The following is a 55,745-nucleotide window of genomic DNA, read 5'->3' on the forward strand; positions in this document are numbered from 1 at the left end:
AAACAACGGGATTTTGCTGACGCAAAACCCGGACCGGATTAAACGGGATTTTGCCTTCGGCAAAACCCGGAAAGAGCGGATAAATCCCATAGGGATTTACCGCGATGACGGATAAACCGCTTAGCGGTTTACCTAGTTGGCGCGGGGTGGAGCAGCCCGGTAGCTCGTCAGGCTCATAACCTGAAGGCCGCAGGTTCAAATCCTGCCCCCGCAACCAAACATCCAAAAAGCCCGCGCGGAGAAATCCGCCGGGCTTTTTTGGCGTTCTAGCGCTACCCGGAGAGAACGGGCGAGGGCACGAAGCACAGCGAATATCAGGCGACGTCGGCGACCTTGGCCCCTTCGCCATCCCCCGCCGAAAGCCAGCCGCGCGTCGCCTCGAGGATCTCGTTCGACAGGGCCGGATCGTCGGTCATCCTGGCCAGGATCAGCGCGCCGATCATGCTCGCCGAATTGCCGATCGCGGCACGGCGCCGCTGCTCTTCGTCCAAGCCCGGCGCTATTTTACCCAGGCGCTCGAACTGACGTTTGAGAAACGCTGTCATTTCCGTGCGTGCTCCCTGGGGTTGCCGGCTCACTTCCGACGCCAGGGCGGCAAGCGGGCAGCCATGTGCGAAATCGTCTCGATGCTCTGCTGAAAGATAGCGCTGTGCGACGGCGGCCAAGTCCGTCGACTTTGGCTCGGTTTCTCCCCGGAGTCCGGCCAGGGTCTGGGCAATCAGATCATCCTTGGATTTGAAATAGCCGTAGAAACCACCGTGCGTGAGGCCGGCCGATTTCATCACATCCGTCACTGTGACGGACTCGAAACCACGCTCCCGGAAAAGCCGACCAGCCGCCTCCAGAATGGTTCGCTTGTTGTCTTCGACCTGTTGTCGGCTCACGCGCATCATCGTCTCCTAAATTTCGATTGACATTATACATGATGCTCGTCATATATCCAAATACATGATGAGCATCATGAATAAATCAAAGGAGCACACCCGATGAGCAAGAAGCCTGCAGTCCTCGTAACCGGTGCTTCCACCGGTATCGGCGCCGTCTATGCGGAGCGATTTGCGCGCCGCGGTCACGATCTCATTCTGGTCGCACGCAATGCGGTGCGCATGGCAGAGCTTGCCGAGCGGCTGCGGAGCGAAACCGGCGTCAATGTCGACGTTGTGCCCGCCGACCTGACGGACGAGCAGGATTTGGCCAAGGTCGAGCAGCGCCTGCGCGAGGATGAGCGCATTGGTGTTCTGGTCAACAATGCCGGCACATCGATCCCGCGCGGCTTCCTTCAGCAAAAGGGCGAGGACATTTCGAAGCTCATCTCGCTCAATATTACTGCCGTCACCAGGCTGGCCCATGCCGTAGCGCCGCGTTTTGCCGAGAGGGGTGAGGGGGCGATCGTCAACATCGCTTCCGTCGTCGGCCTTGCGCCGGAGATGGGCGCCACAGTCTATGGCGCGACGAAGGCCTTCGTGCTGTTCCTTTCCCAGGGGCTGAACGTCGAGCTGGCGCCCAAGGGCGTCTATGTGCAGGCGGTGCTGCCGGCTGCGACGCGCACCGAGATCTGGGATCATGCGGGCGTCGATGTGGAAACGCTTGCGGGCGTGATGGAGGTCGGCGATCTCGTCGATGCGGCCGTGGTCGGCTTCGATCGCCGCGAGTTGGTGACGATCCCGCCGCTGCCGGACGCCGGCCAGTGGCATACGTTCGACGCCGCGCGCCAGGCGATGCTGCCGAATTTCGCACAATCCGAGCCGGCTGAGCGTTATCGGTCGGCTGCCTGATCAAACCGCTGGCCGTGGGAGCGGACGACCGTGTCGGCTCCCACGACAATAGGACAGCAAAGCGCTGGCGGGCGACCCGGCGCATTGCTCGTCATCGCTACCCGCTTCGCACGATCGTCGATAATGCTCGGGCGTTTGCCAAGCGCCCCCGGGCTGGTAGAGATTGAGGATCAAAGATTCGCTACCGCAGCCAGTTGCGCCTGCGGGCGGAAATCCTCCTTCGAAACAATGTTGACGGTGCGAGCGTAATCCGATGAAAAAATTCAACCTGGGAGCAACCGATCTCTCCGTTTCATCCGCCGTTCTCGGCCTGATGCGGATCGCCGATCTCAGTGACGACGCCATTGCCCGGCTCTATGGCAAGGCGCGCGACGTCGGCATCAACGTCTTCGATCACGCCGACATTTATGGCGGCGAACTGCATGCCTGCGAGCGTCGGTTCGGCGATGCGTTGCGGCTGAAGCCTGCCGAGCGTGAACAGATCGTTATCCAGAGCAAGTGCGGAATCCGGCGCGGCTATTTCGATTTCTCCCGCGACCATATCCTCCAGTCCGTCGACCGCTCGCTTGCGGCGCTGAAGACCGACTATCTCGATCTCCTTCTGCTGCATCGCCCGGATGCCCTGGTGGAGCCGGAGGAAGTAGCCGATGCCTTCGACAAGCTGCAGGCGGGCGGCAAGGTCAGGCATTTCGGCGTGTCGAACCACACGCCGCGGCAGATCGATCTCCTGAAGACGGCCGTGCGCCAGCCGCTTGTCGCCAACCAGATCCAGCTCAGCATTGCGCACGCGCCCTCGGTCGCGTTTGGGATTGCCGCGAACATGGCGGGTCTCGAGCAGTCGATCGACCGCGACGGCGAGGTGGTCGTCTATTCGCGGATCAACCGCATGACGCTGCAGGCCTGGTCACCGTTCCAGCAGGGCTTTTTCGGCGGTGTCTTCGTCGGTGACGAAACCAATTTTCCCGAACTCAACCGGGTACTCGATGAACTCTCCGGCAAATATGCGGTGTCGCCGTCGGCCATCGCCTACGCCTGGATCGCCCGGCATCCGGCCAACATCCAGGTGGTCCTTGGAACGACGAGCCCAGAACGGCTGGCAGACATCGCGCCCGGCGCGGATATCACGCTGTCGCGCGAAGACTGGTATCGCCTCTTTACTGCGGCTGGGCACGTGCTGCCCTGACGACAATCTGGGTAGACATACTAAAGGCCCGCTCGGATCCGAGCGGGCCTTTTTTGTTTTTATGACTGGTGCCGATTGATCAGGTGCGCGGCTTCAGGTTCTCGGGGTCGTAGAGCGGCTTGTAGCCGATGCCGACGACTTCGACCGGATAGGTCTCGGCGAAGTACTCGACATTCAGCTTGCGGCCGACCTGGCAATGGGACCAGGGCAGATAGGCAAGCGCGATGTTCTTGCCGATCGTTGGCCCGAAGGCGATCGAGGTGGTGTAGGAGCGGCGTCCGAGTTCGTCGACCAACACCGCGCCGGTTTCCGGGTCCATCACCGGCAGGCTGCCGACCGGGTAGCGCTTCACGCCATTCTTGTCGGTATTCTCCGTCAGAACGAGCGTGCAGAGCATGGCCGGCTGGTGCTCGCGTGCCTTGTATTCGAGGTGCTTGGCCTTGCCGCGAAAGTCAACGTCCTTGACCTTCGGACGGGCAAGGTCGGCCTCAATCAGGTTGTACTGGGTGAGAAGATCGGCGTTCTGCAGGCGCAGGCTCTTTTCCATGCGGCGCGAGTTGGCATAGGTTTCGACGCCGAAGGCCATGACGCCGGTGGCGCGCAGCGCGTCCCAGACGGCAAGGCCGTCCTCGTACTTCATATGCAGTTCCCAGCCCTGCTCGCCGACATAGGAGATGCGGAAGGCGGTGACCTTTTTGCCGGCGATCTCGATCGGCTTGATGGCGGCGAAGGCGAAGTTCTCGAGATCGAGGCCGGCCGGATCGGCAACCACCTTCTTCAGCGTCTCGCGGGCATTCGGCCCCCAGATGCCGACGGTGATGAATTTCTCCGAGACGTCGGTGATGGTGACGTCAAGGCCGCGGTCTTCGGCGACACGGCGCATGTACTGGAAGTCGCGCGGCCCGGCATCGGCGCCGTTCACGAGACGGCAGCGGTCGGCCATGCGGAAGACGGTGAAGTCGGCCCGCACCATTCCCTCGTCATCGAGGAAGTGGGTGTAGATACCCTTGCCGATGTTGCCGTCGCCGCCGACCTTGGCGGCGCAAAGCCATTCGAGAAGCTCGACATGGTCAGGGCCTTCGATGTCAACCATATGGAAATGCGAGAGATTGACGATGCCGCAATCCTCGCTCATCGCCAGATGTTCGGCGTTGGACACGCGCCAGAAATGGCGGCTGTCCCACTCGTTCTCGCGCACCGGAACGCGGTCGCCGTATTTTTCGAGAAGATGTTCGTTGGCGGCGTAGCCGTGCGCGCGCTCCCAGCCGCCGAGCTCCATGAAGTAGCCGCCGAGCTCCTTCTCGCGCTCGTAGAAGGGCGAGCGCTTGACGTTGCGGCCGCTCGCATAGGGTTCGCGCGTGTGCACGGCCGGATAGTAGATCTTCTGCGCCGCCTCGAAGCAGCGGCCCTCGATGAACGTCTCCTCGAGTTGGTGCGGGTAGAAGCGGGAATAGTCGATCGAGGCATGGTCGATCTCGGTGCGGCCGTCGGTCATCCAGTCGGCGATCAGCTTGCCGTAGCCGGGGCCGTCCTTCACCCAGATGGCGACGCAGTACCAGAGGCCGCGCACCTTCTGGCTCTCGCCGCAGGAGGGGCCGCCGGCGGCCGATACCTGAAGCAGACCGTTGAACGAGTGGCTCTCGTTATAGCCAAGCTCGCCGAGGATCGGCGTCAGCTCCATGGCGCGCTCGAGCGGCTCGATGATCTGCTCCATCTCGAGGTCGCGCTGCGAGGGCGACAGGCGCGCCTCGTGCTTTTCGAGAATGTGCCGGGGATGGCAGAGGCGCGGATTGGTGGTCTCGTAATAACCCCACTCGATCTGGCCGCCTTCGGTGGTCTTCGGGTCGCCGGTGTCGCGCATATAGGCGGAGTTGCCCTGGTCGCGCAAAAGCGGGAAGCCGATTTCCTTGCCGGTGCCTTCGAACTCGTTATACGGGCCGAAGAAGGTGAGCGGATGGTCGACCGGCATGACCGGTAGATCCTCGCCGACCATTTCGGCGATCAAGCGGCCCCAGATGCCGGCGCAGACGATGACGTGGTCGGCAATGATCGTGCCGCGATGGGTGACGACACCCTTGATGCGGCCGTTCTCGACAATCAGCGACTTCGCCGGCGTGTTGCCGAAGACCTGCAGTTTGCCGGACTTTTCCGCCGCATCGACGAGCTTGCCGGCAACCGTCTGCGAGCGCGGGATGACGAGGCCGGCATCCGGGTCGAACATGCCGCCCATGACCTGATCCTCTTCGATCAGCGGGAACATCTTCTTGATTTCAGCCGGCGAGACATAGTGTGCGCGGGTGCCGAAGGCCTTGGCAGAGGAAAGCTTGCGCTTGATCTCCTCCATCCAGACATCGTCGCCGGTGCGCGCGACTTCCAGGCCGCCGATGCGGGCGTAGTGGCCCATCTTCTCGAAGAAATCGATCGAATACTGCGTCGTCCAGACCGACAGATAGTCATGGCTGGTCGTGTAGCAGAAGTCCGAAGCGTGGGCGGTCGAGCCGATATCGGTCGGCACACCTGACTTGTCGATGCCGACGATATCGTCCCAGCCGCGCTCGATCAGGTGGTGCGCGATCGAGGCACCCACGATGCCACCCAGCCCGATGATTACGACTTTCGCCTTTTGCGGAAACTCTGCCATTGATTGCGACCCTAGTTGGATTGGATGCCGGATTTTAGGGCGTGAGACGCGCCGACTAGAGCCTGTCTACGACATAATCATCAAACTGCACGACCAGAGCCGAGCAATCTGTGGATCGTAGAACGAGAGCTAGCGGGACGGTCATGCCACTGATTTCGTGAGAAAAAGCGTCGAAGAGCATCGAAGCGATTTCTCTTAGCATACAGAAGACGCGGGCGCATTCGAATGCGTCATCGCATGGGGCACGAATGTCGGTTTTGCGGCGACGCCACGATGCAGGCGATCTGCGACATCGTGCGGGCGGCTTGCTGCTTCACGATCACGGTGCCGCGCCGAAGAAGGCAAGGCGGGTGAAGAGCACGTAGTGCGATTCCGAGACCATCAGAGCGACGAAGACCAGCACCAGCAGCGGTGGCAGCAGGATCGCGTAGATCAGCGCCAGCCGCTCCCAGGCCATGTGCATGAAGATCGCGACGATGAGGCCGGCCTTCAGCACCATGAAGAGCAGGATCAGCGACCACCTGAGATAGCCCTGCAGCCCGACATAGTCGACGAGATAGGAGAAGGTGCTGAGCACGAACAGCAGCACCCAGACGACCAGGTAGAGGCCGATCGGATGCTGCTGGTGTTGTTCATGCGCCGGTGCCCGCGACCCTGCCTGCGGTATCGTGTCGGTGTGTGCCGTCGTTTCGGTCATGGCCATGCCTCACCACAGATAGAAGAATGCGAAGATGAAGACCCAGACGAGGTCGACGAAGTGCCAATAGAGGCCGGTGATCTCGACGATCTCGTATTGCCCCTTGCGGCTCGTGAAGAAGCCGCGCCTGCCGGTGTCGAAGTCGCCGCGCCAGACCTTGCGGGCGATGATCAGCAGGAAGATGACGCCAATCGTGACGTGTGTGCCGTGGAAGCCGGTAATCATGAAGAAGGTCGAGCCGAATTGGGCAGCGCCCCAAGGGTTGCCCCAGGGGCGTACGCCTTCGGTGATCAGCTTGGTCCACTCGAAGGCCTGCATGCCAACGAAGGTGGCGCCGAAGAGCGCCGTCACCACCATGAGCAAAGCGGTTTTCCTTCGATCCTGGCGGTAGCCGAAATTGACGGCCATGGCCATTGTGCCGCTCGAGGTGATCAGCACGAAGGTCATGATGGCGATCAGGATCAGCGGCACGTCGGAACCGCCGATGTGCAGCGCGAAGACCTCGCTCGGATTGGGCCACGGAACGGCCGTCGACATGCGCGCCGACATGTAGGCGATGAGGAAACAACCGAAGATGAAGGTGTCGCTGAGGAGGAAGATCCACATCATCGCCTTGCCCCAGGAGACGTTCTTGAACGTCCTTTGATCCGAAGCCCAGTCGGCGGCGAAACCGGCAAGTCCCGCCGGGCGGTGGAGCGGTTCTCGGACAGGCGAATGTGTCTCGACAGACATGCCTTGGCTCCTTAGGTCAAGAGTTGCCGGCAGAGCTCGACGAAGTCGTTGGCCCAGCCGGAAAAGAGCGCGAAAAGCACCAGCCAAACGGCCAGCATGAAATGCCAATAGGTGGCGCAGAGCGTGATCGACAGCACGGCCCTCTCGTCCATCGGGCCGGCGCGCGTTCTCACGATCACTCGGGTGAGCGCGAAGAGGCCGCCGAGGATGTGCAGGCCATGCATGCCTGATATCATGTAGAAGAAGCTGTTGGCCGGGTTGTCGGCGATGAGAAAGCCGGCATCGGTCAGTTCGCGCCAGGCGAAGACCTGGCCCGCGAGGAAGGCGAGCCCCGCGGCAAGCGCGGCGATCAGGGCCGTGCGGCTTGCCTCGTCATGATGGCGCTCCGCGGTGACGCGCGCCGCATGCAGAAGCAGGCTGCCGAGCCCGAGGATGGCGGTGTTCAGCCAGAGGACTTTCGGCATTGGCGTCGACCACCAGTCGGTGGATGCCATGCGCATGAAATAGGCGCTGATGAAAAGCGAGAAGAGTGCGGCGACGACGGCGAGAAAGACGCCGAGGCCGATTTTTGCGGGTGGGATCGAAGGACGACCATCTGGACGCGGGTCAAACGCGTGACCGACCTCCAGCCAGGGTTTTGAGAAGAGTCGCTGCCGGCTGAGCCACCAGCCGGCGATCGTGAGAATCACGGCCAGCAGGATCAAGGTGACGTTCATGAGGCACCCTCCGGCGCATGACCTGCGGAGCCCGGCTGGTTCTGCGGAATGAAATCCTCGGCCGCTCCCGGCACGCTGTAGTCATAGGGCCAGCGGTAGACGACCGGCAGTTCCTTCCAGTTGCCGTGGCGTGGCGGCGTCTCCGGTGTCTGCCATTCGAGCGTCGTCGCCCGCCAGGGATTGCCACCGGCCTCACGACCATGGCGAATGCTCCAGATGAGATTGAAGAGGAAGAGGAGCTGAGCGGCGCCGACGACCAGCGCCATGATGGTGATGAACTCGTTGAGCGTATGGGCAGAGGCCGGGACGAAGGCGGTTTCGCCCATTTCATAATAGCGCCGCGGCATGCCGATGAGGCCGAGATAGTGCATCGGGAAGAAAATCAGATAGGCGCCGACGAAGGTCACCCAGAAATGGATCTGGCCCATCACCTCGTTGAGCATGCGGCCGGTGATCTTCGGATACCAGTGATAGATCGCGCCGAAGATGACGAGGATCGGCGCCACGCCCATGACCATATGGAAATGCGCAACGACGAACATCGTGTCGGAGAGCGGCACGTCGACGACGACGTTGCCGAGGAAGAGGCCGGTCAGCCCGCCATTGACGAAGGTGACGATGAAGGCGAGCGCAAACAGCATTGGCAGCGTCAGGTGGATATCGCCGCGCCAGAGCGTCAGCACCCAGTTGTAGACCTTGATCGCCGTCGGCACGGCGATGATCAGCGTGGTCGTCGCGAAGAAGAAACCGAAATAGGGGTTCATACCGCTGACATACATGTGGTGCGCCCAGACGATGAAGGAAAGCGCGCCGATGATGACGATCGCCCAGACCATCATGCGGTAGCCGAAGATGTTCTTGCGGGCATGGGTACTGATGAGATCCGACACGATGCCGAAGGCCGGCAGCGCGACGATATAGACCTCCGGGTGGCCGAAGAACCAGAAGAGGTGCTGGAACAGGATCGGGCTGCCGCCGCCGTGCTGCAGCTGCTCGCCCATCTCGACGATCGCCGGCATGAAGAAGCTGGTGCCGAGCACCCGGTCGAACAGCATCATGACGCAGGCGACGAAGAGGGCGGGGAAGGCAAGCAGCGCCATGACGGTTGCCGTGAAGATGCCCCAGACGGTGAGCGGCATGCGCATCAGCGTCATGCCGCGGGTGCGGCCCTGAAGCACGGTGACGACATAGTTGAGGCCGCCCATGGTGAAGCCGATGATGAAGAGGATGAGCGACGAGAGCATCAATATGATGCCCCAGTCCTTGCCGCCGGGCGTGCCCGAGAGAACCGCCTGGGGCGGGTAGAGCGTCCAGCCGGCGCCGGTCGGGCCCCCGGGGGCGAAGAAGCTGGCGACGAGCACGAGCACCGCGAGCAGGTAAAGCCAGTAGCTCAGCATATTGGCATAGGGGAACACCATATCGCGTGCGCCGAGCATCAGCGGGATCAGGTAGTTGCCGAAGCCACCGAGGAAGAGGGCGGTCAGCAGGTAAATCACCATGATCATGCCGTGCATGGTGATGAACTGATAATAGCGCTCGGCGTCGATGAAGGCAAAGGCGCCGGGAAAGCCGAGCTGCAGCCGCATCAGCCAGGAGAGCACCAGGGCGACCATGCCGATGGCGATCGCGGTCGAGGCATATTGCACGGCGATGATCTTCGCATCCTGGCTGAAGACATAGCGCGTCCACCAGCTATGGGGATGATAGAGCTCGACGTCCTCCACTTCCGCGGGGCCTATCGGTTCGCCCGTGCTATGCCGGATGTCGACCATCTGCGAGAACCTCCCAACACCGGATCATTTCGATCCAACGCTTTGAACCACGCAATTCCGAACGATGAACCGTGGAATTGCTTTCGCTCACGAGCGGGATGCGAGCGGAAAACCGCAAGCACTTTTCCTCATCCCGCTTTGGCCGTCGGGCGCCTGCTACTGCGCCGGGGCGGCACTTCCTGCCTGCGCCGTTTCCTTGGTCCCTGCCTTTGCCTGCAGCTGTGAGAAGGTCTGCTGCTGCGAAAGCCAGGCCTGGTAGTCGGCGGCACTGTCGACGACGACGGTGCCGCGCATCTGTGGGTGGCCGACGCCGCAGAGTTCGGCGCAAAGAACCTCGAAGGTGCCTGTGCGCGTTGGCGTCAGCCAGAAATAGGTGACCATGCCCGGCACCATGTCCATCTTGGCGCGGAACTCCGGCACGTAGAAATCATGCAGTACATCGACCGAGCGCAGGAGCATCTTGACCGGCTTGCCGATTTCCAGATGCAGCTCGCCGCCTTCGATGACGTAATCGTCAAGCGCCGCTGCGTCATTGCGGTTGAGGCCGAGCGAATTTTCCGGGGTGATGTCGCGGGTCTCGGAGGTGCCGAGCTTGCCGTCCGCGCCTGGGAGCCGGAAGCTCCACAACCACTGCTGGCCGACGACCTCGACCTCCGTTGCGCCATCCGGCACGGTCACGAACTGGTGCCAGACGAAGAGGCCGGGGGTCAGCATGGCGGCGACGCCGAGCGTCGTGCCGCCGGCAAGCCACCCTTCGAGCTTCCTGTTTTCCGGTTCATAGGCCGCCCGGTTTCCCGGGCGATGCCGAAAACGCAGGACGCAATAGGCCATGAAAAGCACCACGGCGACGAAGACGACGCCGGTAATCCAGAAGGTGATGATGAGCGTATTGTCTATGTAATTCCAGTTGGACGCGATCGGCGTCCACCACCACGGGCTCAACAGATGGAACAACACCGACCCAACGGCCAACAAAACCAGAATAACTACCACGGCCATTTCTGTCCCTCCTCGCCGCTGGCGGCTGTGGGCATGAATACGCAATCCGTAGAGCCTGCTGCATGTTTCCTTTAATCGTCTCCGATTAAAGGACAAAAACATGCAGGAATTCAAAGTTCTACAGCGACCTTGCGCGTCTGATACGACGCGCGGCGCTGTACCTGCAATTATTGCACGAACGTTGAATAGTCGCAATTCGCCGTCTCCGTGCGGACGGCGCTTGCCTTTAGTCTTTTCAGCCTACTGCGAATACTGCTTGAGGTAGGCAATGAGGTTGGAGATATCCGTGTCGTCCTTCAGCCCGGCAAAGGCCATTTTCGTGCCTTTCACCTTGGTCTTTGGATTGTGCAGATAGTCGCGCAGATGCGCCTCGTCCCAGACGAGCCCACCCTTGCCGGCATCGATCATCGCCGGCGAGTAGCTGAAGTCGGCGTGGGTGCCGGCCGTTCGTCCGAACAGATGGTTGAGTGATGGTCCAACCTTGTTGGTATCGCTGTCGGCAACATGACAGACAGCGCATTTCTTGAAGACGGTGGCTCCGGCTGCGGCATCGCCCTCTTGCGCGAGGGTTGCGAACGGACAGAGCATCGTTGTCGAAAAGGCAAGGGCAACAACAAGAATTCGCATGACACTTCCTCAAAATCGCCGGGCGCAGGCAAGGAAGGCTATCGTCAATCTGTCGTTTTGGCGGTGCTTGCTTCTCTTAAGTTGGCGCCACGGCGGTTGATACTTGCGACAGGACGACCGTACGCCTCGCCTTGTGGAAGTCAACCGGCGCAGCCGGCAGGTCGCCGGTTGCGCCTAAATTTTCACCAGGGACGGTGCGCGCGATTAGACCCGATTGCCGGCGGCGTCGAAGAAATGCAGCCTGTCGACCGGCAGGCGCACGGCAAGCGAACCCGAAGCGGTGAGGAACCGGCGGTCGTTGGTAAAGGCCTTGAAGCCGGCGTGGCCGAAGGAGAGATGCAGGATGATGCCGAACCCGGTCGGCTCGACCAGGTCGACATTGGCGCTCAGCACATCCGGCCCTTCGACGCCGATCTCCACATGTTCCGGGCGAATGCCGAGGGTGGCGCGGGCGCCGTCGGCGAGCGCCGGATGCGGTTGTGCCGGGATGACAACGCCGCCTTCCGTCTCGAATCGCGGGGCGGTGCCGTTCAGGTAGGTGCCCTCGAAGAAGTTCATGCCGGGCGAGCCGATGAAGCCGGCGACGAAGAGGTTTGCGGGACGGTCGTAGAGATCGAGCGGGCTGCCGACCTGCTGGACGAAGCCGCCGTTCATGGCGACGATGCGGTCGGCAAGCGTCATCGCCTCGATCTGGTCGTGGGTCACGTAGATCGAGGTGGCGCCGAGGTCCTTGTGCAGCTTCTTGATTTCGGCCCGCATCTGCTCGCGCAGGCGGGCATCGAGGTTCGACAGCGGCTCGTCGAAGAGAAACGCCTTGGGCTCGCGCACGATGGCCCGGCCCATGGCGACGCGCTGGCGCTGGCCGCCGGAGAGTGCACGCGGCCGCCGTTCGAGCAGCGGGTCGAGGCCGAGCTTGGCGGCGGCCCCTGAAACGATGCTCGCGATCTTCTCCTTGGCCGTCTTCCGGAGCCTGAGGCTATAGCTCATGTTCTTGGCGACGGACATATGCGGATAGAGCGCATAGGACTGGAACACCATGGCGATGTCGCGGTCCTTCGGCGCCAGCTCGTTGACGCGTTTTCCCGCGATGCGGATCTCGCCCGAGGTGACGCTTTCAAGCCCGGCGATCATGCGCAGAAGCGTAGACTTGCCGCAGCCGGATGGGCCGACGAGCACCACGAATTCGCCGTCGCCGATCTTGAGATCGACATCGTGCAGGACCGGGTGGATGCCGTAGGATTTCTGGATGTTGGCGATATCGATGGAAGCCATGAGAGCAATCCTCAGCCTTTGACCGCGCCGGCCGTGAGGCCCTGGACGAGATAACGTTGAATGAGCAGGAAGAAGAGGCAGGCGGGGATGAGCGCGAGCACGCCGGCGGCCATCATCTGCCCGAAGTCGACGGAGAACTTCGACACGAAGGACAGCAATCCAACGGGGAAGGTCGCCTGGTCGTTGCCGGAGATCAGCATCAGCGAGAACAGAAGTTCGCTCCAAGCGGCGGTGAAGACGAAGCCAAGCGTTGCGGCAATGCCGGGCAGCGTCAGCGGCAGGATGATCTGGCGGAAGGCGACGAATTGGGTGGCGCCGTCGATCATCGCCGCCTCTTCCAGGTCCTTCGGAATGCCGTCGAAGAAGGACTGCATCAGGAAGGTGGCAAACGGCACGTTGAAGGCGGTGTAGACGATGACGAGCCCGGTCAGGCTGTTGGTGAGGCCAAGCGGCGACAGGATCTTGAAGATCGGCGCCACCAGCATGACGAGCGGGAACATCTGCGTCAAAAGCATCAGCGCCACCAGCCAGTACTTGCCGCGGAAGTTGAAGCGCGACAGCGCATAGCCCGAGAGCGAGGCGAGGATGGTGACGATAACGGCGGTGGAGCCGGCGACGATCAGGCTGTTCTTGAAGAACACCGGAAAGGCGCTGTGGCGCAGCACGAAATCGAAATGTTCGAGGCTGGCGCGCGACGGCCACATTCGAATGCCTTCCGAGTAGAGCAGGTCGTTGGGCGTGACTGCAACCTTCAGCAGCCAATAGAGCGGGAAGAGCGCGAAGGCGATGTAGGCAAGGATTGCCGATCGGTGCGCGATCATGAGGAAAAGCGGTTTGGCGCGCATCGGTCTCAATCCTTGCTCAACAGCCATTGCCGCAGGATGACGATCAGCATCGAATAGGCGAGCAGCAGTGCCAGAAGCACCAGCGCGATCGCCGAGGCGTAACCGAAATCCAGCCGCTTGAAGGCCTGGGTGAAGATATAGCTGGCGACGATCTGGGTGCGGTCGGCCGGTCCGCCATTTGTCATGACGATGATCAGGTCGGCGAAGTTCGAGATCCAGACGGTGCGCAGGAGGATGGTGATGGCGATGGTCGGCGCCAGGAACGGCAGCGTGATCGAGAGAAATCGCTGCACCGGGCCGGCGCCGTCGATGCTCGCGGCCTCATAGAGGTCGCGCGGGATCGCCTGCAGGGCTGCAAGCAGGGTAATCGCGAAGAAAGGAATGCCCCACCAGACATTGGCGATGATCGGCCCCCACATGGCAAGCTGCGGGTCCGAGAGGATGTTGTTCGGCTCACTCATGATGCCGAGCGCGTAGAACCAGTGCGGCAGGGGACCGACGACCGGATTGAACAGCCAGGCCCAGTTGAGGCCGGCAAGGAAACTCGGCACCGCCCAGGGCAGGAAGACGAGGGCCTGGGCAAGGCCGCGGCCGTAGAAGGGCTTGTCGAGCAGCAATGCCAGGATCAGGCCAAAGACGAACTGAAAGAAGACCGAAGCACCGGTCCACCACAGCGTATTGCGCAGCGCCCGGTAGAAGGCCTGGTCCTCGGCAAGCGCGCGGAAATGATCAAGGCCGATATAGGCACCGGAGAACGGGTTTAAGAGCTGGATGTCGCGGAAGGCGTAGGAAACGCCAAGCACCAGCGGCACCAGCATGACGGTGACGATCAGGATCAGCGCCGGCGCGCTATAGAGATAGGGCGCGGCGCCGTCGGCGATGCGCTTCTTCAGCGGCGTCCTGCTTGCCGGCAGGCCGCTTTGGCGGGCGACATGGTCCATCGATCGAAATTTCCCCTGTGCGGCCGCCGGTTTTTTCGACGTGCCTCGTTTTCGTTCAGTCGGAGCGGGATGCAGGCGGAGACCGCGCCCACGTCATTCCGCTCAAGGTCACGAGGGCCGGCGGCGGCGAACCGCCGCCGGCCGAAGGCTTACTTCTTGCTGGCGAGGAACTTCTGCTGCGCCTTGGTCAGGTAGTCGGCCCACTGGTTGGCGAGCTCTTCCGGCGTGATGTCGCCGAGCAGGGCTTCCTGAGTCGTCTTGATGGCGAGCGAATCCTTGAAGAAGGCGAATTCCTCGAGGTAGGTCGGCATCACCGTCAATACGACGTCCTTGTCGGCAAGCTCGTCGAACCAGCCCTTGAACTGCGCGCTCGCATAGAAGGGATCCTTCTCGGCCGACTTGTGCACCGGCAGCGCGCCCGTGCGCTTGTTCCACTCGATGTTGCCTTCCGGCCCCTCGAGCGTCTCGATCAGCTTCCAGGAGAGATCCTTGTTCTGACTTGCCGACAGCATCGACCAGCCGGCAAAGCCGATGGTGGTAAACGCCTTGCCGCTCGGACCCTTCGGCATGGTGGTGACGCCGAAATCTTCCGACTTCATGCGCTCGGCAATGGCGATCAGCGCATCCGGATCCTGGTCGAGGAAGGCGCAGGTGCCGCTGTAAAAACCGGCGACGATTTCGTTAAAGCCCCAGTTGACGCTGTCCTTCGGCGCCAGCCCCTTCTTGTAGAGGTCGATCACCCAGGTCAGGCCCTTGACCCAGCCTTCGCTGTTCATGGTCGAGGTGCCATCCTCATTGAAGAATTTGTTGCTGCCGGCCATGGTGGCGCCGAACATCACCCAGCCGTTGAGACCACCCGGTCCCCCGCGCAGGCAGTAGCCGGATTTGCCCGGAAGCTTGGATACGGCTTCCGATGCCTTGACGAAATCGTCCATGGTCTTCGGCGGTTCGCTGACGCCGGCTTCCGAGAGCAGCTTCTTGTTGTAGAACATCGCCCGCAGATAGAAGCCGTAGGGCAGCATGTAGGCGGTGTCGTTGACGTCGCGGCCGAGTTCGAGCGCGCGTTCGGTCAGGCCGCCCGTGTGTTCCCACTTGGCGAGGTAGGGCTCCAGGCTTTCGAGCATGCCGTTGTTGGCATAGAGCGACAGCCAGGTGTCGGGCATTTCCATCACGTCAGGCAGTTCGCCGGCCGAAACCATGGTCGCGAACTTTTGGAATGCTTCGCCCCAGGGCAGCGAGATGATCTCGACCGTGGTGCCGGGGTTGGCGGCTTCGAACTTGGCAACGATCGATTTCAGCGTCTCGGTGCGCTCGGGGCTGGTGATGACCTCGACCAGTTTCAGCTTGGTATCGGCGAGTGCGCTTCCGGCCATCAGGCTGGCGAGAAGCGTGGCAGTGATCAGTTTCTTCATTCTTGTTCCCTCTTTTCTTCGTTGGTTTGGTTCAAAGTGGGGAGAGCGGGATGCCGGCGGAAAACCGCCTGCAGCCGCTCCTGTCAGCCAGTCGAAGCGACGGCGAGCGCCGCTTCAAGATCGCTCCAGAGGGCCTCCGTTCCCTCCAAGCCGACATGGAGCCGTACCGACCGCGGCGAGATGCCGAAGGCGGCCGCGGAATTGGGCTGGGCTTTCTGCGACAGCACGACTTCGCCCGGCACGATGAGGCTTTCATGTCCGCCCCAGGAAACGCCGAGCTTGAAGAGTTCGAGATGATCCGCAAAGCGCCTGACATCGACGCCCTCGCGGAAGATGAAGGAGAACAGGCCGGATGTGCCCGAAAGGCCCGGCGGCAGCGTGTTGCCGAGGCCGGGGTGGCAGACGGTCTCGACCAGCGGATGGGCCTGCAGCCGCCGCGCGACTTCAAGCGCCGAGCGCTCATGCGACTTCATGCGGATCGGCAGGGTGCGTAAGCCGCGGATCAGGAGCCAGGCATCGAAGGGCGAGAGCTTGCCGCCGAGATAAGGGTAGGATTCCGAGCGGATGCGGCCGATCAGTTCCTTCGAGCCGGTCACGACGCCGGCGACGACGTCCGAATGGCCGCCGAGATATTTGGACGCCGAATGGATGACGAGATCGACGCCGAGCGAAATCGGCTGCTGGAAGATCGGGCTTGCCCAGCTGTTGTCGATGGCGGTGATGATGCCCTGGTCCTTGGCAAGGCGGGCGAGGGAGGCGACGTCGTGGGTGTCCATCACCCAGCTTGTCGGGCTTTCCATGTAGAAGAGCTTGGCGCCGGGAAGGGCCTTGGCGACTGCTTCCTCGTCGCGACCGTCGACATAGGTCACCTCGATCTTCATGCGCTTCAGATGCGTGCCAAACAGGCGGAAGGCGTCGGGATAGACATGATTGACGGCGACGATGCGGTCGCCCGGCTCGACGAAGGACAGCACGGTCGAGGAGATCGCCGACATGCCGCTGGCAAAACCGATCGCGTCTTCGCCGCCTTCGAGCTTCGCCAGCATCTCCTCGAACATGCGCACGGTCGGGTTGAGACCGCGGGTATAGATCGGTCGCACACGCTCGCCCCGGTAGGACGCGACCATGTCGTCATAATCCTTGAAGGTGAAAAGCGAGGTCTGAACGATCGGCGGCACGACGGCATCGAAGGCGTGGCCTTCGTCATGCGCGACGGTCAGCGAGGCGTGGTCGAACGGATCGAGGCCGTTGGTCATTTGGACATTTCCTTGATGTCTTCCTCGACGATCGCGAGGATTTTCAGCGTTTCTTCGCGCGCGGTGTCAGGATCCTGGGCTGCGATCGCGTTGAACAGGGTACGGTGGAACGGGAAGGAGCGGCGGGCGAAGTCCGACCGATTGAACGGCTCCTCCCAGAAGCGCTCGAAGGCTTCGCGCATCTGTTCGAGGAGCTGGCGGAAGAGCGGATTGTGGGTGGCATCGTAGATCGCCAGATGGAAGGCAAGGTCTTCCGGACCTGACGTGCCCTTGGCGATATGCACCCGCTCCATCTCGTTGAGCTTCACTTCGATGATATCAAGGTCTTCGTCGGTGCGCCGGCGGGCCGCGACCATATTGGCCTCAACCTCGATGCCGCGGCGGACCTCGAGCGTCATCAAAAGCACGTCGCGCAGATGCGCAGCGTCGAGGGTGAGCGGCATATGGACGGTGGCGCCCGTGATCATGCGCAAGAGATAGGTGCCGCTGCCCTTGCGCGCCTCGACGACGCCGAGCGCCTGAAAGTGGCGGATGACTTCGCGAATAGTCGACCGACCGACGGCAAGCGCCGTCATCAGTTCGCGTTCAGCTGGCAGGCGTTCGCCGGGTCTAAGCCCCGATTGTTCGATGTAGTCAGCCAACGCGGCAATGACCTGCTGGGCCCGGTCGGCGGGCGGCAATGGCAGAAGCGCGGCTCTGGCTTGTTCAGTCATTCAGCCTCCCCCTCGGCGCCAAATTGGTCTGACATCTCACCACTATGGATAAGGCGCGAGAGGTCGTCAAGCAGGAACTGATGGAACGCGCAGGTGGTTGACCTCGCACGCTTCCGGCGTAGACAGGAGGCAAGGAGCTTGAAGATGTTGAAATCGGGATACCTGTTTGCCACCGCCATGGTGGGCGCGGTCTTTGCCGTGACGAGCGTCGCGGGCGATGCGGAAGCGCAGATGCGCACCAGAAAGGGCGAGTATTACGAAGGCGTCCAGCGCAAGCCCTATGGCTATTACTGGATCTGGCCGCCGGTCGAACAGCGGCAGCCAGCCTACAGGCAACGTCCCGGCCAGGATGGTCCAGCCGGCAACACGACGACGAAACCCCGCAAGCGGCCGACCCAATAGGCATTGCTGTGCTGCCAAGCGAACCGGACAAAGAGAAGCGGCGCCAGAAGGCGCCGCAACTTTGATCAGATCTTGTTTGATCAGGCCTTGGCGACGTGAACGTCGCGGGGAAGGGAAGAGAGAACCTCCGGCCCGTCCTCGCGCAGGATGACGATGTCTTCCAGCCGGATGCCGAAGCGGCCGGGCAGATAAATGCCGGGCTCGATCGAGAAGACCATGCCTTCTTCCAGCACGGTTTCCGAAGTGGCGGTGATGTAGGGCGGCTCATGGCCGTCGATGCCCATGCCGTGGCCGGTGCGGTGAACGAAGTATTCGCCGTAGCCGGCATCGCTGATCACCTTGCGGGCGGCCGCGTCGACATCCTTGGCGAGCACGCCGGGACGGGCGGCCTTCAACGCTGCCTGCACGGCCCTTTCCACGATCGTGTGGATCTGGCCGTATCCCTCAGGCGCGCGGCCGACGATTGCCATGCGGGTGATGTCGCTCGGGAAACCCTGCTTGCGGCCGCCGATATCGATGACCACGGCATCGCCTTCCTCGATCACCCGCTCGCTCGCCGAGTGGTGCGGGAAGGCGCCATTGCCGCCGGCGCCGACGATCCAGAAGGCCGGGGCCGCACCTTCCGAGGAGAAGTGTCCGCGGATCTCGGCGGCCAGTTCCTTCTCGGTCATGCCCGGGCGGATCTTGGAAAACGCCGCCTGCATGGCGCGGTCGGCGATGCCGGCGTTCATCTTCAAAAGCGCGTATTCGCTCTTGTCCTTGCGCATGCGCAGGGCGCCGAGCGTTGCCGGGGTGAATTCGCGCGCGGTATCCTCCGGCAGCGCATCGATCAGCAGCAGGGCGAAATCGGCGCGCATGGTCTCGTCGAGCACGACGCAGCCAGGTGCAGCCGCGCCGACATCGGCGAGGGCAGACGTCAGAGCATCGGTTGGGCCCACGTCATCAGCCCAGTTGTGGAAGGCGATGTCGGTGTGTTCGCGCGTGCCCTCGGCGTTGAGCGCCGGCATCAGGAAGGCTTCCTTTTCCGGGCCGATCAGAAGCAGGCAGGGGCGCTCGTCCGGATGCGGATGGTAGCCGATCAGCCAATCCATGTGCGATCCGGGCGCGAGCGCGACGAGGCCGACTTTGCTTTCGGCCATCTTGCGGCGGAGCGCAGCAAAACGGCTCTTGGTGAGTTCGTTCATGGTGTTTCCAGTTCTGGCTTGAGGATGCGCTCGCCATTCACGCGGCTGTAGCGCTCATCGACGGGCGGATGGGGTGGCCGGGCGGACCGGCGTGATGTGGCGGTTTTGGGGAATGCTATAGGCCGGCGCAGGTGTTGCCCCAGGCTGAAAATCTTTGGCTCTTCAAGCGGACTCCTCCCCCTCGAATGCGCGGGCATTGGGCCGGAAGGCTCGCGCCTCCCGTCGCTATGCATCTGTATTTTCACGACTTTGGTGCCGTGCCTGAGCGTTGTCAATACGGAATTTTAGTCACACTAAAATTTATGAGGCCGTGGCCTGCCGTGGGCTCAGGCCGCCAGCCACAGAAGGCGCGCGACCGCCTGCTGGTCGAAGCCGCCGATCCCCTCCCGGATGTCGGCAGCGATCGCATCGGCAACGGCCTCCTCGTCACGCCGCCTAAGGGCATCGATGGCCTCGCGGTGCCGATCCACGACATAGAGTTCGGTGACGTGCTCCATGGCGATGCCGAGGATGGGCCCGAGTTGCAGCCACACGCTTTCGATCAGCGGCATGGCGACCGGATCCGGATTGGCCGTGTAGATCATCCGATGGAACGCCTGGTTGGCGATCAGCGCTGCCACCTTGTTCCCCTTGCGGATCTCCGTCTCGATACTGTCATCGATTGCCGTGATTTTCTCGATCTGGCGCTCGGAGAGATGGGCGACAGCCCGGCGGGCGGCATGGCTTTCGAGCGCGATACGGAGCAAGATCAGCTCCTCGAAACGCGCGGGCGTGATGTGCGGCACGACGATACGGCGGTTCTCAAGGAATTGCAGCGCGCCGATCGACGTCAGCTGACGTAGCGCCTCGCGTACCGGCGTCGGGCTGCTTTCGAGCGCTTCGGCAAGGCCGCGGATGGTGACGGATGTGCCGGGGCGGAAGGCGCCGACCATGATCGCCTGGCGCAGCCGGTTGAAGGCATAGTCATGCGTGGTCATGCCGTCGGGTCGGGCAAGTGGCGGCAAAACAAGGGGTTTCACGATCGCATATCCTTCTGCCTGGCGTCCTTCATGCGCCTGATACCATTGCCGATGCTTGACTCCAATTCCTGAATTATGTCAATTATCACAAAATGTGATCACAAAAAGAGATTTGCGATATGTCGCTCGACGCGGAAGACCCCAGCGCATTCAAGGCATGGCTCGAGCAGAACGGGCCGATCGAAAGCATCCAGGCGGTGGTCTGCGACCTCAACGGCATCATGCGGGGCAAGCGCGTGCCGGTGGAGCAGGCGGCGAAGGTGCTCGGCGGCGGCATCCGCATGCCGCTCTCGATTGTCGGGGTCGATGTCTGGGGCGAGGATATCATCAACAGCGAGCAGGTGTTCGCCAGCGGCGACCGCGACGGTATCTGCGGTGTCACCGGCCGCGGCGCGCTGCCGGTCAACTGGACCTCCCGGCCGAGCGCCTTGGTGCCGCTCTGGCTGCAGCTTGAGGACGGCAAGCCGTTTCTTGCCGATCCGCGCCAGGCGCTGGCGGCGGTCGTGCGCGAATATCAGGAACTCGGTCTTCGCCCCGTCGTTGCGACCGAACTGGAGTTCTACCTGATCGATCCGGAGCCCGACAGCGCGGTGCCGCCGATCTCGCCCTATACCGGCAAGCGCCTCGATTCCGATGCGATCCTGTCGATCGACGAGCTCGACGATTTCGGCGAGTTCTTCTCGGACGTCTACAAGGAATGTGCCCGGCAGAACGTGCCGGCGGATGCGGCGATCGCCGAGAACGGCATCGGCCAGTTCGAGATCAATCTACTCCACACCGACGACCCGCTGAAGGCGGCCGACGACGCCATCTTCTTCAAGCGCATCGTCAAGGGTGTCGCGCGCAAGCATGGCCTCGCCGCCACCTTCATGGCCAAGCCCTACGGCACACGGTCGGGCAACGGCATGCATATCCATTTCAGCCTGCTCGACGAGGAGGGCAACAACGTCTTCAACGACGGCAGCGACGAAGGTTCGCCAATGCTGAAGAACGCCGTTGCCGGCCTCTTGCGCGGCATGGCCGAGACGACGCTGCTGTTTGCGCCGCATTTCAACTCCTATCGCCGCTTGAGGCCGGACACGCACGCGCCGACGGCCGTCTGCTGGGGCTATGAGAACCGCACCTCGGCAATCCGCATTCCAGGCGGCAATCCGGCCGCGCGCCGCATCGAGCATCGCGTCGCCGGCGCCGACGCCAATCCCTATCTCGTCATCGCCGCGATCCTCGGCGCTGCCTTGGTCGGCATCCGCAACAAGTGGAAGCCGCCGGCGCCTGTTTCGGGTCGGGCCTATGCAGCGGAGAAACTGCCCAAAATTCCCTCGGAATGGGGGCAAGCGGTCGATAGCTTCGAGGCAGGACCGATTGCCGCCGAAATTTTCGATCCCGTGCTGCGCTCGATGCTGATCGCGTGCAAACGCCAGGAGATTGCAGGCTTTGCCGAGCAGGTCACGGATTACGAATTCAGCGCCTATCTGGAAATTGTCTGATGGTCACGAAACAGAACTCCTATGCCGGCGACGGCAGCTACCCGACCAGCTACTACGCCGCATCCCGCAACATCATCCGCACGCCGGTCCGGCTTCAGGGCCGCGTCGAGACCGACGTGTGCGTTGTCGGTGCCGGTTACTCCGGCCTGTCGACGGCGATCCACCTTGCGGAAAAAGGCTACAAGGTCGTCGTCGTCGAGGGCGCCCAGGTCGGTTGGGGCGCATCCGGCCGCAACGGCGGCCAGGTGGTCAACGGCCTCAACGCCAGCCTATCGACGATCCAGCGCCGCTACGGCGACGATGCCGCGCGCTTCATCGGCGGGCTGGTGCAGGAAGGCGGCAAGATCATCCGTCGTCTCGTCAGCCAGTATCAGATCGACTGCGACCTGAAGCCGGGCAACATCTATGCCGCCTATACGCCGGCGCATATGAAGGAACTCGAAGCCAAGCAGGCGCTCTGGCGCAAATACGGCATGGACGATCACCAGCTTCTCGATCGTGACGCGCTTCGCAAGCTCGTCACGTCGGATGCCTATTGCGGCGGCATGCTCGACACGACCGGTGGGCACATGCATCCGCTCAATCTCGTGCTCGGCGAGGCGCGCGCGCTCGAAAGCATCGGTGGCACGATCTACGAACAGTCGCCCGTGACGCGCGTCGACCACGAGGCGGCGCGGCCGACCGTCTATACCGAAGGCGGCGAGGTTTCGGCACGTATTGTCGTGCTTTGCGGCAATGCCTATCTCGGCGACGCGGTGCCGAAGCTCGTTTCGCGCGTCATGCCTGTTTCGACGCAGATGATCACGACGGCGCCGCTCGGCGAAGAGCTCGCCCATTCGCTGATCCCGAGCGACATGTGCGTCGAGGACGTGCGCTATATTCTCGACTACTTCCGGCTTTCCGCCGACAAGCGGATGATCTTCGGCGGCGGCACCGTCTATGGTGGCACCGATCCGGCCGATGTGGTCGCCAAGCTGAAGCCCAATCTTGAAAAGGTGTTCCCTGAGCTCAAGGGCGTGAAGATCGACTATGCGTGGAGCGGCAATTTCGCGCTCTCCTTCACGCGCGTGCCGCAGATGGGCCGGATCGGCTCCAACACCTATTTCGCCCACGGCTACAGCGGCCATGGGGTCACCGGATCGCATCTCTTCGGCCGCACACTCGCCGAAGCGATCGATGGCGACACCACGCGCTACGACGTCTTCGAAAAGCTGCCCTGGTATCCCTTCCCGGGCGGGCGCATGTTCCGGGCGCAATATTCGACGATCGGTTCCTGGTGGTACCAGTTCAAGGACGCGGTCGGATTGTAGGGCAAAAGGCCGATGCTCTGTGATGGGGTGGCTTGCCATAAAGCCGGCCACGCCCCTTGCGCGCGAGTCGAATGGCAGATTTCCCGCGGAGTGTAATTCCGCCTTGCCGGCTGATGCGCTAGTATTAATCCCTTACTGCACGGTTCCTCAAATCGTCGCCGATTTGAGGATGCAGAAAATCAAAAGTGCTACAGCGACCTTTGCGCGTCCGATAAGACGCGCGGCGCTGTAGCGCATTGGTTCGCCCGTTCGAAGGGCCCGTTGCATCTTTGGCATGCGGCCAATCCGTGGGAGCGGTGCTCGCGTGCAAACGGATACCAAGGAGGGCCCGCATTTCTGCGGGCAAGGCAGGCGGGGAGCATATGACTCCCGATTGATTTCCTGGGAGGCCTCGAGATGTTCGTGCGCTTTGGCTATGAAATCGGCATTCGTTGCCCGCAACCGACCCCGATGATGACCTATCTTTCCGTCGTGCCGGAACGGCGCGCAACTCTTCGGCGCGAACATGGGCCGGTTTCCATGCCAATCGTGAAGATGGAAGAGATCACCGATCCGCATGGCAATACATGTTTCCGGATGACCGTGCCCGAAGGCGACTTCAAGCTCTCCTATGACGCGGTGATTGAGGATGACGGCAGGCTCGACGCCTCCGATCCGCTGGCCGATGCTGTGCCGGTCGAAAACCTGCCGGCCGCTTGGCTACCCTATCTCGCGGCCAGCCGTTACTGCGAAACGGATCGGCTCGGTACGCTCGCGTGGCGACTGTTCGGAGATGTGCCTGCCGGTTGGCAGCGCGTGCAGGCGATTTGCGACTATGTGCATGAGCGCCTGGTCTTCAGCTACGGCTATGCCCAGGCAATGCGCACCGCGCTCGAAGCCCATGAGGATCGCGTCGGCGTCAGCCGCGACTATGCGCATCTGGCGATCACCTTCTGCCGCTGCATGAACATGCCGGCGCGCTATGTGAACGGCTACATGGCCGACATCCCGAAGAGCGATCATCCGGCGCCGATGGATTTCAACGCGTGGTTCGAAGTCTTTCTTGGAGATCGCTGGCATACGTTCGACGCCAAGAACAATCAGCGACGGGCAGGGCGGATTGCGGTCGCTCGCGGCCGTGACGCGGCCGACATTCCGCTGATCCAGACTTTCGGTAAACACGAACTGACCGCCTTCACCGTCTGGACCTGTGTCGAGGCCGACAGTGCGCTTACGCGCTCGCATCACGGCTCCGATGTTTCGTTGCTGACCCCGTGGTTCAGCGAAACCTGGTCGAAACACCTCCTGGACCGCGACCGCAATCGCCATTAACGACGGCGGTTTCGCCGAACCGATTTTTTACGACATGCGCATTTAGCGGAAAATAATATCTATAAACTCAATCGATAATATAGGAGAACAAGAGAGAAGGCGGACGATGATCCGCTACTGCATGTTTCCTTTAATCGATCCGATTAAAGGACAAAAACATGCAGCAATTCAAAGTGCTACAGCGACCTTTGCGCGTCTGATAAGACGCGCGGCGCTGTAGTGAACGACGGAGAGACGCGATGAACGCTTCGAGACCGATGGTCCAATCCCGATACGCGGCTTACGCATCAGCACCCCAGCGCCGGTCGTTCGTCCATCTGGTCCCGCACGCTATTGCAATCGTGGCCGCATTCTCCTTCGTCAGCGCCGTCGTCGTGGGCGCTTTCTGATCTTTCTTGATTCAGCTTTGGCGAGACAGATGTTCGTGCACGGCGATCCAATCGCCTGACGATGCCCGCCGGAACACGATCGTTTCCCGTTCGTCCGCCGTCGCCGGTTCGCCTTTGAATTCCAGTTCCGTCTCGACGCGGTGCGTGAAGACCGCGACGTCACCCACCGCCTGGACATGCCGTTCGCTCGACCGGCAGCTGCGAACGCGAAAGCCGTCCCGCTCCTCCCATAGCGACCATTCCGCCTCATAAGCCGCACGGCTCAGAAGCGGCCGGTCCAGCGTGTGGAAGATGAAGGTGGCATCCGGCGCGAAGGCCGAAAAGTAGGAAGTCCGGTCGTGCCGCGCGAAGGCGGCAACCAGCCGGTCGGCGGCGGAAAGCACCGACTGTTCGAGATCCTGCATCGTGTTTCCTCTTTTATCCGGGCGCAGATTTGCTCCGGTCGTGTTTTTGTGATGGTCAGCGGGCCGCGATCAGTGTCGCGAGCGGACGGTTCTGGCGGGAAACGCGGGCCTTCAGGTCGTCGAGCGTCATTGGTTCCCGCTTGGCGAACTCGGTGAACATCATATTGAGATTGTTGAAGAACATCTCGCCGACCGCCTCGGCGTCGATATCGAGCGCGACGACACCCTTGGCCTTCAGCTTGAGGATCAGGGTCGAGATCTGATCGCAGAGCCGGCGGTCGAGTTCCGTGTAGCGCTTGCTGAACGGGCTCTCCGGCTGCTGGATGGCGATCGCCATTGCGGTGCGCCACATCTCCTTGCTGAGATAAATGAGCGAGTGGTCGTAATATTCGCCGATCAGCGTGTCCAGGGCACCCATGACGGAGGCGGGCGGGTTGTCGACGATCGAGCGGCCGGCAGTGAGCACTTCCTCGACTTCCATCGACACGGTGGCAAGCAGGATGTCGCCCTTGTTTTCATAGTAATTGTAGAAGGTTCCGACCGAGATCTCGGCGCGCTCGGCGATGTCCTCGATGCGCGCGCTGTCATAGCCGACTTCGCGAAAGAGCACGGCGGCGGCGTCAAGAATCCGCCGGTTCCGATCGGCTTTTTGCCGTGCGCGCAGTCCCGTCATCTGATGTTTCCCCGAATTATGAATTGGTTCAAAATTGAGATTGACTTAAAAAATGAATTCATTCAATCTTTTTTTGAAGACGCCGAAACGAGCGTCAAAACCATGAGGGTAACAGCATGATGCAGTCAGTTCGTGACGGTGCGCCCCTGCGCCGTTTTCTCTCCTCCAGCGCCGCAATCGCGATCACCACGCTGTCGGCGGTTGCAGCGCCTGCACCCGTCTTCGCCCAGGAAGAGCTCAATGCGCTCGTCTGGTGCGACCACACCGATCCGGCGCTGCTCGAGCCGTTCGAGAAGGCCAATGACGTCAAGGTCAACGTCAAGGTCTATGAGGGCACCGGGGCAGGGCTCTCGATCCTCGACCAATCGCAGCCCGGCGACTGGGACGTGCTCGTCATCGACGGCGTTGATGTGCACCGCGCCATCGATCTCGATCTTCTCGCCGAAATGCCTGCCGATGCGCTGCCGACCGCCGACATCTTCCCGGAAGTCCGCATGGAGGCCAACAACACCAAGGACGGGAAGACCTACGCCGTCACCGAGAAGTTCGGCTACAACACGATTTCCTACGACAAGACCAAGGTCGACCCGAAGGACATGCAGGACCTGTCGGTCATCTGGTCGGACAAGTACAAGGGCCGCATCGCGCTTTATGACTACTATCTGCCGATGATCGGTCTCGTCGGGCTTGGCCTCGGCAAGAAGACCTCCGAGCTGACCGAAGCGGACATGCCGGCGATCAAGGAAAAGCTTGCGGCGATGCGCGCCGTGTCGAAACAGGTGAGCGACGTCGTGTCCTCGCAGACGGCGCTTGCGACCGGTGAAGTCGACATTCTCGTCGGCGGCGGCGAGTGGATCACCGCGGTTCTCTCGGCCGACAAGCCGAGCCTCGACTGGACCATTCCGGAGCAGGGTGCGGTGCGCTGGGCGCAATCGATCGGCGTCATGAAGGATTCGACCAAGCAGGATCTGGCGCTGAAATTCGTGCAGTACATCTTGAGTCCGGAAGGCCAGGCGCGGCTTGCGACCTCGTCCTGCTACTGGGCGATGCCGGCCAACGCCAAGGCGGGTGAATTCCTGAACGACCAGCAGAAGACGGCGCTGCGCTTCAGCGAGCAGGCCGAATACCTGAAGAAGACGCAGCTCTATCCGATCCCGTCGGCCGAACTCGACCAGCAGTTCCAGGACGCCTGGACGGAGATGCTGCAGCAGTAACGACAAGGGCGGATGCGATCGGCATCGCGTTCGCCTGATCACCGCCGCTTTGGCGGCGCGCGGGGGCAAACCATGCCCGCAACCCCTTGAGCCCCGGGATAGCCATGGCAGACGCCGGAACCCTGACATCAGTGACAGCGCTCGAAGACGCCGACCGGCGCAAGGCCTGGGGCTTTGTTGCCCCGGCGCTGCTCTGGACCATTGCCTTCTTTGTCGTGCCCTTCGCCTTCATGGCGGCGATGAGCCTCTGGAAGCGGGAAGGGCGGGATCTCGTCCGCGTCTGGAATTTTGACAACTACGCGCGCTTCTTCTCCGAAAACGCGCTGTTCCAGGGGCTGGTCAATTCGCTCGAGATCACCGTCATCGTGACGGTGATCTCGGTGCTGCTCGCCTATCCGCTCGCCTGGATCATCGCCGAGCGGGTGCCGAAGCGGCTGCAGCGCATGGCGTTGATCCTGGCGATCCTGCCGTTCTGGACCTCCTATGTGGTGCGCTCCTATTCCTGGCTGCTGGTTCTGTCGAAGAACGGCGTGATCAATCAGCTGTTCATGAACATAGGCCTGATCTCCGAGCCGCTGGAGCTTGCCAGTACCCGCACGGCGACGGTCATCGGCTTCGTGCATTTCTTCGTCATGCTCCTGACGCTGACGATCTATTCCAACCTGATCCAGCTGTCGCCCAACTACCGCCGCGCGGCCGCCGACCTTGGCGCCAATGCCTTCCAGACCTTCTGGCACGTGGTGCTGCCCTTGACGCTGCCCGGGATCATGATCGGTGCCTTCCTCACCTTCGTTCTTTGCATCGGCGACTATGTCACGCCGCAGATCCTCGGCGGCAACAACGAGCTGGTGCTGCCGCAGATCATCATGCTGCAGCTTGGGCGCAGGGCGGATTTCCCGATGGCCGCGGCGCTGTCGATCGTGCTGATGCTCGCCGTCACCGTCGCCTACGTTGCCTGCGCCCGCTGGCTGAAGATCGAGAGGGCCTGACGATGTTGCGCAAGATCTCCGCAAGCGTTCTGTCCTGGACCTATCTCGTCCTCGTCTACGCCTTCATCTTCCTGCCGGTTGCCGTGCTGGTGCTCTTTTCGTTCCAGGACGGCCGGCTGCCGGTGCCGCCCTTCAACGGCTTTTCGCTGCAGTGGTACGAGGCGGTTTTCGCCGACCGCAAGCTGATGGCAGCGCTCGGCAACTCAATGGTCGTGGCGCTTGCCTCCTCGGTCATCTCGGTGCTGCTCGGCTTCCTCGCGGCCTATGCGCTGGCGCGCTACAAGCTGCCGGGCTCGGCCCTGCAGCGCGGCTTGCTGATCGCGCCGATGACGGTCAGCTACCTGATCATCGCGCTTGGGCTGCTGTCAGTGCTCAATGCACTGCACGTTCCCTTGTCGCTGATGACGGTCGGGATCGGCCATGTGGTGATCAACCTGCCGCTCTGCTTTGCCATCATCTACGCCTCGATGGGCGACCATCACATCAACATCGAGCGGGCGGCGCGTGACCTCGGCGCCAACGATTTCAAGGTGATGGCGTTGGTGACGGCGCCGATGCTAATGCCGTCGATCCTCGCCGCCTTCTTCCTCTCCGTCACCTTCAGCTGGGACGAGTTCATCATTGCCTTTCTCTTGTCGCGCTTCGACGTGACGTTGCCTGTCGAGATCTGGAGCATGCTGCGCTCGGGTCTCAACCCCAAGACCAATGCCATCGGTTCGCTGGTGTTCCTGGCCTCTGTCGCCGTGCTCCTCATCCTTGAGCTTTCCCTGTTCGGAAGGACGAAAAAACAATGACCGCTTCCGTCACGATCGAAAACGTCAGCAAGATCTTCGGCGCCTTCACGGCACTGGACAACGTCTCGCTCGATATTCGGGCAGGTGAGTTCATCGTCCTGCTTGGACCGTCGGGCTGCGGCAAGACCACGCTGCTCTCGATCCTCGGCGGGTTCCAGTCGCCAAGCGCTGGCCGTGTGACCGTCGCCGGCAAGGACATGACCTATGTGGCGCCGTCTAAGCGCCCGACGACGACGATGTTCCAGGACTATGCGCTGTTTCCGCATATGCGCCTCGTCGACAATGTCGGCTTTGGCCTCAGAATGCGCGGCCTTGCCAAGGCCGAGCGTGACGAAAAGGCACTGGGCTTCCTCGACCTCGTGGGCTTAAAGGCGTCCGCCGGCAAAAGGCCGCATGAACTCTCGGGCGGCCAGCGTCAGCGCGTGGCCCTTGCCCGTGCGCTGGCGGTCGATCCGGACGTGCTTCTGCTCGACGAACCGCTCGGTGCGCTCGACCTGAAACTTCGCCGACAGATGCAGGATGAACTGAAGGCGATCCAGAAGCGGGTCGGCACCACCTTCGTGCATGTTACCCACGACCAGGAAGAGGCGATGGCGATCGCCGACCGCATCGTCGTGATGAACCAGGGACGGATCGAGGATTTCGGCCCGCCCTCGGAGATCTACATGCGGCCGCGTTCGCTGTTTTCCGCGGGCTTCATGGGCGAGGTCAACTTCGTTTCCGGCCGTGTTGCGGCGGCGGATGCGAGCTCCGCCCGGGTTGAGACCGCGCTCGGCAGCCTGGCGCTGCCTGCTCAGAATTTCACGGCATCATCGCCGAAGGCCGGTGACCGCATCACGCTCACCATCCGGCCGGAGCATTTCCGCGCCGACGACCGGGCGGAAGGACCGACCGTGGCGCTCGGCGAGGCACGGGTCGCCGGCAGCGCCTTTTTCGGCACCCATTATCGCTGCCATCTGCAGCCCTGCGCCACGGATACCAGGGCGCTGGTGGCGCATCTGCCGCAATCGGCAAGCGTGCGCGAAGGCGAGATCGTGCCACTTGCGGTGCGCGCTGCCGACGTCGTAGCTTTGCCCGCCACTGGTGGACATGCGTAAAACGATGCGAAGAGTTGCACCTCAGGACTGGTATCGCGTGCGGCGGCTCGACGACGACGTCACCGCCATCGACGAGCCCTATATCCAGGAATTCTATCGCTGCAACATCTGGCACGTGCGCGGCCGCGACCGTGACATGCTGGTCGATAGCGGCATGGGCGTGGTGTCGCTGAGGGAATGGGTGCCACTCGTCACCGAGCGTCCGCTGACCGCCGTCGCCAGCCATACCCACTTCGACCATATCGGCTGCCATCATGAGTTCGATTGCCGTTGCGTGCATGTTGCCGAGGCCGGGCTTCTCGCCCATCCGACGCGCAAGAACACGCTCGCCGACCCTTACGTCGCCGACGAGATCTTCGACGCGCTGCCGCCCGAACCCTATGCCTCCACCACCTACGCGGTGAAGGCGGCGCCGGCGACGCGGCTTTTGGAAGACGGCGATCATATCGATCTCGGCGATCGGGTCTTCGAAGTGATCCATACGCCTGGCCATTCGCCAGGCGGTATCGCGCTCTTCGAGGCGAAGACCGGCGTCATGTTCTCCGGCGACATCCTCTACGACGGGCCGCTGATCGAGGACACTTATCATTCCGATGCCGACGACTATCTGGCGTCGATGGAACGGCTGCTGAAGGTACCCGCGCGTATCGTTCACGGCGGACATTTTCCGAGCTTTTCCGGCGAGCGTTACCGAACGCTGATCCGGGACTGGCTTGCTGAAAAACAAAAGACAAACTGACGGGAAGGAGGAGCGAATGCTCGACAAACGTAAATTCTACATCAATGGCGCCTGGGTCGATCCCATCGTCGCAAACGACCTCGAGGTCCTGAACCCGGCGACGGAAAAGCCCGTTGCGGTGATCTCTATGGGCACGGCCGCGGACATCGACCGGGCGGTGGCCGCCGCCAAGAAGGCCTTTGTCACCTATAGCCAGACAAGCGTCGAGGAACGGCTGGCGCTGCTCGAAAAACTGCTCGCCGTCTACAAGCGCCGCTACGACGAGATGGTCGACACCATTACCATGGAACTCGGCGCGCCGAAGACCATGACCCGCGAGCAGCAGGCCGATGTCGGCGTCGGCCACCTGCAGGGTTTCATCGACGCGCTGAAGCGGCTGAAGAGCCGCGACCGGCTGCCGAACGGCGACGTGATCCTGCGCGAGCCGATCGGCGTCTGCGGCCTGATCACGCCCTGGAACTGGCCGATCAACCAGATCGCGCTGAAGGTGGTGCCGGCGCTTGCGACCGGTTCGACCTGCGTCTTGAAGCCCAGCGAATTCACGCCGCTCAACGCCATGCTTTATGCCGAGATGATCGATGAGGCAGGCTTCCCCGCCGGCGTCTTCAACCTCGTCAACGGCGACGGTATCAATGCCGGTGCTGCCCTTTCCAAGCACCGCGACATCGACATGATGTCGTTCACCGGCTCGACCCGCGCGGGCATCGCCGTCAGCAAGGATGCGGCCGAGACCGTCAAACGCGTGACGCTGGAACTTGGCGGCAAGTCGCCGAACATCGTCTTTGCCGATGCCGATCTCGAAGATCGCGTGACCGGCAGTGTGCTCGAATGCTTCAACAATTCCGGCCAGTCCTGCGATGCGCCGACCCGCATGCTGGTGGAACGCAGCGTCTATGACCAGGTGGTCGAGATCGCCAAGCGCGTCGGCCGGGAGGCAAAGGTAGGTGACCCGACGCAGGAAGGCAGCCATATCGGCCCGCTCGTCAGCCATGTCCAGTTCGGCCGGGTGCAGGCGCTAATCGAGGCGGGCATTGCCGAGGGCGCGCGTCTGCTCGTCGGCGGTGCCGGCAAGCCGGAGGGCTTCGAGACCGGCTACTTCGTCAAGCCGACGATCTTTGTAGACGTCAACAACGACATGCGCATTGCCCGCGAAGAAGTCTTCGGGCCGGTGCTCGCCATCATCCCCTTCGACACCGAGGAGGAAGCGATCGCCGTTGCCAACGACACCAACTACGGTCTTGCGGCCTATGTGCAGACGGGTGACCCGAAGCGGGCCGAGCGCGTCGCTGCCCGCCTTCGCGCCGGCATGGTGCATATCAATGGCGGGCCGCACCGCTATGGCAGCCCGTTCGGCGGCTACAAGCAGTCGGGCAATGGTCGTGAGGGCGGCATCTTCGGTCTTGAGGACTTCCTCGAAGTGAAGACCGTGCACGTTCCGGACGCTGCCTGAGCCGCGACGCAGAGCGCCAAGCATTGAAAATCGGCCGTCGCATCCTGCGGCGGCCGTTTTTCTTTCAGGCTTCGGTGGAGAAGGGCTGTCGCCGGCCGCGCGCATCTGATAGCTGCGAGCACTCGGGCCTCCCGCCTCAGCCCCTCATCTCCCTCCGGACGTCTCCCGTGACCCAAGCATCCCCTTCAGCCCACAACCGTCTTGCCATGGCCGCGCTCCTGATCGGCGGTGCCGCGATCGGTGGCTCGCCGATCTTCGTGCGGTTGTCGGAAGTGGGGCCGATGGCGACCGCCTTCTGGCGGGTGGCGCTGGCGCTGATCCCGCTGCTCGCCTGGAGCTGGTTTCGCGGTGAGGGCGCCAACGACCGGCGCCCGCAAAAGCTCTCGGAATATGCGCTGCTGATCCTGCCCGGCGTGTTTCTCGCGATCGATCTTGCGGCCTGGCACTACGCGCTGACCAAGACGTCGGTCGCCAACGCCACATTGCTTGCCAACCTCGCGCCGGTCTTCGTGACGCTCGCAAGCTGGCTTCTGTTTCGGGCTCGCATCAGCACCATCTTTGCAGTCGGCCTCGTGACGGCCGTTGCCGGGGTGGTGACCCTCAAGGGTGGCCCGATGGCGCTCGGCGAGGGCAACCTCGTCGGCGACGGCATCGCCGTCGTCGCGGCGATGTTCTATGCCGGCTACATCCTGGCGATCGGCCGGCTGCGCAGCCTGTTCAGCACCGTGCGCATCATGATCTGGAGCACGGCCTCGGCAGCGGTCTGCATGCTGCCGATGGCAGCACTGTTCGAGCCATCGCTTTTCCCGGCGACGGCCTTCGGCTGGGCGATGCTGTTCGGCCTTGCCTTCGTCAGCCATGCCGGCGGGCAGGTGGCGATCACCTATGCGCTCGCCTACCTACCGCCCGCCTTTTCCTCGCTGACCCTGCTGTTGCAGCCGGTTGTGGCGGCAATCCTCGCCTGGATCCTGCTTGCCGAGCCGGTCGGCCTGATGCAGGCGATCGGTGGGGCGATCGTGCTGGTCGGGATCCTCATTGCGCGGCGCGGATAGCGCCGCGCGCTTTCTGCTGACTTCTTAGAGGCCCGGCGGTGTGAAATTTGCCAGCCGCTCTTCGAGCTTGCGGATCGTCTCTGCGTCCGCATTGGCAAAGGCGAAGCGCAGGTAGTTCTCCTGGCCTTCGCCGAAATAATCGCCCGGTAGGCAGACGACGCCGGCGAGCTTTGCGAGCTTCTCGGCAATGAACTGTGAGTCGATATCGGGGAAGGGGTGGCGGACGTAGGCGAAATAGGCGCCGACCGCCTGCAGCTTCCATTTCGGCAACCGGCTCATGACATCGCGCAGCGCATCGGCGCGCGCGGCAATCTCGGCGCGGTTGGCCTGGCGCCAGTCGGCAAGCGCGGGGATGGCCTTGGCGACGGCGGCCTGGGCCGAGCGCGGCGCGCAGATCTGCAGGTTGTCCATGATCTTCGTCACCGGCTCGATGACAGCAGGGCCGGCGGTGATGGCACCGAGGCGATGGCCGGGTATGCAGAAGGACTTGGAGAAGCTGTAGAGGCCGATGAAGCTCTCCTGCCAGCCTTCGCTCGAAAGCAGGCCGTGCGGCGCGACGGACGCGTCGGGCAGGAAGTCGCGATAGGTCTCGTCGAGGATCAGCCAGACACCCTTGGCGCGGCAGGCCTCGTGGATGCGGGCGAGCAGCTCCGGCGGATAGACGGCGCCGGTCGGGTTGTTGGGCGAGACGAGCGCAAGTGCCCGGATGCCGGGGCGAAGCGCTGCAGTAATCGCGTCGACCTCGGGCAGGAAGCCAGCGCCGGCGTCACAGGGCACGAGCTCGACATTGATGCCGAGCATCGAAAGCGTCGTTTCCTGGTTGAAGTAATAGGGGTTGGTCATCAGGATCGTATCGCCTGCGCCGGCAATCGCCATCGCCGTGCAGATGAAGGCCTGGTTGCAGCCCGAGGTGATGTGAATGTTGTCGGCCGTCACCGCCGCGCCATAGAGCCCGGCGACATGAGCCGCATAGGCCTCGCGCAGCACCGCTTCGCCTTCGATCGCGCCATAGCCGGTATAGGCGGTGGAGGCGGCAGCCTCGCCAAGCCAGGCCAACATGTCCGGATGGGCGGGATAGCCGGGCACGGCCTGCGACAGGTCGATCAGCGGGCCACGGGAGCCGTCGTAGGACTTCGCCCAGGCCAACACCGAGGGTACGGGCGGCGGCGAGAGCTTTTCGACGAGCGGGTTGAAATGCGGCATGGCGGGTGTTCCTGCGTTAGATCACGATGGTTTGAAGCAGGATGCGGGCGGAAAACCGCGTACATTTTTCCTCATCCTGCCTCAGGCCTTGGCTTTACGTTTCTGCGGGCGATCGGCGCGGCGGGCGCGGCTCGGCGCCGAAACCGGCTGAAAGCTGTCCTTGCCCGATTTACGATCTGCTGGCTCCAATTTCGAGGCCCGGCTGCGAATAATCGTGCGGGCCGAAGTCTGCAGCTCCGGCATAGGGTCGCTTTCGAGCGTCGAAAACATCCAGTCGATGAAGATGCGCACGATCGGGGCCGCCAGCACCTCGTTGCGGCAGGCCACGAAGAAGGCGTCGTTGGCAGGCACGGTCAGGTCGAAGGGGGCGATCAGTTCGCCGCGCGCGATCAGGCTGCCGGCGGTGATGGTGTCGCCGAGTGCCACGCCCTGATTGTGCAGCGCGGCTTCGGTCGAGAGCCGCGCATCGCTCATGAAATGCTGCCGCCCGCGCTGCAGGTCACTGGCATCGGCTGCGGCGAGCCAGGTGTTCCACTCGCGGCCGTCGTCGCCATGCAGCATCACGTGGTCGCGCAGATCCCGCACGGAGCGCAGCGGCCGCATGTTGAGCAGTGTCGGGCTCACGACCGGAAAAAGCTCCAGCCGACTCCAAAGCTTCGCCCACGCGCCCGACCAGTTGCCGTCGCCATAGATCAGGCAGACGTCGACATCGGGCGAATGCAGATAGGCCTCGTCATTGGAAGCGATCAGCGTCAGGCGCACGTCCGGATACTGTTCGGTGAAGAGATGCAGCCGCGGGATCAGCCAGAAGGAGAGAAGTGCGGGAACGCAGGTAATGCGCAGTTCGCCGCTCGTCGTCGGACGCGTCATCGCCGCCGTCGCCGCGGCGATCTCGGCAAAGGCATGGGTGACGGCCGGCAGGAGCAGCGCGCCCTGCGGCGTCAGCTTCAGCCGCTTGCCGCCCCGTTCAAAGAGGGCCGCCTTGACCGAGAGTTCAAGCGCGCGGATCTGGTGGCTGATCGCACCGTGAGTGACGTTCAGCTCACGCGCGGCAGCCGATACGGAGCCCCGTCGCGCCGTCGCTTCGAAGGCTCGCAAAGGGTTCAAGGGCGGCAGGCGGCTGGACAAATCGAGCGGTTCCGGCAATTGCTGTTATGTGAATTTTTCTCACACGAAACGCTATAACAATGTCAATTGATTTTCTAGGGGAATTGCCGCCTAATAATCGTCAACAAAGGCGAAAAAGCCTGGGGAACATGATCGCGCCGGATGAGCCGGCCCCATCCGCAGACAAAATTCTGTGGCGCCTCGCGCGCATGCCTCGGGCTATGGATGACGGAGGATTGAACCGATGGCCTGGGACGACAACAAGCTTGCCGAACTGAAGGCGAAATACGGCGAAAGCCATGGCGGCGAGCTGTTCGACCCCACCTTCCGCAAGGTTGCCGACAAGATCTTCAACAAGAGCGGCACGCGCCTTGCTCCCTATTCCGGCATCCCGACCTTCCTGACCGCGCCGCACATGCCGGTCGATGCGGAAAACCCGGATTTCGGCAACCTTCAGGTGGCGATCGTCGGCATTCCCATGGACCTCGGCGTCACCAACCGCCCGGGCTCCCGCTTTGGACCGCGGGCGCTACGTTCGATCGAGCGCATCGGTCCCTATAACCATGTGCTCGGCTGCACGCCGGTGCAGGAACTGCGTGTCGCCGATATCGGTGACGTACCGTTCCAGAGCCGCTACCGGCTGGAGCTCAGCCATGAGGATATCGAAAAGCGCATCAACCAGATCGTTGATGCCGGCGTTCTTCCGCTCTCGGTCGGCGGCGACCATTCGATCACCCATCCGATCCTGAAGGCGGTCGGCAAGAAGCGTCCGGTCGGCATGATCCACATCGACGCCCATTGCGACACCGGCGGCGCCTACGATCTTACCAAGTTCCACCATGGCGGTCCGTTCCGCAACGCCGTGCTCGACGGCGTGCTCGATCCGACCCGCGTCGTGCAGATCGGTATCCGCGGCTCGGCCGAATATCTCTGGGAGTTCTCCTACGAGTCCGGCATGACCGTCGTCCACGCCGAAGAAGTGACCGGCCTCGGCATTCCCGCGATCATCGAGAAGGCGAAGAAGATCGTCGGCGACGGCCCGACCTATCTCTCCTTCGACATCGACAGCCTCGATCCGAGCTTTGCGCCGGGCACCGGCACACCGGAAGTGGGCGGTCTCACGACCCGCGAGGTACTGGAACTGATCCGCGGCCTCAAGGGCATCAACCTCGTCGGCGGCGACGTCGTCGAAGTGGCGCCGCAATACGATTCGACGACCAACACGGCCCATGCCGGCGCGCAGGTGCTCTTCGAGATTTTGAGCCTGATGGTCTATAGCCCGGCCATTACCGGCAAGTCCGCCTGACACAAACGTTTGTCGGCTGCCGGACCGGAAACGGCGGCCGACCACCAGACTGCACAATCACAAAGCTTCCGGGTAGGGGAATAACCATGACGATCCATGCAAAACTGAAGACAGCATTCGCTGCCGCCCTGATGCTCGGTGCGGCCGCCGGCATCGCCAAGGCCGATGCGCTTGCCGATATCAAGTCCGCCGGCCAGATCAATGTCGGCATCTTCTCCGACTTCCCGCCCTTCTCCTCGGCCAGCGCCGACATGAGCATCAAGGGCTATGACGTCGATGTCGCCCAGCAGATCGCCGACGACCTCGGCGTCAAGCTCAACCTCGTCAGCGTCACCGGCCAGAACCGCATTCCCTATCTCAACGACAAGCGCGTTGACATCCTGATGAGCGTCGGCTTCTCCAAGGAACGCGCCGAGGTGATCGACTTCGCCGCCGCCTACGCACCTTACTACATCGCCGTCATCGGTCCGGCCGAGCTCAAGGTCGCCGGTAAGGAAGACCTTGCCGAGAAGACCATTGCCGTCAACCGCGGCACGCTCGAGGACACCTCGCTCACCGAGGCGGCTCCCGCCAACGCCGACATTCAGCGCTTCGACAACTACAATGCCGTGATCCAGGCCTTCATCTCCGGCCAGGCCCAGCTGATGGTCGTCGGCAACGACGTCGGCGCCCAGGTGCTGGCGCGCCAGGAGGCGCTGAAGCCGGAGCAGAAGTTCCAGCTTCTGACTTCGCCGTCGCATATCGGCCTCAACAAGAACGAAGACGGCCTGAAGAAGGCGGTCAACGACGTGGTCGCCAAGATGCTTGCCGATGGCAAGCTGAACGCGAGTTCCGAGTCCTGGCTGAAGACGCCGCTCAACCCCGACAACCTCAAGGACTAATTAGAGCCTGATGGCCGCGAGGAGCCCTGCTTCTCGCGGACCTGTTCGAAAGGTTGCGACGATGGGCTACGGCCTCAGCTTCGGTTGGCTCAAGGACGCCGCGGGCGCAATCGCCCATGGCGCGGCTATGACCGTGTTTCTGATCGCCTGCACGACGGTGCTCGGCATCCTGATCAGCATTCTCTTCGCGGCCGCCCGCCGCAGCCACTATGCCGTGCTGCGCAAGGCCGTGGCCGTCTATGTCGAAGTCGTCAGGAACACGCCGTTTCTGGTGCAGTTGTTCTTCATCTATTTCGGCCTGCCGAGCCTCGGTATCCGCCTCGACCCGATCGTCGCGGCGATCGTGGCGATGACGCTCAACATGGCCGCCTATACGACCGAGATCGTCGGGGCCGGGCTCGATGCGGTGCCGAAGGGGCAGAGCGAGGCGGCATTTGCGCTCGGGCTGAAACCGCGACAGGTCTTCATCAAGATCATCCTGCCGCAGGCGCTGAAGGTGATCTTCCCGGCGCTCACCAGCCAGGTCATCATCATGATGCTGGAATCGGCGGTCGTCTCGCAGATCGCGGTGCGGGAACTGGCGCACGAAGCGGATCTCCTGCAGGCGCGTACCTTCCGCTCGTTCGAGACCTATTTCGTCGTCACGCTGATTTACCTCGCCCTCTCGATGGCCGTCCGGCGGCTCTTCGTTGCCGGCGGCCGGCGTGTGCTGGGAGCCGGCGTGTCATGATCGAATTCACCTTCTGGGACATCCTGCGCAACCTGATATTCGCCACCCGCTGGACCGTGCTGCTGTCGGCCGTCGCCTTCGCCGGTGGTGCCGCGGTTGGGCTCGCGATCCTCGCGGCCCGCATTTCCGAACGCCCGTGGCTGCGCCGTTTCGGCTCCGGCTACATTGCGCTCTTCCAGGGCACGCCGCTCCTGATGCAGCTCTTCCTGATGTTCTTCGGTTTGCCGATGCTGGGCTTCCGGATCGAACCCTGGACGGCAGCCGCACTCGGGCTCACTTTCTATGCCAGCGCCTACCTCGCCGAGATCTGGCGTGGCGGCGTGGAAGCGCTGCCGCGCGGGCAATGGGATGCCGGAGCGAGCCTCGGGCTGCATCGCCTGCAGGAACTGCGCCTCGTCATCCTGCCGCAGGCGTTTGCCATCACCCGGCCGGCCGCGGTCGGCTTCCTCGTGCAGCTCATCAAGAGCACGGCGCTCACCTCGATCATTGGCTTCGAGGAGCTTCTCAGAGCCGCCAATGCGATCAATAATGCAACCTTCGAACCTTTCACGGTCTATGGGCTGGTTGCGGTGATCTTCTTCGTGCTGTGTTATCCGCTGACGCAATATGCGCGCATGCTCGAGCGGAGGGCGCCGGCGCACTAGGCCACGGATTTTGGGGCGGATCCTGATCGCGCCCCGGACTGAAAACATGTAAGGAATCAAATACAACAGGGAACGAGGCGGGCAACGCCGAAACAAAAAGGAGAACGAGAATGATCACCACTCCCATCAAGCGCCGCACGCTGCTTGGCGCCGGTCTTGCCGGCGCCTCCATGCTGGCGATGCCGTCGATCCTCAGGGCGCAGGACAAGTCGCTGAAGGTCGGCGTCTACGGCGGCTACTTCAAGGATTCGTTCGACAAGAACATCTTCCCGGAATTCACCAAGGCGACGGGCATTGCGGTCGAATCGATCGCCGAGCCGACCGGTGAAGCCTGGCTGGTCCAGCTCGAACAGGCCGCCCGCGCCGGCCAGGCGCCGGCCGACGTCTCGATGATGTCGCAGGTGGCAATGCTGAAAGGCCAATCGACCGATCTCTGGACGCCGATCGATACGGCGAAGATCAAGAACGCATCGGACCTGCTCGATCGCTTTGTCAACAAATACCCGGATGGCCGCATTGCCGGCATCGGCGCCGTCTCCTGGTACATCACGCTGGTGACCAACACCGACGTCTACAAGGAAGCGCCGACTTCCTGGTCCGCCTTCTGGGATCCGGCGAATGCCGACAAGCTCGGCCTTCTGGCGCTCGTTTCCAACTCGTTCCTGCTCGAAGTGACGGCCAAGACCTTCATGGGCGGCACCAACGCGCTCGACACGGAAGAAGGCTTGCTCAAGGCATTCGACAAGCTTGCCGAAGTGAAGCCGAACGTTCGCCTGTGGTATCGCGACGAGGCGCAGTTCGAACAGTCGCTGAAGTCGGGCGAAATCCCGATGGGCCAGTACTATCACGACGTGACCGGCCTTGCCGCCGCCGACGGCCATCCTGTTCGTTCGACCTTCCCGAAGGAAGGCGGCATTCAGGATTCCGGTTGCTGGGCGCTGTCGCGTGCCTCGCAGAAGTCGGAAGAGGCCCATATCTTCATCGACTATATGTGCCAGTCCTCGATCCAGGCGACGCTGTCGCGTAAGGTCGGGACGTCGCCGACCGTCAAGCGCGAAGTCACGGATCTCACCGATAAGGAATTCGCAGCGGTTTCGTCCGACATCGAGCCGATCGTTCCGCGCTACGATCTCTACCAGACGAAGTCGGATTGGCTGAATCAGAAGTGGACCGAGCTGATCGTCGGCTGATCCTGCCTGCTCCCCGGTCATCGGGGAGAACCACCGACCTAACGACGGGGAGAGGCCTTGCGGCCGCTCCCCGCCCGAAACCCTCCCATGAGGTGGAGGGGACCATCCTCGCGGAGAAACAATGTCCGGACTTGCCCTTCAAAACGTCGTCAAGGAATTCGGAACCTTCAGGGCCGTCAACAATGTCGACCTGACGGTGCCGCACGGCACCTTCGTCTGCATGCTCGGACCTTCCGGCTGCGGCAAGACCACACTCCTCAGGATGATCGCCGGTCTCGACCTGCCGACCGGTGGGGCGATCCGGCTCGACGGCGAGGACATTACCCGGGTTCCGACGCACAAGCGCAATCTCGGCATGGTGTTCCAGTCGCTGGCGCTATTCCCGCATCTGACCGTCGGCGAAAACATCGCCTATCCCTTGCGCATCCGCGGTGCGGCAAAGGAAGACCAGAAGAAGCGCGTCGACGAGCTTCTCTCGATGATCCATCTCTCTGGTTATGCCGACCGTCCCGTCGCCAAGCTTTCCGGCGGCCAGCGCCAGCGCGTGGCGATCGCGCGCGCACTGTCGATCTCGCCGAAACTGTTCCTGCTCGACGAGCCGCTGTCGGCGCTCGACGCCAAGCTGCGCGAGGCGATGCAGGTGGAACTTCGCCAGCTTCAGCAGAAGCTCGGCATCACCACCATCGTCGTCACCCACGACCAGCGCGAAGCGATGACCATGGCCGATACCGTCGTCGTCATGAGCGGTGGCGAAATCCGCCAGGCCGCGTCGCCGATCGAGATTTATCGCCGACCAGCCGACAGCTTCGTCGCCGACTTCATCGGCCAGACGAACCTGCTCGATGTTACGGGCGACAGCTCTGGCCGCGCCGTCGTTCTCGGCCAGGCGGTCCCCGGCCTTGAATTGCCGGCCGGTGCCGCCAAGGGCACCCTGTCGGTGCGCCCGGAAGACGTGCACCTGACTGCCCCTGGCGCCGGCGCGCTCACCGGCAAGGTCACCTTCGTGCGTGATCTCGGCGGCACGATCGAAACCTTCGTCGACATCGACGGACATCAGATCGTCGCCGTCTCCACGCCGCGCGCCCGGCCCGACGTTTCGGTCGGCCAGGAGGTCGGCATCGCGCTTACTCCCGATGTCTGCGTGGTGCTGAAGAAATGAGACGCGAACCGCCCCAGACCCTCGGCGACTACGCGCCGCTCCTCTTTCCTGCAGCGATGCTGACGATCTTCTTCGTCGTGCCCTTCGGCACGATGATCGCCGTCAGCTTCTTCCAGCGCCAGCAGGGCGGCTTCTACACGCCGGCCTTCGTCTTCGACAATTACGCCCGCTTCCTCTCCGTCTTCTTCGGCGGGGTGCTCGGCTTCTCGCTGATGCTCGCCATCATCGTGGCGATCTGTTGCGTCGTGCTCGCCTTGCCCTTCACTTACATGCTGACGCGCATGGCGCGGAAGGTGCAGGTCGTCTGGCTGGTGGCGCTTCTGTCGATCCTGTCGCTGTCGGAAGTCATCATCGGCTTTGCCTGGTCGACGCTGTTTTCGCGCACCGCCGGCATCACCAATATCCTGGTCGCGCTCGGCATCATGGCCGAGGCCAAGGCGTTAACGCCGAGTTTCGGTGCGGTGCTGACGGGCATGGTCTATCAGGCCTTCCCCTATACGGTTCTCGTGCTTTTCCCGGCACTCGTGCGCCTCGACCCGACGCTGACGGAAGCGGCGCGCACGCTCGGCGCCTCGCCGCTCAAAGCCTTCTTCACCGTGGTCGTGCCGGCTCTTCGCAACACCATCACAGCCACTTTGATCATGGTCTTTATCTTCGCGCTCGGCTCCTACCTGTTGCCGCAGCTGCTCGGCCGGCCGCAGCACTGGACGTTGTCGGTGCTGATCACCGACCAGGCGATCTACCAATCGAACATGCCGTTCGCCGCCGCCATGGCCGTTTTCCTCGTGCTCGTGACGCTCGGGCTCGTGGCACTCACCGTGATTGCCGGACGCAAGGGAGAAGCGGCATGACCTCGATCTTCCGCAAGGCCTACTTCTTCCTGATCGGCCTGTTCCTGTCGTTGCCGCTGATCGTCGTTGCCGGTGTCTCGGTCAATCAGAAGCAGACGCTCGCCTTTCCACCCCAGGGCTTTTCGCTCTCCTGGTACGGCGAGATCTTCCTCAATCCGGAATGGCGGAACGCCCTTTTTGCCTCGGTGACGCTGGCGGTGCTTTCGGCAGCGCTTGCGGTTGCGATCGCGCTCCCGCTCTCCTGGTTTCTGTGGCGGCGTATCGCGCCCTGGGCGAACATCTTCCAGCTTCTCGGCGTCGCCCCCTTCACGCTGCCGCCGGTCATTACCGCGCTCGGCATGCTCACCTTCTGGGCGACGGTCGGCTTCTACGGCCAGCCCTGGACGGCGGTGGTCAGCCACGCGATCTTCTTCGTGACGCTGCCGCTGGTGACCCTTTCGCTCGGCTTTACCTCGATCGACCGTTCGCTGGTCGAGGCAGCCTCGACCATGGGGGCCGACGAGCGCACGATCTTCCGCACTGTCGTGCTGCCGCTGATCCTGCCCTATATCGTCTCGGGCTACGCCTTCGCCTTCGTGCTGTCGCTGAACGAATACATCGTTGCCTACATGACCGTCGGTTTTACCGTGGAAACGCTGCCGATCAAGATCTTCAACGCGCTGCGCTACGGCTACACGCCGACCATGGCTTCGGTGACGGTACTCTTCGTCACGACGGCTGCGGTGATCTTCGGCCTCGTCGCCCGCTTCGGCGACCTGCCGAAGCTGCTCGGCGCCATGTCGTCGGATGGAAAATGATGAAGCTTGCCGCTCTCCAGATGCAGTCGGCGGCGGGTGACGTTGTCGCCAATCTCGACCGCATCGCGCGCGCCGCCAGGGATGCTGCGGCCGAAGGCGCGACGCTGCTGCTGACGCCGGAGCTCGGCGTCACCGGTTATGGCGCCGGTGAGGCGCTGACGGCGCTCGCCGAGCCCGCAGACGGTGCGATCGTTCAGCGTCTCAAGGCGATATCGGCGGAGACCGGCATTGCGATCATCGCCGGTTTTGCCGAGCGCGACGGCACCGACGTCTATAACAGCGCCGTCTATGTCGATGGCGCGGCGACACCGGTCGTCTACCGCAAGTCCCATCTCTACGGAGACTACGAGCGTGCGATCTTCCGGGCGCCGGAACCGTCGACCCGGCTCTTCGTGCACCGCGGCGTCACCTGCGGCATGCTGATCTGCTACGACGTCGAGTTTCCGGAGAACGTCCGGCGACTGGCGCTGGCCGGTGCCGAAGCGGTTCTGGTGCCGACGGCGCTGCCGGCCGGCTGGTCCGGAGATTTCATCGCCGAGCACATGATCCAGACGCGCGCCTTCGAAAACCAGGTGTTCGTCGCCTACATCAATCATCACGGCTCGGATCCGCTGTTTTCCTTCGCCGGCCTGTCGCGCATTGCGGCACCCGACGGGCAGTTGCTCGCCAAGGCGGGGGCAGGGCAGGAAACCATGCTGCTGGTCGAGATCGACCCGCGGGCCTATGCAATCTCCCGCCTTGAAAACACCTATCTCGGCGATCTCAATCGGCGTTGAGGGTGTGCGGGTTGCGCCCGATCTCGCTGGTGGCAACCATGAACTAGGTGCTTTTTCAGCGACGATGCGGGGGTGATCGTTCACCGTGAGGGAACGTTCCGTTCTTAATTGATCCACTGTCGGAAACGATCCGACATCCCATATGGTGCTCAACAGAAATGCCACGCATTGGAGGCAATCATGAGCTTGCAACTGACTGGGATCCATCACCTGACGGCGATCACCGCGAATGCGCCGGAGAACCTCAGCTTCTACACCGAGACGCTCGGGCTGCGGCTGGTCAAGAAGACCGTCAACCAGGACGATACAACCGCCTATCACCTTTTCTACGCTGACGGCCGTGCCACGCCCGGAACGGACCTGACCTTCTTCGACTGGCCGGTCGGGCCCGAAGGCCGCGGCACACACAGCATTTCGCGCACGGGTCTGCGGGTTGGTAGCGCGGAAAGCGTGCGCTGGTGGAAGCGTCGTTTCGACGAACTCAAGGTTACGGCCGGAGACGTCATCGAGATCGATGGCCGCATCTCGCTTGATTTCGAGGACGGCGAAGGCCAGCGCTTCCGGTTGATCGACGATGGCGGACTTCAGCCCTCGCATCCCTGGAAAAAGAGTCCGGTTCCGGCCGAACATCAGATCAAGGGCCTCGGGCCGATCACGATCAGCGTGCCCGACATCACCAACACAGAACTGGTTTTGACTCATGTGATGAACATGAGCGCGGCGCGGACCTATCCGTCGCCGGATGGTGAGGGTGAGGTCCATGTCTTCACGATGGGCGAAGGCGGTCCTGCGGCGGAACTGCATGTCGCGGTCCAGCCGGGTCTGCCGATTGCCCGGCAGGGCGCTGGTGCGGTGCATCACGTCGCCTTCCGGGCGCCCGACAATGCGGCGCTGACGGAATGGACCGAACGTCTCAATGGCTTCCGCCTGCCGTCGAGCGGCGAGGTCGAACGCTTCTATTTCCGCTCGCTCTATTTCCGCGAGCCGAATGGCGTTCTCTTCGAGATCGCGACCGATGGTCCCGGTTTCGCCGTCGACGAGCCGATGGAAACGCTCGGCGAGAGCCTGTCGCTGCCGCCGTTCCTGGAGCCGAAGCGCGCCCAGATCGAGGCACGGCTGAAGCCGCTGGTCTAACAGTCTGGTCCGAACGACAAGCCGGGGATTCGTCCCCGGCTTTTTTGTCTCTATCCCTCTGGTCCTGTTGGACATCGGCCGCGCACGGACACATCATGACGGTTGTCGCGTTCTGCATCAGAGCGGGTGAGGAAAACATGTGCGGCTTTCCGCCCGTATCCCGCCCTCACTTTATCGAGGCGCGCCCGCAAGGACCTGTAGAGTAGGAAGGATCAGATCTCATGACGAAAATCCTCGGCATATCCGGGAGCCTGCGCAAAGCGTCGTTCAACACGGGCCTGATGCGGGCGGCCGCGGAAAATCTGCCGGATGACGTCAAATTCGACACCGCGACACTGCACGGTATTCCGCTCTATGATGGCGATATCGAAAAAGAGAGCGGTATTCCGCCGGCTGTGACGGTTCTGAAGCAGCAGGTGATGGCCGCCGATGGCGTCATCCTGTTCACGCCTGAATACAACAACTCCATTCCGGGCGTGTTCAAGAACGCGATCGACTGGTTGAGCCGGCCATCGGCCGATATCGCCAAGGTGTTTCGCAACCGACCTTTCGCGCTCGCCGGCGCCTCGCCCGGCAATTTCGGCACCATTCTCAGTCAGAACGCGTGGCTGCCCGTCATGCGCACGCTCGGTGCCGAGCTCTGGTCGGGCAAGCGGCTGATGTTGCCCAAAGCGGACACGCTTTTCGACGACGAGGGGACGCTGACGGATGCGGCTGCCCGCGACCGACTGGCAGCCTTCGTCAAGGCGTTCGCGGATTTTGCCAGGGCGGAAAAAGAAGCGTAGGCGGCTGACATCGTCGTAACGCGACGCTCTCGTCATCCTCGGGTTCGACCGAGGATCCACGATGCGGCACCGGCTTGGCAATGGATGCTCGGGTGAAGGCCGACCAGAGGGGGTGCCGGACAGTCGGAGGCGGGGCGGGGGGACTTACAGCCCCTTCTCCTCCAGCCATTGCTGGATTGCAGCAATATCAGGTGCGCCGATCTCGTGCCCCATGTCGAGTTCTGTCGTCGTCAGATCCGCGCCGGTGCGTGACAGCTCCGCCTTCAGGCGAGGCGCGAATTCTCCGTAGCTGTCGTGCTGGCCCGTCAGCAGCAGGATGTTCGTGCCCGAGAGATCAGGAGGCGGCACATCGTCGAGCACGAGCATCGAGCGCATCAGCACGACGTTGCGGATCAGTCCCGGATGCAGGAGCATCAGCGCGACCAGCAGGTTGGCGCCGTTGGAGTAGCCGATGAAGACGGTCTTCTCGAGATCGATGCGGTAGCCGTCTTCGGCTCCCTCGACGAAGGCAGCGAAGGCATCGGCCTCCGCGCGCACGTCCTTCTGGTCGAAGGTCGTCGGTGAATAGCGGCGGAACCAGCGCGGCAAACCTTCTTCGTTCGCCCGGCCACGAATGCCGACGAGTGTCGCTTCGCGGTCGACCTGGTGCGCAAGATGGAGGAGCTGCGTCTCGTTGGCGCCGCTGCCGTGCAGCAGCATGAAGGTGCGGTCGTTCAGGTGCTCCGGATGGTAGAAACGGTGCACGAAGGGCAGATCCCTTTGCGTCAGGCGCGGTTCTCCCGGCAGTGCGAACTGCGGCATGGCGAGCAGCAATTCTTCCCTGGCGGCGCCGAAATGTGCGGGGACGAAGAGTTCGGTGCCGAGGGTTTCCTCGGGTTCGTCGACGGTGAAGCCGGGCACGTCGCTTGCCAGTTCGTAGAGCGAGCCGCCGGGCTCGCGCACGTAGAGCGAATAGAAGTATTTGCGGTCATGCGCGTTGATGGCGCCGGCGCCATCGCGTCGCAGGTCGACCCCCACTTGTTCCACGGCAGCCCGATCCGGCGCGCGGAAAGCAACGTGGTCGATCGTCCCGGTTCCAGGCGCAGACGTCCAGAAGCCAGTCGCGTCGCGCACGTCGATAACGTCGCCGGAGGCGGAGGTGAGGCGACGGATGGTATCGCTGGAGGCCGTTTCACTGTAACCGAAATGGGTCTTCAGGAAGCGAACGGATTCTGCCGGCTTCTCGGTAAGGATTGTGGCGCCGCGCAGGCGTCGGATCGCATCCTCTTCCGGGATATCGCGCGTGCTCCAGGGAGCCGTGGCCGAAACCGCCTCGGTGCCGACGAGCTTGACGATGACGCCGTCCGGATCCTTGAGGCCCAGCACCGGTTCGCCGAACTCCTGCGACGGCCCTGAGGTGGCGATGTTGAATTGCAGCGCCCGAGTCAGCCAGAAGCCGATGCTCTCCGGCCGGATAGCGAAGGCGATTTCGCTCGGCTGGCTGTGGCCCACCCGGCCGCGACCGCCGTCCTCCCACATCAGGAAGGTGACGAGCGATCCGGGCGAGCCCTCGGCGTCACCATAAAAGAGGTGCAGCTGGTTGGCGTCTTCGTATCCGCCCGTCCGCTTGACGAGGCGCAAACCCAGGAACCCCACATAGAAATCGACGTTTGCCTGGACCTTCCGGGCAATCAGGGTGATGTGGTGGATGCCGCTCGTCATTCTTGATTCCTCATTGGTCTCTGCTCACAAAACACGGAGCGCGGCGCCAGCACCAGAAGCGCTGCGGCGAACGCTGTGTTTACGTCCGGGGATCAGTCGCGATCCTTTTCGAGGAACGCCTTGAACGCTTCCCCGTACTTCGGATGCCAGCGAGACAGCGGCGGCCGGTTCTCGACGATGTCGCCGGCAGCCCAGAGAATGCGTCGCTCATCGGTGGCGCGGGCGACGTCGTTGTCGGGGCAGAGGATATAGAAATCGCCGCGGGCGAGACTTTCCATCATGAAGTCGACGGTCTGCTCGGCCGTCCAGGCGCCGGCGGGCTTCTCGGTGCGGCCATGGGCCGTCAGCGACGTATAGACGAAGCCGGGGATCAGGAGGTGGGCGTGAACCTGGCTGCCGGCGGTGTTGCGCAACTCGTGTTCCAGCGCTTCGGTGAAGACCTTCACACCCGCCTTCGAGACATTATAGGCCGGGTCGCCCGGCGGCGTGGTGATGCCCTGCTTCGAGCCGGTGTTGATGATGACCGCCGCCTTGCCATGGGCGACCATGCCCGGCGCGAAGGTGCGGGCACCATTGATGACACCCCAGAGATTGACGCCGATCGTCGCCTCCCAGGCTGCCAACGCACCGAGTATGTCGCTGCCGGGCTGGATACCGGCATTGTTCATGAGTACGTGCACCTCGCCGAACCGTCGACGCGTCTCGCGTTCGAGCGCTTCCAGATCTTCGAGGCGCGAGACATCAGTCGGGACCGCAACGACGTGCTGCGCACCCGCCGGCGCGACGGCAGCGACCTCGGCGGCCGCTTTGTCCAATCTCTCGCCTGCGAGGTCGGCGAGCACGACGCGCAGGCCGAGCGAGGCGAAATGGCGCGATGCTGCCAATCCAATGCCGGAGGCGGCGCCGGTGACGACGGCAACATTGTTGGGGGCGAAGGCGGGGTGCAGCATGGCGGAAGCTCCAGCGGTGGGATCGAATGCAAGAGATAGGGCGCCAAGGACGGCCTGTCCATTGGCGTCTCGGCAAGAGGCTCCTGAAAACCATGTGTTTTCAAGGCCGTCCCTTGTCCCGGGCAGCTCCGGCGCTACTTGCAGTTTTGCATTGAACGCGTGGCCGAAGGCATTTTCGCGGATGGAACGATGAACGGAACTGCAACTCGAAACGAAAAACGCACACCTTGCGAAAGCTGTCCATTGCGGAAGCTCGACCATTTTCGCGCCTTCACAAATGAAGAACTCGCCTTTGTGTCGCAATTCAAGACCGGTGAACTCGCAGTCGATGGCGGCGCAACCATCCTCGTTGAAGGCGCGCACAGCGCCCACCTCTTCACGGTGCTTTCCGGCTGGGGCTTTCGCTACAAGATGCTCGATGACGGACGCCGCCAGATCCTGAATTATGTGATGCCGGGTGATCTGATCGGCCTGCAGGGCAGCCTGATGGGGGAGATGCAGCATTCGATTGAAGCGCTGTCGCCGGTGACCCTTTGCGTTTTCGAGCGCGGCAAGCTGAACCGCCTGTTCGCCAACTATCCCGAACTCGCCTATGACCTCACCTGGATCGCGGCGCGCGAGGAGCGCATTCTGGATGAGAACCTCCTGAGCATCGGTCGCCGCTCGGCGCTGGAACGGGCCGCCTACCTGCTTGCCTTTCTCTACCAGCGTGCAAAGGCACTCGACCTTTTCAGCAGCAGTCGCGTCGCCATTCCGGTCACGCAGCAGCATGTGGCCGATACGCTGGGTCTTTCGATCGTCCATACCAACAAGACGTTGAAGAAGCTTGCCGAGCGCGACCTGATCCGCTGGGCGGACAAGGGCTGCAATGTCCGCGATATCGATGGATTGCTTGCGATTTCGGGCTGGGAAGGGTTGAATGAACCCAAGCGGCCCTTCATCTGAAATGCCGTTGAAGGGCGCCGTATCCTTTCCTTTCCGATGCGGCGAACGTCGCCGCATCGATGCCGGACCCCGATAGGATCAGGCTGCGACGATCGCTCGCAGCATCCAAAGCGCCTTTTCGTGGAAGTTGAGGCGATCGGTCAGCATGTCCGTGGTGACAAGGTCGTCGTTCTCGTCCGCCTTGGTGCCGGCATCGCGCATGCGGCGCACGGCCGCCTCGTGATCGGCAATCAGGTCGGCCACCATGTCGGCCGCGCTCGCGTGGTTGACGGAGCCGCCGCTCGGGGCAAATGCCGCCGCCTCGGTGAGTTTGGCTGGGGCGAGGTGACCCAGTGCACGTATCCGCTCGGCAATCACGTCAGTCGCCTGAAAGAGCGTGTTGTAGTGCTCTTCCGTCAATTCGTGCAGCGGCTTGAACAATGGGCCGACCACATTCCAATGGTAGATGTGGCTCTTGATCACCAGCTTGTAGGTATCGGCAAGGATGTCGGACAGTGCCGCTGCCATCTGCTGACGGTAGGCCCTGGTCAGGCCGATGTCGAATTCTTCGTCCTTGACCTTCGGTTTAAGCACGGAGGCTGTCTGCTTCATTCTCCTGCTCCCGTTCTATCTTGAGAAAGCCGCGAAACAGCGATCGCTTGCGATCGTGATCCGCGTACCGGTGTTGAACGTCAGTACCGGTCGGTTGTTCCGCGCTTGGCCCCAATCGACGCTACATGTCTTATTTAAATGCCGGGCCGCCTCGAGGCGCCTATAGCTTGCTCTTATCGGCGCAAATGCCCTGTCGGTGCGCGCAAAAGGTGGAGTAAGCTGGATGGACGAAGTTCCGCCGCAGGTCCGGACCGTTCTTGTTCTCGAAGACAATTTCCTCATTGCATCGGATGCCGAAGAAATCCTGACGTCGCTCGGTATTGCCGAGGTGACGATCGCGGCGAATGCGGACCAGGCGATGGAGATCCTGTCTCGACAGAGCTTTGACTTTGCAATCCTCGACGTCCATCTCGATAACCATACGAGCTTCGGCGTTGCCGATGCGATGCTTGCACGCGGCATGCCGTTTGGGTTCACCAGCGGCTACAGCGACATGGAGCTTTTCCCAGGGCATCTGCGGGACGTCCCGCGGATAGACAAGCCGTTCAACGAGAGGACGCTCGGCCAGCTGATCGCGGCCGGAATTCGGCAAGAGTGATGGGTTCCCGGCGGGGTCCTTACGGCTTGCCGCGCGAAACGAACCAGGGGTTGGCGAAGTCGCTGTCGTTCTTCTGGTTGCGCTTGCCGTAGGTGAGCGGCGCACCGTCCATCGTCAGTGTTTCGCCGCCAGCCGCCCGGAGGATGGCATCGCCCGCGGCCGTGTCCCATTCCATCGTGCGGCTGAAGCGCGGATAGACGTCGGCGAGCCCCTCGGCGAGAAGGCAGAACTTGAGGGACGAGCCGACCGCTCTGTAGTCGGCTATGCCGTGCTCGGCGAGGTAGGCGATCGTCTCGGCGCTGTTGTGCGAACGGCTGGCTAGACCCACCATGCGATCGCCGCAACTGCGGCAGCCAATGATCGTTTCATGGTCGAGGCGAAAGGTCTCGTCGATGACCGCCTTCACTGCCTTGCCGTGGTTCGCCGCATAGAGGATGCCGAGCGCCGGTGCGTAAACGACGCCGGCCACGGGCGCGCCGTTTTCGATCAACGCGATATTGACGGTAAAGTCGTCATGCCGGCCGATGAATTCCTTCGTGCCGTCGAGCGGATCGACAAGGAAGAAGGATTTGCCGGCGATGTCAGGCACGAAGCCTGCGGCGACAGCCTCTTCGGCGACCACAGGCACCTCCGGGAAGGCGCGGGCGAGGTCCGCCAGGATGATGCGCTCGGCGCAGGCATCGGCGTCGGTGACCGGCGAAAAGTCCGGCTTGTAGGTGACCGCCGGGCCTGCGTTGTAGATGTCGAGAATGGCCCGACCCGCTGATATCGCCGATTGTTGCAGTATCTCCAGCATTCGCCCTTACTTTCCGTCCATCACCAAGCCCATAGCATATCGGGAACAGGATGGTACCCGTGCTTTTGGCGGTAGGCGCATTCGATTGGAGACGAACATCGATCCACTCCGCTGCGCAGCGAAGTGCACGATGAGCCAGCGAACGGTTTTTTGCACCTGCGCCAGGCTTGCGTCTTGGCTTCCGCCTCACGGCTGTGCAAATGTGCCGACGCAACTCACCTGGATGCCTTCATGCGTTATTCCGCCTTCTCGCTCGTCAGGAACGCCCTTTCCGGAAACCTGAATTGGAAGCCGCAATGGCGCCAGCCCCAGCCGAAACCGCATTACGACGTGATCATCGTCGGCGGCGGCGGGCACGGTCTTTCGACCGCCTACTACCTCGCCAAGGAATTCGGCGTGAAGAACGTCGCGGTGCTGGAGAAGGGTTATCTCGGCTCGGGCAATGTCGGGCGCAACACGACGATCGTGCGCTCCAACTACATGCTGCCCGGCAACGAACCCTTCTACGAGTTTTCAATGAAGCTTTGGGAAGGGCTGGAGCAGGACCTCAACTACAATGTGATGCTGTCGCAACGCGGCGTCATCATGCTCTATCACAGCGACGCCCAGCGCGACGCCTATGTCCGGCGCGGAAACGCGATGTGGATGGAAGGCGTGGCGGCCGAGCTCATCGAGCGTGAACAATTGAAGAAGATGATCCCCTTTCTCAATTACGACCACGCCCGTTATCCGATCCTCGGTGGGCTGTTGCAGCGGCGCGCCGGCACGGCGAGACACGATGCGGTCGCCTGGGGCTATGCCCGCGGTGCCGACCGACATGGCGTCGACATCATCGAACATTGCGAAGTGACCGGCATCCGCCGAGAAAACGGCGTCGTCACCGGCGTCGAAACGAGCAAAGGCTTCATCGGCTGCGGCAAGCTGGCGCTGGCTGCGGCCGGCAATTCCTCGCGCGTCGGCGAGATGGCGGACCTCAAGCTGCCGCTTGAAAGCCATGTGCTTCAGGCCTTCGTGACCGAGGGGCTGAAGCCCTGCATCGACCACGTGATCGTCTATGGCGGCGGCCACTTCTACATCTCGCAGTCGGACAAGGGCGGCCTCGTCTTCGGCGCCGAGATCGACGGCTATTCCTCCTATGCTCAGCGTGGCAATCTTGCGACCGCCGAGCACGTGATGGAGGAGGGGGTGACGATGATCCCCGGCCTGTCACGCGTTCGGGTGCTGCGCGCCTGGGGCGGGGTCATGGACATGAGCATGGACGGTTCGCCGATCATCGACCGCACCTCGATCGACAATCTCTACCTCAACTGCGGCTGGTGCTACGGCGGCTTCAAGGCGACGCCGGCCTCCGGTTATTGCTTCGCTCATCTGATCGCCAAGAACGACACCCATCCGGTGGCGCGCGCTCTCAGGCTCGATCGCTTCGCCCGCGGCTATGCCGTCGACGAGGCCGGCGCCGGCCCGCAGCCCAACCTTCACTGACAGCACTTTGCCGGCCCGCCCGGCGGTACGGAATGAACGGGGGCCGAGGTCGGCTTCAGGATACGGAAGACAATGGCAAGCCTGATTACCTGCCCGCATTGCGGGGTTCGACCGAAGGAAGAATTCGCGATCCGCGGCGATGCCTCGCGCGGCCGCCCCGAACCGATGGACTCTGACGAAGCCTGGCACGACTATGTCTATGTGCGCGCCAACCCGCGCGGCCGGACCTTCGAGCACTGGCATCACGTCGCCGGCTGTCGCCGCTTCCTGGTGGTCGAGCGTGATACGGCCACCCACGAGGTCTATTCCGTCGTCGATGCCGCCGAGTTCGCGCGGAGGGTTGAGCGATGAGCGGCTATCGGCTCTCCTCCGGCGGTCTGATCGATCGCAGCAAAACGCTGAGCTTCACCTTCGACGGCAGTCCATTGCGCGGCTTTGCGGGCGATACGCTGGCCTCGGCGCTGCTTGCCAACGACCAGTTGCTCGTCGGCCGCAGCTTCAAGTACCATCGGCCGCGCGGCATCGTCAGCACCGGGCCCTCTGAGCCGAACGCGCTCGTCACCATCGGCTCCGGTGCCCGCACCGATGCGAACACCAAGGCGACTGTCGCCGAACTCTACGGCGGGCTGACGGCGCGAAGCCAGAACCGTTGGCCGTCGCTCGGCTTCGATATCGGGGCAGTCAACGGCGTGCTGTCGCCCTTCCTCGGCGCCGGCTTCTACTACAAGACCTTCATGTGGCCGAAGCAGTTCTGGGAGCGGATCTACGAGCCCTTCATTCGCCGTGCTGCGGGCCTCGGCCGGGCGGTGCTCGAACGCGACCCCGAGACCTACGAGAAATCCTGGGCTTTCTGCGATCTGCTCGTCGTCGGTGCCGGTCCGTCCGGGCTGATGGCGGCACTGACGGCCGGCCGCGCCGGCCTCCGGGTCATCGTTGCAGACGAGGATTTCCGGCTCGGCGGTTCCCTGCTTTCGACCAGCGAGACCATCGACGGTGCCCCGGCATCCGTCTTCGCCGACCGCACGGTCGCGGAACTGCAATCGCTGCCCAACGTCACACTGCTTTCGCGCACAACTGTCTTCGGCTGGTACGACGACAACGTCTTCGGCGCCGTCGAGCGCGTGCAGAAGCACGTCGCCGAGCCGTCGTCGAAGCTTGTGAGCGAGCGCGTCTGGCGAATCGTTGCCAAGCGCGCGCTGCTCGCAACCGGTGCCGAGGAACGGCCGCTGGTCTTCGGCGGCAATGATCGCCCCGGCGTGATGATGGCCGGTGCCATGACCACCTATGCCGAACGCTACGGCGTGGGCGCAGGCAAGACGGTCGCGATCTTCACCAGCGGCAGCGCCGGCTATCGCACGGCGCGGGCGCTTTCTGCGAAAGGCGTCGCGATCGCAGCGATCATCGATGCCCGAGCGGAATCCGGCGATCAGGCGCCCGATGGTGTCCGGGTCATCCGTTCGGCCTCCATCGTCGATACCAAGGGCAGGCAACGCCTCAAGGGCATCGTCGTCGAGCGCTCCGGCTTCGAGGAACTGATCGCCTGTGATGCCCTCGGCATGTCCGGCGGCTGGAGCCCGGTCGTGCATCTTGCCTGCCAGCGGGGTGCAAGACCGGTCTGGTCGGAGGAGTTGAAGGCATTCGCTGCCCCCGATGTCGGTGGCGGTCTGCGCCCCGTCGGTGCTGCCAACGGTATCTATACGCTCGCCGGCTGTCTGTCTGATGGTGCGGACAAGGCCGCAGCGATTGCCGCGGATCTCGGTTTCAGCGCCACCTCGGCCGCGATGCCCGTCGTTGACGGTGAAGAAGCCTCTTCCTTCACTGCGCTCTGGTATGTCCCGGGTGCCAAGTCGAAGGCCTTCGTCGATTTCCAGAACGACGTGCATGCGAAGGATCTTGGCCTCGCGCTTCGCGAAGGCTTCGGCCATGTGGAGCATGCCAAGCGCTACACCACCAACGGCATGGCGACCGACCAGGGCAAGCTTTCCAACATCAACGCTGTCGGCATTCTCGCGGGCATGCGCGGTGTCAGCCCGGCGGAGGTCGGCACCACGACCTTCCGGCCTTTCTACACACCGGTCTCCCTTGGTGCGCTTGCCGGGACGGCACGCGACGAACACGCGGCGCCGGCACGGAAGTCACCGCTGCATGGCTGGGCGATGAAAAACGGTGCGACCTTCGTCGAGGCGGGGCTCTGGCATCGCTCGGCGTGGTTCCCGCGCGCCGGCGAGAAGACCTGGCGCGAAAGCGTCGATCGCGAAGTGCTGAACGTGCGAGCCAATGTCGGCCTCTGCGACGTCTCGACGCTCGGCAAGATCGAGGTTTTCGGCCCCGACGCCGCGGAGTTCCTCAACCGGCTCTACTGCAACCCGGTCTTGAAGCTGCCGGTCGGCAAGGCGCGCTATGGCCTGATGCTGCGCGAGGACGGGTTCGTCTTCGACGACGGCACGGTGAGCCGGTTCGACGAGGCGCATTTCTTCGTCACCACGACGACGGCGATGGCCGGCCCGGTCATGGCGCACATGGAATATTGCGCCCAGGCGCTCTGGCCGGAACTCGAAGTCCGTTTCACCTCGTCGACCGACCAATGGGCGCAGATGGCGATCGCCGGCCCGAAGGCACGCGCGGTGTTGCAGCAGATTGTCGACGGCGACATTTCCGACGGCGCATTTCCGTTCCTTTCCGCCCGGAAGATTGTTCTGAAAAGCGGCGTGGCCGCGCGGCTCTTCCGCATCTCCTTCTCCGGGGAACTCGCCTTCGAACTGGCCGTGCCGGCCGGCAACGGCGAAGCGGTGGCGGACCAGATCATGGAGGCCGGCCGGCCCCACGATATCTGCGCCTATGGCGTCGAGGCGCTCAATGTGCTGCGGCTCGAGAAGGGACTGCTGACGCATGCCGAATTCGACGGTCGCGTGACACCCGACGACGCCGGCCTTGGCCGCATGCTGTCGATGCAGAAAGTCGACTTCATCGGCAAGCGGCTGTCGACGCGCTACGGGCTGACGGCCGCCGATCGCATGCAGCTCG

General features: G+C 62.8%; 53 protein-coding genes and 1 tRNA gene (1 of these 54 running past the window's edge). 30 read left to right on the top strand and 24 right to left on the bottom strand.

Annotation, left to right across the window (positions count from 1 at the left end; genetic code table 11):
* Nucleotides 1-140: 140 nt before the first annotated feature.
* Nucleotides 141-217, top strand: a tRNA-Met gene (locus BLU35_RS28955).
* Nucleotides 218-314: 97 nt separating this feature from the next.
* Here BLU35_RS28955 and BLU35_RS28960 read toward each other — a convergent pair.
* Nucleotides 315-890, bottom strand: a complete 576-nt coding sequence (locus BLU35_RS28960) for a TetR/AcrR family transcriptional regulator (protein ID WP_093235614.1) — start codon at nucleotides 888-890, stop codon at nucleotides 315-317.
* A 96-nt stretch (nucleotides 891-986) separates the two neighbouring features.
* Between BLU35_RS28960 and BLU35_RS28965 the strand changes: the two genes are divergently transcribed.
* Together BLU35_RS28965 and BLU35_RS28970 are read left to right on the top strand one after the other, a co-directional pair.
* The gene (locus BLU35_RS28965) at nucleotides 987-1,775 is read left to right on the top strand and encodes an SDR family NAD(P)-dependent oxidoreductase (RefSeq protein ID WP_093235616.1); all 789 of its coding nucleotides are present in this window, start codon (nucleotides 987-989) and stop codon (nucleotides 1,773-1,775) included.
* A gap of 253 nt (nucleotides 1,776-2,028) precedes the next feature.
* Nucleotides 2,029-2,958, top strand: coding sequence for an aldo/keto reductase (locus BLU35_RS28970; protein WP_093235617.1), 930 nt, complete (start codon nucleotides 2,029-2,031; stop codon nucleotides 2,956-2,958).
* Between the two features lie 79 nt (nucleotides 2,959-3,037).
* On the opposite strand, the gene BLU35_RS28975 is transcribed toward BLU35_RS28970, so the two are convergent.
* The 13 genes from BLU35_RS28975 to BLU35_RS29035 form a co-directional block, all read right to left on the bottom strand.
* Nucleotides 3,038-5,599 carry a GcvT family protein gene (locus BLU35_RS28975; protein WP_093235619.1) on the bottom strand — a complete coding sequence of 854 codons (2,562 nt, stop codon included), beginning with the start codon at nucleotides 5,597-5,599 and terminating at the stop codon, nucleotides 3,038-3,040.
* Between the two features lie 319 nt (nucleotides 5,600-5,918).
* Nucleotides 5,919-6,296, bottom strand: coding sequence for a cytochrome C oxidase subunit IV family protein (locus BLU35_RS28980; protein WP_057248974.1), 378 nt, complete (start codon nucleotides 6,294-6,296; stop codon nucleotides 5,919-5,921).
* Between the two features lie 9 nt (nucleotides 6,297-6,305).
* Nucleotides 6,306-7,028 carry a heme-copper oxidase subunit III family protein gene (locus tag BLU35_RS28985; protein ID WP_057248975.1) on the bottom strand — a complete coding sequence of 241 codons (723 nt, stop codon included), beginning with the start codon at nucleotides 7,026-7,028 and terminating at the stop codon, nucleotides 6,306-6,308.
* Nucleotides 7,029-7,039: 11 nt separating this feature from the next.
* Nucleotides 7,040-7,744 (bottom strand): cytochrome c oxidase subunit 3, encoded by a 705-nt coding sequence (locus tag BLU35_RS28990; RefSeq protein ID WP_093235621.1) that lies wholly within the window; start codon nucleotides 7,742-7,744, stop codon nucleotides 7,040-7,042.
* Nucleotides 7,741-9,516: a cytochrome c oxidase subunit I gene (gene ctaD, locus BLU35_RS28995; protein WP_093235622.1), complete on the bottom strand. Its 1,776-nt coding sequence runs from the start codon at nucleotides 9,514-9,516 to the stop codon at nucleotides 7,741-7,743. The genes BLU35_RS28990 and ctaD overlap by 4 nt, the downstream gene beginning before the upstream one ends.
* A gap of 156 nt (nucleotides 9,517-9,672) precedes the next feature.
* Nucleotides 9,673-10,515 (bottom strand): cytochrome c oxidase subunit II, encoded by an 843-nt coding sequence (locus BLU35_RS29000; protein ID WP_093235624.1) that lies wholly within the window; start codon nucleotides 10,513-10,515, stop codon nucleotides 9,673-9,675.
* Nucleotides 10,516-10,755: 240 nt separating this feature from the next.
* Nucleotides 10,756-11,142, bottom strand: a complete 387-nt coding sequence (locus BLU35_RS29005; protein WP_058320726.1) for a c-type cytochrome — start codon at nucleotides 11,140-11,142, stop codon at nucleotides 10,756-10,758.
* Between the two features lie 204 nt (nucleotides 11,143-11,346).
* Nucleotides 11,347-12,414 (bottom strand): ABC transporter ATP-binding protein, encoded by a 1,068-nt coding sequence (locus BLU35_RS29010; protein ID WP_093235625.1) that lies wholly within the window; start codon nucleotides 12,412-12,414, stop codon nucleotides 11,347-11,349.
* 11 nt (nucleotides 12,415-12,425) lie between these two features.
* The gene (locus tag BLU35_RS29015; RefSeq protein ID WP_058320728.1) at nucleotides 12,426-13,259 is read right to left on the bottom strand and encodes a carbohydrate ABC transporter permease; all 834 of its coding nucleotides are present in this window, start codon (nucleotides 13,257-13,259) and stop codon (nucleotides 12,426-12,428) included.
* 5 nt (nucleotides 13,260-13,264) lie between these two features.
* A complete protein-coding gene (locus tag BLU35_RS29020) occupies nucleotides 13,265-14,200 on the bottom strand; it encodes a carbohydrate ABC transporter permease (protein WP_058326489.1) in 936 nt (311 codons plus the stop codon).
* Nucleotides 14,201-14,349: 149 nt separating this feature from the next.
* Nucleotides 14,350-15,612: an ABC transporter substrate-binding protein gene (locus BLU35_RS29025; protein WP_057248983.1), complete on the bottom strand. Its 1,263-nt coding sequence runs from the start codon at nucleotides 15,610-15,612 to the stop codon at nucleotides 14,350-14,352.
* An 83-nt stretch (nucleotides 15,613-15,695) separates the two neighbouring features.
* Nucleotides 15,696-16,868: a PLP-dependent transferase gene (locus BLU35_RS29030; protein ID WP_057248984.1), complete on the bottom strand. Its 1,173-nt coding sequence runs from the start codon at nucleotides 16,866-16,868 to the stop codon at nucleotides 15,696-15,698.
* Nucleotides 16,865-17,581: a FadR/GntR family transcriptional regulator gene (locus BLU35_RS29035; protein WP_093235627.1), complete on the bottom strand. Its 717-nt coding sequence runs from the start codon at nucleotides 17,579-17,581 to the stop codon at nucleotides 16,865-16,867. Before BLU35_RS29035 ends, BLU35_RS29030 begins: the two co-directional genes overlap by 4 nt.
* A gap of 144 nt (nucleotides 17,582-17,725) precedes the next feature.
* On the opposite strand from BLU35_RS29035, the gene BLU35_RS29045 reads away from it, so the two are divergent.
* Nucleotides 17,726-17,983 carry a hypothetical protein gene (locus BLU35_RS29045; RefSeq protein ID WP_143033016.1) on the top strand — a complete coding sequence of 86 codons (258 nt, stop codon included), beginning with the start codon at nucleotides 17,726-17,728 and terminating at the stop codon, nucleotides 17,981-17,983.
* A gap of 80 nt (nucleotides 17,984-18,063) precedes the next feature.
* Here BLU35_RS29045 and BLU35_RS29050 read toward each other — a convergent pair whose 3' ends face one another.
* Together BLU35_RS29050 and BLU35_RS29055 are read right to left on the bottom strand one after the other, a co-directional pair.
* Nucleotides 18,064-19,167, bottom strand: a complete 1,104-nt coding sequence (locus tag BLU35_RS29050) for a M24 family metallopeptidase (RefSeq protein WP_093235628.1) — start codon at nucleotides 19,165-19,167, stop codon at nucleotides 18,064-18,066.
* A 326-nt stretch (nucleotides 19,168-19,493) separates the two neighbouring features.
* Nucleotides 19,494-20,186, bottom strand: coding sequence for a GntR family transcriptional regulator (locus BLU35_RS29055; RefSeq protein WP_093235629.1), 693 nt, complete (start codon nucleotides 20,184-20,186; stop codon nucleotides 19,494-19,496).
* A gap of 119 nt (nucleotides 20,187-20,305) precedes the next feature.
* Here BLU35_RS29055 and BLU35_RS29060 point away from each other — a divergent pair, with 119 nt between their 5' ends.
* The 3 genes from BLU35_RS29060 (at nucleotide 20,306) to BLU35_RS29070 (ending at nucleotide 24,294) form a co-directional block, all read left to right on the top strand.
* Entirely contained in the window at nucleotides 20,306-21,673 is a 1,368-nt protein-coding gene (locus tag BLU35_RS29060) for a glutamine synthetase family protein (protein ID WP_057248989.1), read from the top strand.
* On the top strand, nucleotides 21,670-22,983 hold the full coding sequence (locus tag BLU35_RS29065; RefSeq protein ID WP_057248990.1) for an NAD(P)/FAD-dependent oxidoreductase: 1,314 nt from the start codon (nucleotides 21,670-21,672) through the stop codon (nucleotides 22,981-22,983). The genes BLU35_RS29060 and BLU35_RS29065 overlap by 4 nt, the downstream gene beginning before the upstream one ends.
* A gap of 396 nt (nucleotides 22,984-23,379) precedes the next feature.
* The gene (locus BLU35_RS29070; RefSeq protein WP_057248991.1) at nucleotides 23,380-24,294 is read left to right on the top strand and encodes a transglutaminase-like domain-containing protein; all 915 of its coding nucleotides are present in this window, start codon (nucleotides 23,380-23,382) and stop codon (nucleotides 24,292-24,294) included.
* A gap of 400 nt (nucleotides 24,295-24,694) precedes the next feature.
* Here the strand turns inward: BLU35_RS29070 and BLU35_RS29080 are convergent, their stop codons facing one another.
* Complete coding sequence (locus tag BLU35_RS29080; protein WP_058326483.1) at nucleotides 24,695-25,087, bottom strand: YybH family protein; 393 nt, start codon at nucleotides 25,085-25,087, stop codon at nucleotides 24,695-24,697.
* Nucleotides 25,088-25,142: 55 nt separating this feature from the next.
* The gene (locus BLU35_RS29085; RefSeq protein ID WP_058326482.1) at nucleotides 25,143-25,760 is read right to left on the bottom strand and encodes a TetR/AcrR family transcriptional regulator; all 618 of its coding nucleotides are present in this window, start codon (nucleotides 25,758-25,760) and stop codon (nucleotides 25,143-25,145) included.
* A gap of 119 nt (nucleotides 25,761-25,879) precedes the next feature.
* On the opposite strand from BLU35_RS29085, the gene BLU35_RS29090 reads away from it, so the two are divergent.
* From BLU35_RS29090 to BLU35_RS29120, 7 genes are all read left to right on the top strand, one after another.
* Nucleotides 25,880-26,974, top strand: coding sequence for an ABC transporter substrate-binding protein (locus tag BLU35_RS29090; protein ID WP_057249122.1), 1,095 nt, complete (start codon nucleotides 25,880-25,882; stop codon nucleotides 26,972-26,974).
* A gap of 104 nt (nucleotides 26,975-27,078) precedes the next feature.
* Nucleotides 27,079-27,963, top strand: a complete 885-nt coding sequence (locus BLU35_RS29095; RefSeq protein WP_093235634.1) for an ABC transporter permease — start codon at nucleotides 27,079-27,081, stop codon at nucleotides 27,961-27,963.
* Between the two features lie 2 nt (nucleotides 27,964-27,965).
* Nucleotides 27,966-28,757 carry an ABC transporter permease gene (locus tag BLU35_RS29100; RefSeq protein WP_093235635.1) on the top strand — a complete coding sequence of 264 codons (792 nt, stop codon included), beginning with the start codon at nucleotides 27,966-27,968 and terminating at the stop codon, nucleotides 28,755-28,757.
* Nucleotides 28,754-29,854, top strand: a complete 1,101-nt coding sequence (locus tag BLU35_RS29105; protein WP_093235637.1) for an ABC transporter ATP-binding protein — start codon at nucleotides 28,754-28,756, stop codon at nucleotides 29,852-29,854. The genes BLU35_RS29100 and BLU35_RS29105 overlap by 4 nt, the downstream gene beginning before the upstream one ends.
* A 4-nt stretch (nucleotides 29,855-29,858) precedes the next feature.
* Nucleotides 29,859-30,593 (top strand): MBL fold metallo-hydrolase, encoded by a 735-nt coding sequence (locus tag BLU35_RS29110; protein WP_093235638.1) that lies wholly within the window; start codon nucleotides 29,859-29,861, stop codon nucleotides 30,591-30,593.
* A gap of 16 nt (nucleotides 30,594-30,609) precedes the next feature.
* The gene (locus tag BLU35_RS29115; RefSeq protein WP_093235639.1) at nucleotides 30,610-32,043 is read left to right on the top strand and encodes an aldehyde dehydrogenase family protein; all 1,434 of its coding nucleotides are present in this window, start codon (nucleotides 30,610-30,612) and stop codon (nucleotides 32,041-32,043) included.
* A gap of 206 nt (nucleotides 32,044-32,249) precedes the next feature.
* Nucleotides 32,250-33,095, top strand: a complete 846-nt coding sequence (locus BLU35_RS29120) for a DMT family transporter (protein WP_093235640.1) — start codon at nucleotides 32,250-32,252, stop codon at nucleotides 33,093-33,095.
* Between the two features lie 24 nt (nucleotides 33,096-33,119).
* Here the strand turns inward: BLU35_RS29120 and BLU35_RS29125 are convergent, their stop codons facing one another.
* Nucleotides 33,120-34,298 (bottom strand): aminotransferase, encoded by a 1,179-nt coding sequence (locus BLU35_RS29125; protein ID WP_093235641.1) that lies wholly within the window; start codon nucleotides 34,296-34,298, stop codon nucleotides 33,120-33,122.
* An 81-nt stretch (nucleotides 34,299-34,379) separates the two neighbouring features.
* Nucleotides 34,380-35,426, bottom strand: a complete 1,047-nt coding sequence (locus tag BLU35_RS29130; protein ID WP_093235653.1) for a LysR substrate-binding domain-containing protein — start codon at nucleotides 35,424-35,426, stop codon at nucleotides 34,380-34,382.
* 223 nt (nucleotides 35,427-35,649) lie between these two features.
* Here BLU35_RS29130 and speB point away from each other — a divergent pair, with 223 nt between their 5' ends.
* The 11 genes from speB to BLU35_RS29185 all read left to right on the top strand — a co-directional run bounded on the left by speB (nucleotide 35,650) and on the right by BLU35_RS29185 (nucleotide 45,658).
* On the top strand, nucleotides 35,650-36,711 hold the full coding sequence (gene speB, locus BLU35_RS29135; RefSeq protein ID WP_057249001.1) for an agmatinase: 1,062 nt from the start codon (nucleotides 35,650-35,652) through the stop codon (nucleotides 36,709-36,711).
* 86 nt (nucleotides 36,712-36,797) lie between these two features.
* Nucleotides 36,798-37,592 carry a transporter substrate-binding domain-containing protein gene (locus tag BLU35_RS29140; RefSeq protein ID WP_057249002.1) on the top strand — a complete coding sequence of 265 codons (795 nt, stop codon included), beginning with the start codon at nucleotides 36,798-36,800 and terminating at the stop codon, nucleotides 37,590-37,592.
* Between the two features lie 61 nt (nucleotides 37,593-37,653).
* Nucleotides 37,654-38,322, top strand: a complete 669-nt coding sequence (locus BLU35_RS29145; RefSeq protein ID WP_093235642.1) for an amino acid ABC transporter permease — start codon at nucleotides 37,654-37,656, stop codon at nucleotides 38,320-38,322.
* Nucleotides 38,319-38,966, top strand: a complete 648-nt coding sequence (locus tag BLU35_RS29150; protein ID WP_058326475.1) for an amino acid ABC transporter permease — start codon at nucleotides 38,319-38,321, stop codon at nucleotides 38,964-38,966. The genes BLU35_RS29145 and BLU35_RS29150 overlap by 4 nt, the downstream gene beginning before the upstream one ends.
* 110 nt (nucleotides 38,967-39,076) lie before the next feature.
* Nucleotides 39,077-40,156 (top strand): ABC transporter substrate-binding protein, encoded by a 1,080-nt coding sequence (locus tag BLU35_RS29155; protein WP_093235643.1) that lies wholly within the window; start codon nucleotides 39,077-39,079, stop codon nucleotides 40,154-40,156.
* 121 nt (nucleotides 40,157-40,277) lie between these two features.
* The gene (locus BLU35_RS29160; RefSeq protein ID WP_093235644.1) at nucleotides 40,278-41,315 is read left to right on the top strand and encodes an ABC transporter ATP-binding protein; all 1,038 of its coding nucleotides are present in this window, start codon (nucleotides 40,278-40,280) and stop codon (nucleotides 41,313-41,315) included.
* On the top strand, nucleotides 41,312-42,166 hold the full coding sequence (locus tag BLU35_RS29165) for an ABC transporter permease (RefSeq protein WP_058320742.1): 855 nt from the start codon (nucleotides 41,312-41,314) through the stop codon (nucleotides 42,164-42,166). The genes BLU35_RS29160 and BLU35_RS29165 overlap by 4 nt, the downstream gene beginning before the upstream one ends.
* Complete coding sequence (locus tag BLU35_RS29170; RefSeq protein ID WP_057249008.1) at nucleotides 42,163-42,963, top strand: ABC transporter permease; 801 nt, start codon at nucleotides 42,163-42,165, stop codon at nucleotides 42,961-42,963. Before BLU35_RS29165 ends, BLU35_RS29170 begins: the two co-directional genes overlap by 4 nt.
* Nucleotides 42,960-43,739: a carbon-nitrogen hydrolase family protein gene (locus tag BLU35_RS29175; protein WP_058320743.1), complete on the top strand. Its 780-nt coding sequence runs from the start codon at nucleotides 42,960-42,962 to the stop codon at nucleotides 43,737-43,739. Before BLU35_RS29170 ends, BLU35_RS29175 begins: the two co-directional genes overlap by 4 nt.
* A gap of 180 nt (nucleotides 43,740-43,919) precedes the next feature.
* Nucleotides 43,920-44,873, top strand: coding sequence for a ring-cleaving dioxygenase (locus tag BLU35_RS29180; RefSeq protein ID WP_058320744.1), 954 nt, complete (start codon nucleotides 43,920-43,922; stop codon nucleotides 44,871-44,873).
* A gap of 221 nt (nucleotides 44,874-45,094) precedes the next feature.
* Nucleotides 45,095-45,658, top strand: coding sequence for an NADPH-dependent FMN reductase (locus BLU35_RS29185; protein WP_057249011.1), 564 nt, complete (start codon nucleotides 45,095-45,097; stop codon nucleotides 45,656-45,658).
* A gap of 144 nt (nucleotides 45,659-45,802) precedes the next feature.
* On the opposite strand, the gene BLU35_RS29190 is transcribed toward BLU35_RS29185, so the two are convergent.
* A complete protein-coding gene (locus BLU35_RS29190) occupies nucleotides 45,803-47,359 on the bottom strand; it encodes a VOC family protein (RefSeq protein WP_093235645.1) in 1,557 nt (518 codons plus the stop codon).
* Between the two features lie 92 nt (nucleotides 47,360-47,451).
* Entirely contained in the window at nucleotides 47,452-48,309 is an 858-nt protein-coding gene (locus tag BLU35_RS29195) for an SDR family NAD(P)-dependent oxidoreductase (protein ID WP_058320747.1), read from the bottom strand.
* Between the two features lie 189 nt (nucleotides 48,310-48,498).
* Here BLU35_RS29195 and BLU35_RS29200 point away from each other — a divergent pair, with 189 nt between their 5' ends.
* A complete protein-coding gene (locus BLU35_RS29200) occupies nucleotides 48,499-49,254 on the top strand; it encodes a Crp/Fnr family transcriptional regulator (RefSeq protein WP_057249124.1) in 756 nt (251 codons plus the stop codon).
* Nucleotides 49,255-49,332: 78 nt separating this feature from the next.
* On the opposite strand, the gene BLU35_RS29205 is transcribed toward BLU35_RS29200, so the two are convergent.
* Nucleotides 49,333-49,845 (bottom strand): Dps family protein, encoded by a 513-nt coding sequence (locus BLU35_RS29205; protein ID WP_058320748.1) that lies wholly within the window; start codon nucleotides 49,843-49,845, stop codon nucleotides 49,333-49,335.
* A 223-nt stretch (nucleotides 49,846-50,068) separates the two neighbouring features.
* Between BLU35_RS29205 and BLU35_RS29210 the strand changes: the two genes are divergently transcribed.
* Nucleotides 50,069-50,443 (top strand): response regulator, encoded by a 375-nt coding sequence (locus BLU35_RS29210; protein WP_093235646.1) that lies wholly within the window; start codon nucleotides 50,069-50,071, stop codon nucleotides 50,441-50,443.
* A 19-nt stretch (nucleotides 50,444-50,462) separates the two neighbouring features.
* Here BLU35_RS29210 and cysQ read toward each other — a convergent pair whose 3' ends face one another.
* Complete coding sequence (gene cysQ / locus BLU35_RS29215; RefSeq protein WP_058320750.1) at nucleotides 50,463-51,239, bottom strand: 3'(2'),5'-bisphosphate nucleotidase CysQ; 777 nt, start codon at nucleotides 51,237-51,239, stop codon at nucleotides 50,463-50,465.
* Between the two features lie 231 nt (nucleotides 51,240-51,470).
* Between cysQ and BLU35_RS29220 the strand changes: the two genes are divergently transcribed.
* The 3 genes from BLU35_RS29220 to BLU35_RS29230 form a co-directional block, all read left to right on the top strand.
* Entirely contained in the window at nucleotides 51,471-52,721 is a 1,251-nt protein-coding gene (locus tag BLU35_RS29220) for a sarcosine oxidase subunit beta family protein (protein ID WP_093235647.1), read from the top strand.
* Between the two features lie 72 nt (nucleotides 52,722-52,793).
* Complete coding sequence (locus BLU35_RS29225) at nucleotides 52,794-53,072, top strand: sarcosine oxidase subunit delta (protein WP_065374403.1); 279 nt, start codon at nucleotides 52,794-52,796, stop codon at nucleotides 53,070-53,072.
* On the top strand, nucleotides 53,069-55,745 hold the 5' portion of the coding sequence (locus BLU35_RS29230; protein ID WP_093235648.1) for a sarcosine oxidase subunit alpha family protein. The gene runs 281 nt beyond the window's last position; only the first 2,677 of its 2,958 coding nucleotides appear in the window; the start codon lies at nucleotides 53,069-53,071; its stop codon lies beyond the right edge, outside the window. The genes BLU35_RS29225 and BLU35_RS29230 overlap by 4 nt, the downstream gene beginning before the upstream one ends.

The sequence above is a fragment of the Sinorhizobium sp. NFACC03 genome, assembly GCF_900103435.1.
Lineage (GTDB): Bacteria > Pseudomonadota > Alphaproteobacteria > Rhizobiales > Rhizobiaceae > Ensifer.

Excerpts from the sequence above, each read along its gene's own strand:
- BLU35_RS29090 (WP_057249122.1), top strand. The coding sequence starts at position 25,880 with ATGCAGTCAGTTCGTGACGGTGCGCCCCTGCGCCGTTTTCTCTCCTCC.
- BLU35_RS29015 (WP_058320728.1), bottom strand. The coding sequence starts at position 13,259 with ATGCGCGCCAAACCGCTTTTCCTCATGATCGCGCACCGATCGGCAATC.
- BLU35_RS28985 (WP_057248975.1), bottom strand. The coding sequence starts at position 7,028 with ATGTCTGTCGAGACACATTCGCCTGTCCGAGAACCGCTCCACCGCCCG.
- BLU35_RS29185 (WP_057249011.1), top strand. The coding sequence starts at position 45,095 with ATGACGAAAATCCTCGGCATATCCGGGAGCCTGCGCAAAGCGTCGTTC.
- BLU35_RS29160 (WP_093235644.1), top strand. The coding sequence starts at position 40,278 with ATGTCCGGACTTGCCCTTCAAAACGTCGTCAAGGAATTCGGAACCTTC.
- BLU35_RS29100 (WP_093235635.1), top strand. The coding sequence starts at position 27,966 with ATGTTGCGCAAGATCTCCGCAAGCGTTCTGTCCTGGACCTATCTCGTC.
- BLU35_RS29145 (WP_093235642.1), top strand. The coding sequence starts at position 37,654 with ATGGGCTACGGCCTCAGCTTCGGTTGGCTCAAGGACGCCGCGGGCGCA.
- BLU35_RS29200 (WP_057249124.1), top strand. The coding sequence starts at position 48,499 with ATGAACGGAACTGCAACTCGAAACGAAAAACGCACACCTTGCGAAAGC.
- BLU35_RS29175 (WP_058320743.1), top strand. The coding sequence starts at position 42,960 with ATGATGAAGCTTGCCGCTCTCCAGATGCAGTCGGCGGCGGGTGACGTT.
- BLU35_RS29045 (WP_143033016.1), top strand. The coding sequence starts at position 17,726 with ATGTTGAAATCGGGATACCTGTTTGCCACCGCCATGGTGGGCGCGGTC.
- BLU35_RS29005 (WP_058320726.1), bottom strand. The coding sequence starts at position 11,142 with ATGCGAATTCTTGTTGTTGCCCTTGCCTTTTCGACAACGATGCTCTGT.
- BLU35_RS29180 (WP_058320744.1), top strand. The coding sequence starts at position 43,920 with ATGAGCTTGCAACTGACTGGGATCCATCACCTGACGGCGATCACCGCG.
- BLU35_RS29030 (WP_057248984.1), bottom strand. The coding sequence starts at position 16,868 with ATGACCAACGGCCTCGATCCGTTCGACCACGCCTCGCTGACCGTCGCG.
- BLU35_RS29210 (WP_093235646.1), top strand. The coding sequence starts at position 50,069 with ATGGACGAAGTTCCGCCGCAGGTCCGGACCGTTCTTGTTCTCGAAGAC.
- BLU35_RS29225 (WP_065374403.1), top strand. The coding sequence starts at position 52,794 with ATGGCAAGCCTGATTACCTGCCCGCATTGCGGGGTTCGACCGAAGGAA.
- BLU35_RS29025 (WP_057248983.1), bottom strand. The coding sequence starts at position 15,612 with ATGAAGAAACTGATCACTGCCACGCTTCTCGCCAGCCTGATGGCCGGA.
- speB (WP_057249001.1), top strand. The coding sequence starts at position 35,650 with ATGGCCTGGGACGACAACAAGCTTGCCGAACTGAAGGCGAAATACGGC.
- BLU35_RS29205 (WP_058320748.1), bottom strand. The coding sequence starts at position 49,845 with ATGAAGCAGACAGCCTCCGTGCTTAAACCGAAGGTCAAGGACGAAGAA.
- BLU35_RS29155 (WP_093235643.1), top strand. The coding sequence starts at position 39,077 with ATGATCACCACTCCCATCAAGCGCCGCACGCTGCTTGGCGCCGGTCTT.
- BLU35_RS29050 (WP_093235628.1), bottom strand. The coding sequence starts at position 19,167 with ATGAACGAACTCACCAAGAGCCGTTTTGCTGCGCTCCGCCGCAAGATG.
- BLU35_RS29020 (WP_058326489.1), bottom strand. The coding sequence starts at position 14,200 with ATGGACCATGTCGCCCGCCAAAGCGGCCTGCCGGCAAGCAGGACGCCG.
- BLU35_RS29080 (WP_058326483.1), bottom strand. The coding sequence starts at position 25,087 with ATGCAGGATCTCGAACAGTCGGTGCTTTCCGCCGCCGACCGGCTGGTT.
- BLU35_RS29190 (WP_093235645.1), bottom strand. The coding sequence starts at position 47,359 with ATGACGAGCGGCATCCACCACATCACCCTGATTGCCCGGAAGGTCCAG.
- BLU35_RS29110 (WP_093235638.1), top strand. The coding sequence starts at position 29,859 with ATGCGAAGAGTTGCACCTCAGGACTGGTATCGCGTGCGGCGGCTCGAC.
- BLU35_RS29150 (WP_058326475.1), top strand. The coding sequence starts at position 38,319 with ATGATCGAATTCACCTTCTGGGACATCCTGCGCAACCTGATATTCGCC.
- BLU35_RS29070 (WP_057248991.1), top strand. The coding sequence starts at position 23,380 with ATGTTCGTGCGCTTTGGCTATGAAATCGGCATTCGTTGCCCGCAACCG.
- BLU35_RS29120 (WP_093235640.1), top strand. The coding sequence starts at position 32,250 with ATGGCCGCGCTCCTGATCGGCGGTGCCGCGATCGGTGGCTCGCCGATC.
- BLU35_RS29165 (WP_058320742.1), top strand. The coding sequence starts at position 41,312 with ATGAGACGCGAACCGCCCCAGACCCTCGGCGACTACGCGCCGCTCCTC.
- BLU35_RS29000 (WP_093235624.1), bottom strand. The coding sequence starts at position 10,515 with ATGGCCGTGGTAGTTATTCTGGTTTTGTTGGCCGTTGGGTCGGTGTTG.
- BLU35_RS29140 (WP_057249002.1), top strand. The coding sequence starts at position 36,798 with ATGACGATCCATGCAAAACTGAAGACAGCATTCGCTGCCGCCCTGATG.
- BLU35_RS28960 (WP_093235614.1), bottom strand. The coding sequence starts at position 890 with ATGCGCGTGAGCCGACAACAGGTCGAAGACAACAAGCGAACCATTCTG.
- BLU35_RS28965 (WP_093235616.1), top strand. The coding sequence starts at position 987 with ATGAGCAAGAAGCCTGCAGTCCTCGTAACCGGTGCTTCCACCGGTATC.
- BLU35_RS28980 (WP_057248974.1), bottom strand. The coding sequence starts at position 6,296 with ATGACCGAAACGACGGCACACACCGACACGATACCGCAGGCAGGGTCG.
- BLU35_RS29195 (WP_058320747.1), bottom strand. The coding sequence starts at position 48,309 with ATGCTGCACCCCGCCTTCGCCCCCAACAATGTTGCCGTCGTCACCGGC.
- BLU35_RS29125 (WP_093235641.1), bottom strand. The coding sequence starts at position 34,298 with ATGCCGCATTTCAACCCGCTCGTCGAAAAGCTCTCGCCGCCGCCCGTA.
- BLU35_RS29060 (WP_057248989.1), top strand. The coding sequence starts at position 20,306 with ATGTCGCTCGACGCGGAAGACCCCAGCGCATTCAAGGCATGGCTCGAG.
- BLU35_RS29220 (WP_093235647.1), top strand. The coding sequence starts at position 51,471 with ATGCGTTATTCCGCCTTCTCGCTCGTCAGGAACGCCCTTTCCGGAAAC.
- BLU35_RS29170 (WP_057249008.1), top strand. The coding sequence starts at position 42,163 with ATGACCTCGATCTTCCGCAAGGCCTACTTCTTCCTGATCGGCCTGTTC.
- BLU35_RS29035 (WP_093235627.1), bottom strand. The coding sequence starts at position 17,581 with ATGACTGAACAAGCCAGAGCCGCGCTTCTGCCATTGCCGCCCGCCGAC.
- BLU35_RS28970 (WP_093235617.1), top strand. The coding sequence starts at position 2,029 with ATGAAAAAATTCAACCTGGGAGCAACCGATCTCTCCGTTTCATCCGCC.
- BLU35_RS29105 (WP_093235637.1), top strand. The coding sequence starts at position 28,754 with ATGACCGCTTCCGTCACGATCGAAAACGTCAGCAAGATCTTCGGCGCC.
- cysQ (WP_058320750.1), bottom strand. The coding sequence starts at position 51,239 with ATGCTGGAGATACTGCAACAATCGGCGATATCAGCGGGTCGGGCCATT.
- BLU35_RS29085 (WP_058326482.1), bottom strand. The coding sequence starts at position 25,760 with ATGACGGGACTGCGCGCACGGCAAAAAGCCGATCGGAACCGGCGGATT.
- BLU35_RS29010 (WP_093235625.1), bottom strand. The coding sequence starts at position 12,414 with ATGGCTTCCATCGATATCGCCAACATCCAGAAATCCTACGGCATCCAC.
- BLU35_RS28990 (WP_093235621.1), bottom strand. The coding sequence starts at position 7,744 with ATGAACGTCACCTTGATCCTGCTGGCCGTGATTCTCACGATCGCCGGC.
- BLU35_RS29115 (WP_093235639.1), top strand. The coding sequence starts at position 30,610 with ATGCTCGACAAACGTAAATTCTACATCAATGGCGCCTGGGTCGATCCC.
- ctaD (WP_093235622.1), bottom strand. The coding sequence starts at position 9,516 with ATGGTCGACATCCGGCATAGCACGGGCGAACCGATAGGCCCCGCGGAA.
- BLU35_RS28975 (WP_093235619.1), bottom strand. The coding sequence starts at position 5,599 with ATGGCAGAGTTTCCGCAAAAGGCGAAAGTCGTAATCATCGGGCTGGGT.
- BLU35_RS29095 (WP_093235634.1), top strand. The coding sequence starts at position 27,079 with ATGGCAGACGCCGGAACCCTGACATCAGTGACAGCGCTCGAAGACGCC.